Source organism: Candidatus Binatia bacterium, from assembly GCA_029248525.1.
Taxonomy (GTDB): domain Bacteria; phylum Desulfobacterota; class Binatia; order UBA12015; family UBA12015; genus UBA12015.
The window spans coordinates 1-57671 of the sequence record JAQWJE010000033.1; the positions used below are offsets into that span (position 1 = coordinate 1).

Genomic DNA, 57671 nt, shown 5'->3' on the forward strand with positions numbered 1-57671 from the left:
GGTTAGTCGATGCGCGAAGCCTAGGTCAGAGCCGCCTTGGCGGTCAAGGCGAGGAAGTGGGCTGGTGCAAAAACGGCGGGTTTCTAGGGGTTTTATGCGCCTGCAGAAATTAGTCGCGAATGTCGTCTGCTGATATTTCCAGCCTGCCCCGATTTGCGGGCGACTACTGCAACGACCGCCCCGCGAACACCGACTCCGCGATCGCGGCTTGATCCTCTGCCGACTCCGCGACGACCACCATGTCGGCGAAGGCCACGCCGCTCGAGCAAGCGAGTCCTCAGGAGCGATCGAGGGCTGAGAAAACTCGTTCCGCGGGCACCAGTCCCCCGATCCAGCCAGCATCGGCAAAACTCGTGTAAGTCTCGGCGCCCACGACGATATGATCCAGCACCGGGATGCCCAGAAGGTCGCCCGCGCGCACCAGGCGATCCGTGAGTTGCCGGTCCTCCGGCGACGCCGTCGGGTCGCCACTCGGGTGATTATGCACAAGTATCATCGCGGCAGCGGTTTCGCGGATCGCACGGCGGAAAACCTCGCGAGGATGCACGAGGCTCGCGGTCAGTGTTCCCTCCGAGATGCGCACATCAGCCTGCAGGCGCCCTTGTCCATCGAGAAGAAGGACATAGAAACGCTCTTGCAGGACCCCGGCGAAGCGCGGCCGAACATAACGGTAGACTTCATCACTGCAGCCGATCGGCTCGCCGACGCGCAGGCCTGCGGCATCCGCACGACGCACCAGAGCAATTGCTGCCAGCAGTGTGGTTGCGCGAGTGAGACCCAGCCCATCGAGTTGAGCAAGCTCGCAAAGACTCGAGATCGACAGGCCGCGCAACCCGCCCTGCCTCGACATCCAGCAACGCAAACGTGCTTCGTCGAGCGGGCCCGATCCGGCCAGAACGAGACGGATCAATTCCAGATCACTCAGGGCCTCGGCCCCGCCACGAATAAACCGCTCGCGCGCCTCGCCTTCCCATCCGTTTGCTTGCCGCATGAATCGCTACCAAGCGATTCTCGTGCCGCGTTCAAATCCAGCAAGGAGTGTCGATCCGCAAGGCACCATAAGCAGAGTGCTTCACTCAAGCCCGGGAAAGCGAAACGAGTTGTTACAGGCGGTGGTCGGGGGTGCCGACGATTTTCCCCTCGATCAGGGCACGCACCTGGTCGGGACTCCGGCCACTCTCGCCGAGAATTTCCTCGCTATGCTCGCCGCGAAGCGCCGGGATCGAGGCTTGCGGCGCCGGCGTTGCCGAGAAATCCGTCGCCGGCAAGACTTCGCGGAAATCCCCATAGACTGGATGGCGGCGTTCCTGCACGCGTCCGTTGTGGACGATCTGGGGGTCCTGACATACCTCGTCAATCTCATTGACCGGCGCCACCGGTACTCCGTGCGCACGCAGCCTCTCGACGACCTCTGCGGTGGTGAGGTTCGCAAAGCCATCAAGCACACGCTGGCCGATCTCGGCACGACTTTCCTCCGTGCCCACCCGCCCCCGCGAGAACTGCTCCTCGTCCTGCCACTCGGGATGGCCTAGCGCGGTAAAGAGGTTGTAGACATCTTCGGTGGTGTTGGTGAAATAGACGATTTGTCCGTCCTGAGTCATCCACACGCGGTAAGTATCAGCAATCATCAAGGTACGGCGCACGCCTTCGCCCAGAAGGCTACGCGTCAGCATGCCGTCGGGCCAGAAGAACGACAGGGCCACGTCCAGCATCGAGATCTGCAGGTGCTGTCCGCGCGCACCGCGCTCGCGCGCGAGCAAGGCCGCCGTGATCGATTGCGCCGCCGTATAGGCCGTGGCCTTGTCCACCTCGACGTTGCGCACCAGATCGCGAATCGGAAACTCGGGGTTTTCTTGCAGGGCAACATAACCCGACAGTGCCTGCAGCACCGGATCGTAAACACGGTGGTCGCTGTAAGGTCCGGTGGGACCGAAGCCGGTGATCTGGCAATGAATCAAATCGGGACACTCCGAACGCAAATCCGCCTCACCCAAACCCAATCGCTCGGCCGCCCCCGGACGCCAATTCGAAATAAACACATCGGCACCTCGAATCAGATCGCGGGCGACCGCGATTCCCTCCGGTTGCTTCATGTCGAGGACAATCGAGCGCTTACCCCGATTGCAGTTCAGATAGAGCGCCGCCATGCCCTTGCGTTCGTTGATCGCTTGGCGGCTCAGGTCGCCAACCCCGGGCGGTTCGATCTTGATGACGTCCGCTCCCTGATCAGCAAGGGTCATCGCCGCGAGCGGCCCTGCCACGACACTTGAGACGTCGACTACTCGGTAGCCCGAAAGGGGCCCCTTGGAAAAATCCGGTTTCGCCATGCGCCTACGCTGCTTCCTTTTCCCCGTGCCTACTTCGCGGACTCGCCATCGCGCACCCAATCACCACTGCGCCCCCCGGATTTTCGCAACAGGCAGATATCCTCGATCACCATGCCCCGATCCACGGCCTTGCACATATCGTAGATCGTCAATGCCGCCGCACTCACCGCCGTGAGCGCTTCCATTTCAATTCCTGTTTTGGCCGTGATCCGCGCTTCGGCCTCAATCGCCACGCAACCGACGTCGGCATCCACTTCGAGACGAACGTCGACGTATTCCAGAGGCAGCGGATGACATAGGGGGATCCACTCGCCGGTGCGCTTGGCCGCCATCACCCCGGCAATCCGGGCTGTCGCAATCACATCGCCCTTGGCGATCGATCCCTCGGCAATCCGGGCCGCCGTCGCAGGCAGCATGCGAACACGGCCTCGCGCCGCGGCCACGCGGTGGGTTATCGCCTTGTCACCGACATCCACCATATGCGCCTTGCCGCTGGCATCGACGTGCGAGAGGTCGCTTCCTTCGGGATCACTCATAGAGGCAAGGTAGGCATCCAGCCGTTAATTCGCCAGCGGCACCCAGGTCCCGTGAAACCCATGCGGCACCCGTTGCGGCAAGCGGACCTCGGCAATCGGTCCGCGCGCGACATCCTGTGCGTCGAGCACGACAAAGTCGCTCGCGGCAGCCGCGCGGTCATAGACGATGGCCAGCAACCAACCCTCGCCCTCGCCTGATCCACCGGGAACAAAGATCGCTTCGCCGGACTGCCGTGCCATCCCGGGGTCCCAATGATTTACTCGTCCGGCAGGGCCGTCCAGATGGTAGATTCCGCCGGGATCGAGGGTCGCGCTATTTTCGCGCAATCCGACACACCACCCGTGCCGATTCTCGCGCCCCGTGAAACGACGGTCGATCTGCGGAAACTCCATCGAGCGGTCGTCCACAGCCCCTTCGTCTTCAAAACTCATGGTCGAACCAGTCCCAATGCGCCACCTATGCAATCGGGGCAGGCTTGAGAGCTGAATCTCGGCCCCCGGAAGGCTTTCATGGCGGGAAACATCCAGAACGATCTCTTCTCGGTCGCGATACGCGTTCAGCTCATGAAAGACATAGCAATTGGGCATCTCGACCCATCGGATCTCCGAGCCAACCCCACCCAGCGGCATCACGCCGACTCGAGAGCCGTAAGAGGGCTCCCAGGTATAGGGCAGTCCCCCTGTGACAGCCGGTGCGCCGAACACCGCCGGGCATTCCCAGAAAACGACATCGGTTTCAGTAATCGCAAACGAGTGGATCATCGTGTCACGCGCGACGGGAATTTCGGTGCGATGAATCACCCGACCAGCCGTATCGGCAACATAATATTGCAAAAACGGTGGCGCGAAAAAGTAACCGAAAAAGTGCAGGTAGCCCGTCTGCGGATCGATCTTGGAATGCGCGGTAAAGGAGTTCCCCAAGTCCCCCTCGAAATCCGTCCAACCCAACGTCTCAAGGTTCCGCGGATCGATACGATAGGGTGCTCCGACCTCACCGGACGCGAGTAGCTGCCCGCCATGCCAGGTCAGGCTGACGTTCGACTGGTGGTTGCCCTGCATCGGTGGACCAAAACCATTGCGATAGTCGACGCCCTCGCGGTAGTAGGGCGTGTCGATATAGCGATTTCGGTACCAGGACACCCGACCGCGATCGATCTCGATACCGTGGAGCATTCCGTCCCCGAGAAACCAATGCGTAGAATCGCCACTCTGTGGGTTGGAGCCATTGCGCACATAGAGGCCCGAGAGTTCGGACGGAATTGCGCCTCGGACCCGGAGATCTGTCGCCAGAATCTCGTCGGCAACTGGAGCAAAATTATTCTGCAACCACCAGGCACGCTCCGGGTCGACCTGCAGCGGGGGTACCGTCGAAGTCGAATCCCCGCAGGCCGAAGCCCACGGAAAGGAAAGTGCACCCGCTGCCGCAAGCGAACCGCGCAGGAAACGTCGGCGAGAGAACTGGTTGGTCGACATGCCGTGAGATTACTCGGAGGTTCTTTCGCCCGTCAAGCGGAAGGATATACCGAGCGACACTCGAACGAAATTCTCTCGTTATGTTATGCTCCGGAATGCAAATGTCCAAAACACACAAGATCGCCTGCGGCGTGGCGGGCCAAGGGCTGCAGGAGATCACCACGCTGGTCACGGACCTGGTGACGCAGGCCGCTCCCGAAGACGGGCTTTGCACGATTTATGTGCCCCATACCTCCGCGAGCCTCACGATTCAGGAGAATGCCGACCCGGCGGTTCTGCGCGATCTCGAGCGCTGGATGAACCGACTGGTGCCCGAGGAAGACGGACTCTATACGCATACCGCCGAGGGCCCCGATGATATGCCCGCCCATATCAAGGCCGCACTCACATCGACGTCGCTCTCGATCCCGATCATCGGAGGGCATCTCGCTCTGGGAACCTGGCAGGGAATCTTCCTTTGGGAGCATCGCCACGCCCGCAGCGACCGCCATATTCTTGTGCATCTGGCCTGAAACGCACTCCGACAGGGGGTGACCTCTCGCGGGAAGGAGGTTATCATTCGGGCATGGCTTCTTCTCCGACAGATTATTACGATATCGACGATCTCCTCTCCACAGAGGAGCGTCAGGTTCAGGCAACGATCCGCCGGTTTGTGGATGAGGAGTATCTCCCGGTCGTCCGCAAGCATTTCGACGCCGGCACCTTCCCGACCGAACTCACGCCGCGACTTGCCGAACTCGGCTGTTTTGGGCCGACGGTTCCGGTCGAATATGGCGGCGCCGGCCTGAACAGCGTCTGCTACGGCCTCATGGCGCAGGAACTCGAACGCGGCGACTCCGGACTCCGCTCCTATGCGAGTGTCCAGAGTTCCTTGTGCATGTATCCGATTCTGACTTTCGGCACCGAGGAACAGAAGCAGCGTTGGTTACCCGCCATGGCTCGCGGCGAGGCCATCGGATGCTTCGGCCTGACCGAACCCGACTACGGCTCCAATCCCGGGGGAATGATCACCCGGGCGACGCGACAGGACGGCGGCTTTGTCCTAAACGGGACCAAACGCTGGATCACCAATGGATCCATCGCTGATATCGCAATCGTCTGGGCAAAACTCGAGGAAGATGGCCGGGACACCATCCGCGGGTTCCTCGTCGAGAAAGAGCGCTCGGGATTCGAACGGCCGCTGATGCATGGCAAATGGAGCCTGCGGGCCTCGATCACATCCGAGTTGATCTTTGAAGATTGCTTTATCCCGGAAGAAAACCTCCTGCCGGCTTCCGGCGGGTTGAAATCCCCCCTGCTTTGCCTCACACAGGCTCGATACGGAATTTCCTGGGGAGCCATCGGTGCCGCTCTGGCCTGCTACGAATCGGCGCTCGACTATGCCAAAAGTCGCACCGTCTTTGCGAAGCCCATTGGCGGCTACCAGTTGGTGCAGGCCAAGCTGGTCGAGATGCTCGCCGAAATCACCAAGGCGCAACTTCTTTCCTGGCGACTCGGGCGCCTCAAGGATAGTGGCAAAATGCGGCACGAGCAGGTTTCGTTGGCCAAGATGAATAACGTATCGTGGGCACTCAAGATCGCCCGCAATGCCCGCGATATCCATGGAGCCAACGGCATCACGGATGACTATCCGATCATGCGCCATATGATGAATCTGGAGACCGTGAACACCTACGAAGGAACCGAAGACATCCACCGCCTGACTCTTGGACGTGACATCACCGGCTTGGGCGCTTTTGAATAGCGAACCGCAACCAAGGCGAACACGGGCCTCGCGAGAAGCCGAGCCCCCGGCCTTCGCGAAACGCTCCCGAACAGGCTTGCTGATCGTTATGGCCATCGCGGTCGGTTGCCTGTGGCCATGGCCGGCTTTCAGCCAAAGTTCAGCCAAGCAAGCCGAGACCTGGTCCTACCTGACCCGACAATTGATAAACGACGGCATCCCTGCGGCAAAGGTCCGCGCGGCCTATCAGGATCGACGGGTCGGCCGCTTCGACGGGGTCGAATACGCTTTGGTCGTGGGAGAGAGCAAGCGCAGCTACCGGGACTTTCTCGGCCGCAAAAGCCTCGCCGCGGCGCACCGGTGCCGCCAGCGCTACGCCCGCGACTTCGAAACCTTCGGTCGCGAGCATGGCGTCGACCCCGACGTCGTTGCCGCAATCCTTTATATCGAAACCCGCTGCGGCGCGTATACCGGAAACCGCGTTGCTCTGCGCCAATTGTCGCGGTTGGCCATGGTCAACGAACCCGGCAATCTGGCGGAGAACATCAAACGCCTGAAAATCAAGGAAGCAGCCGATTATTCGCCCGCAGAAATCGAGCGCATCGCGCGCGAGCGCGCCGCCTACCTGCAGGCAACTTTTTACCCCGAGGTGCTGGCCATCTTCCGCCTCGGAGCCAAGGTTGGCATCAACCCGGCAGGCATCCGCGGCTCGAGCGCAGGGGCATTTGGCCTGCCCCAATTCCTGCCCTCAAGCTATCTGCGCTTCGCTCAGGACGGGAACGAGAATGGTCGAGTCAGCCTCTATGAAGCTCCCGATGCAATCCACTCGACCATGCATTTTCTTCGTGAAAACGGCTGGAAACCGGGCATTTCCGTAAAGGAAAAACGCGCTGTCCTCTGGCAATATAATCGCTCCGATCCTTATATTGACACGATTTTGCTGGTCGCAGATAAATTGAGCAAGAACTGAATGGCCGACAAATCCGCGACTCGATTTCACGAGAGCCTCCGCAAGATCTATCAGCGTGCCCCGCTCCCCGAGGCATGGAAGTATCAGGGCAACCTGCCCTGGGCCGACCCGGCCTTCGGGGCTCGGATGCTGCAGGAACACCTCGATGATTCGCATGGGGCCGCCTCCCGGATCAGCGCAGAGCGAGCAAGACAGGTCGACTGGATCTGCGATCGCCTGGATCTCAAGGCCGGTGATCGCCTTTGCGACCTGACCTGCGGCCCGGGGCTCTATGCCGTCGAGTTCGCGCAGCGCGGCGTGCATGTCACTGGCGTTGATTTCGCGCCGACCTCGATTGCATACGCCCGCTCGCTCGCCGCCAGCGAGGGTGTGGAGACGCGTTGCAACTTCAAGCAACAGGATATCCGAAGTCTGGACCTTGCCGAGGCAAAATTCGATGCCGCGATTCTGCTCTACGGACAGCTGGGCGTATTTCCCCGGTCCGAAGCCGCGGCGATTCTGGGCGCGGTCCACAAACTTCTCGTGCCGGGCGGACAGTTGTTGCTCGAAATGCTCGACCCCGCGAAAGTCGACAAGACCGATACCAATTGGTGGTTTACCGACGACAGCGGGATCTGGGGCGAATCGGCGTTCCTGCACCTTGGCGAGCGTTTTTGGGATGACGCCCAGCAACTCTCCACCGAGCGCTTCCACACCATCGACCTCGCGACGGGCCAACTCAGTGAAATGCAGCTTAATGACCAAACCTACCAGCCAGCCGACCTCGCCGGGACTCTGCGTGAGAGCGGGTTTGACGAGCCCGCTCTGCTCCCCGCCTGGAACGGCCTCGAACTCTATGACGCCGCAGAATGGCTGGTCTACATCGCCCCGCGGACCTGATGCCGTCGCCTTGATCGCCGACAGCGAGCTTATCCGTAGAGGAGCGTCTCCCAGCCCGAGCGGCGAAAGGGTTCCCAGGTTCCCTCCGGCTGGGCCAATCGATCGGCAATTGCCAAAAAGACCAGCGCATTGAACCCGAGGCCGCAGTGACTACCGGGGACTTCGATATTCTCCGTATGATCGGTGTCCGGTTCGCAGCAAGCTCTCCAATGCGCGACGCCGTCGGTCCGGGAATAGATAGCGGTCGATGGACGCGGAGGCGGCTTGCGCAGGGCCGCCACCATGCCGGGGTCCCAATGCAAAGGGGCGTTCGGGCGCAGCCAATCCAGCATTCGGGTGACGTTGGTCCCCCGCGATATATCGCCGAAGGGGCTGCCCAGAGTCACGACCGATCGGATGGGATCGGGGATCCATTTGGCGATCTCCCGAGCGTAGACGCCGCCCAGCGACCACCCGATCAGAGAGACCCGTCGGCCGGATCCACGATGCAACTCGGAGATTCGGGCCTCGAGCCGCTCGGACAGTTGGTCGCGAGGACCGAGGTTTCGACCAAACCCCCATCCGTGGACATCGTAGCCGATGCGCGCGAGGAATTCGCGCAGGGCGATCGTCGATCCGTCGTCCGCCATGAAGCCCGGAAGAACCACGACGGGGTGTCCATCTCCGCGAGGCGCGCCAGCCAGCATGGGCAACGCGGGGACGAGTGAGAGCATTTCGCAAAAGGCACGTTGCGGCTCGAGTAGCAGCCATGGAAGCGCCGGGGCGCCGGAAAATCCTTCATTCTGCGACGTGAATTGCATGAGGAAGCCTCTTGGATCCAATAAAACCCTTGCCGATACGGGTTGTTCCCACCCTACTCTCTCTGACGAGCTCTCACCATCCAGTTTCCTGCGCGACCGTTGCGGAAAATGGGTTTTTTGACAGTCGGACACCTGATTACTAGGTTTTTCGCATGGCTAATGAACCCAAAGCTAAAAATATTGTATGGCATCCCGGCGACGTGTCCCGGGAAGCTCGTCAGAAAAAGCTCGGACACCGTGGCTGCACGATGTGGTTTACGGGTCTCTCCGGCTCCGGAAAGTCCACCGTCGCGGTCGCCCTCGAAAAGGCACTCTGGGATCGCGGGATCGTCTCCTACATCCTCGACGGAGATAACGTTCGTCATGGACTGAACAAGGATCTCGGCTTCTCCCCGGAAGATCGGACGGAGAATATTCGTCGCATCGGCGAAGTCGCCAACTTGTTCACGGACTCCGGCGTCGTCAATCTGACCGCTTTCATCTCCCCGTACCGGGCTGACCGCGACGTCGTTCGCGAGCTCATGGAAGACGGCGACTTCATCGAAGTCCACGTCGACTGCCCGCTCGAGGAGTGTGAGAAGCGTGACGTGAAGGGCCTTTACAAAAAGGCGCGTGCGGGAGAGATCCCCGAATTCACCGGAATCTCGGCTCCTTACGAAGCACCGGAGAACGCAGAGCTCACGTTGAAGACCGGCGAACTTGCTCTCGAAGAGAGCGTCGCAGCCTGCATCGCCTACCTCGAGGCCAAGGGGTACATCGCGAAGGCCTAGCTTTCGCGATGGCGATGACCGACCCGATCGACATCGCCCGGATTGGCGAAGAGGTCCCCCTTCTGGAGGGGATTCGAACCGCCTGCGCCATCCGACGTCTCCGAACAGAGCCCGTCCCCCACTCATTGATCCGCAAGGTTTGTGAGGCGGGGACGTTTGCTCCGTCCGGAGGAAACCGCCAGCCCTGGACATTTATCGCTGTCACCGAACCGGAACGTCGGGCCTGGGTGGCCGAGCGGTACCGGAAAACCTTCGACAACTATATCGCCCCCGGATTGGAAGCCGCGAAGAAGCCGGGCTACGCGGAGTCTCGCCGCAAAATTCTCGAAGGCGCTCTTTATCTGGCCGAGCACCTGCATGAGGCGCCGGTTCTTCTTTTCGTTGCCGGATGGACGCGACGCGGACAGGAGCAAAAAGAAGGTCTGTTCCCCGCGATCCAGAACATCCTTCTCGCCTGTCGAGCCGTCGGACTTGGAGCGTCGCTGACCACGCTCACCCAAGCTTTCCGGGACGACCTCGACCCCTTTCTGGGCCTTCCGCCCGAACAACCGAGTTGCGCCATGCTTCCTATCGGGTGGCCAAAGGTACAGTATCGAAAGCCCGTCCGTCGCAGTATCGACGATTGTCTTCATTTTGAGAAATTCCCTGCGGAACCCGCCGACAAAAAGCCGGCACCCGCGACCCCCTAGGAGAAGTAAAAGATGTCCGAATCACATAAGGTCGTCGTTCTGGGCTCCGGCCCGGCCGGTCTGACAGCAGCGCTCTACGCCGCTCGTGCCAATCTCGATCCGATTGTCGTCGACGGGTCTCAACCCGGCGGCCAGTTGACCATCACAACCGACGTCGAAAATTACCCCGGGTTCCCCGACGGAGTCATGGGACCGGAGATGGTGGATTTGTTTCGCAAGCAGGCCGAGCGCTTCGGCACCCGCTACGTCACGGCCAGCGTGGTCTCGGTGGACACAAGCGCACGCCCCTTCAAACTCGAAGTCGAAGGTGGCGATCCCATCCTGGCCGAGACATTGATCATCTCGACCGGCGCGAGCGCGAAATTGCTGGGTCTCCCGTCGGAAGAGGAGCTGATGGGCTTCGGCGTCTCGGCATGTGCGACCTGCGACGGGTTTTTCTTCAAGGACAAGGATGTCCTGATCGTCGGCGGCGGCGACACAGCGATGGAAGAAGCTCTTTTCCTGACACGCTTTGCCAGCAAGGTTCGCGTGGTCCATCGACGGGACGAATTGCGCGCCTCCAAAATCATGCAGGAGCGAGCGCAGGCGAATGAAAAGATCGAATTCGTCTGGAACTCGGCCATTACCGAAATCCTTGGCACCAAGGAAAGCGGCGTCACCGGAGTCATGCTGCAGGACACCAACACCGGCGAAACAAGCGAAACCGCAACCGATGGTGTTTTCATGGCGATCGGCCATCAGCCCAATACCGCCATTTTCGGAGGCAAGCTCGACATGGACGACGTCGGCTACCTGATCACCGAGGCCAAGAGTACCAAAACCAATATCCCCGGTATCTTCGCCGCCGGAGACGTGCAGGACTCCACCTACCGCCAGGCAGTCACCGCGGCAGGTACCGGCTGTATGGCGGCAATTGATGCGGAAAGATTCCTTGAATCCGAAGGCGAGAGCTGAGCCTCGGCTCAGCCGCGAAAGGCAAACCCATGGCAAACTCCCAGATTGGCAAAACTCTCACCCACAAGATTCAGCTCGAAGAACGCGAGCATAAGAAGCGGACGGGTGAGGAAACTACCGGTGATTTCTCCGAGTTGTTGAACCAACTGGCTGTCGCCGGAAAAATCATCTCGGCCGAAGTGAATATGGCCGGTCTTGCCGACATCCTCGGGGTCGCCGGGCGCACCAATATTCAAGGTGAGGAGGTCATGAAACTCGACCTCTTTTCCAATCGAACCATCATCGAAATCCTGCGCCGCTCGGGAAATGTCGCGATTATGGCATCCGAGGAAGACGACACCTCCGTAGGCGTCGAGGCCCCTCATGTGCCGGGAGAATATGCGGTCGCCTTCGATCCGCTCGACGGCTCCAGCAATATCGACGTCAACGTGAGCATCGGCACCATCTTTTCGATCCATCGCCGCCGCTCGGATGCCGGAAGCACTGGCAACGACAGTGATCTTTTGCGGCGCGGCTCGGAGCTCGCGGGAGCCGGATATATCATTTACGGCTCGTCCACGATGCTCGTCTATACCACAGGCCACGGGGTACATGGATTTACCCTCGATCCATCGATCGGCGAGTTCCTGCTCTCGCACGACAATATTCGCATCCCCGAGAAATGCGGGACCTATAGCGCGAACGAGGGAAACTCCGGCAGCTGGAGCGACGGGACGCGCGCGTTTGTCGACCAGGTCAAAGGAAAGGGCGGCGAGGAATTGTCCGGAATGAAGTCACGCTATATCGGCTCTCTGGTCGCAGATTTCCACCGCAACCTTCTCAAGGGAGGCGTTTTTCTCTACCCAGCCGATCGCGAGACCGGCAATGGCAAGCTGCGTCTCCTTTATGAAGCCGCTCCTCTTGCCTTCATCGCCAAAGCCGCAGGGGGATACGCATCGACCGGCAAAGAAGCCATCCTCGACATCGATCCCGATGACCTCCACCAGCGGGTTCCTCTGATCATCGGCAACACGGATGCGGTGAAAGCTTACGAAAAATCCGTCAGCGGAGAGTGAGCTGGTCCCTCGCCTCCAGGAGAAGAGCATGATCCAACCGAAAATTTTCTGGCTTGTTCTTCTCGGCCTATGGCTCGGCTTTTTCACCTGGTACACCTCCTTCGGCGGTCCGATGACTGCCACCGAAATCACGACAATTCTGGAAGCCTCGGAAAGACGTGGACGCAACCCGGAGCAACTCGCGCGCCTCCGCAACTTTCTGGAATCTGACACCGGCGACGATTTCGTGATGGTCAACGTGATCGAGTTCAATGATCCAGTACCCGATCTGCCCGGGATGCCCGCCGATGCGAGCGCTGATGACCTGCTGAACGAGTATATGGCCTATATGTTCCCGGCCCTTTTGAGTCGGGCCTCACACCCCATCATGATGGGCGAGGCCGCAGCACCTGCATTGGATATCTGGGGACTCGAGGGCGCTGACAACTGGACCCGAGCCGCGCTGATGCGCTACCGAAGCCGCCGCGACATGATCGAGATCGCCGGTAATCCGGAATTTCTCGGTCCGCATGAGTACAAGGTCGGCGCGATGCAAAAGACGCTGGCCTTCCCCGTCGACCCGTGGACTAACGCGGGCGACCCCAGATTCATCCTCGCCCTGATCTTGATCATTATCGGCCAGGCAAACAGCCTGCGCTGGACCAAACGGAGTTAAAATATGTTCGACGCACAACGTCTCGCGCGGTTTCAATTTGCTGGCCAGGATATTCCCTGGCTTCTTCGCCACTGGGCCGAGCAGAAACCGGACCACCCGGTCCTGATCTGGGAGCCGAAGGACGGTCTCGACCGTCAATGGTCCTACAAACGTTTCGATGACGAAACGTCGCAGATCGCGGCCGGACTAAAAGCAAAAGGCGTTGGCGTCGGAGACAAGGTCCTGATTCATGCGGACAACTGCCCCGAAATGGTGCTCGCCTGGTATGCGTGCGCCAAGGTCGGTGCCGTCGGCGTAACGACCAACACCCGCTCGGTCGGGGCCGAGATCGAGTATTTCGCCAGCCACACACAATGCGTCGGAGCGATCACCCAGCCGCAATATGCCGCCCTCGTGCAAAAACATGCGCCGGAACTTGGCTGGATTGTCGTCACTGAAGACAACAGCGGCATTGCCCCCACCGAAGCTGAGGCGACGCATGGCCTCCCGCTTTTCGATTCGCTCTTCGGAAACGCAGCCGATGCCCCAACCCGCGAACCCGAGCCCATGCTGCCCGTTGGCATCATGTTCACCTCGGGCACGACGTCTCGTCCCAAGGCGGTTGTTCATACGCATGCCAATGCACTCTGGGCCGGTCGACAGGGTTCGCTGAATATAGAGATGACCACCGACGACACCTATCTGATCTACCTGCCGTTCTTTCACGTAAATGCGCAGAGCTGGTCGATGTGGAGCACGCTGGGCGTCGGTGGCACGATCGTGCTTCAGCCGAAATTCTCTGCGAGTCGATTCTGGGAAGTCATCGCCAAACATTCCGTGACCCATATCTCGCTGATCCCGTTTGTGTTCAAAGCGGTCGCGGGTGAGCCGGTACCCGACCACACAGTCAAGGTCGGTGCATTTGGTCTCGTGATGCCGGAGCTCGAAGCGTGGCTCAAGATGCGTGTGGCTCCCTTTTGGGGAATGACCGAGACGGTGATTCACGCGACACGAAGCGACTCGCAACAAACCTACCCGAACGGCACGATGGGAAAACCGACTCCAGGCTACGAGTACGCCATCGTCAATACGGAGACAGGTGAGCTCTGCGACGATGGTTCGATTGGCGAACTGTGGGTCCGCGGCACCCGCGGCATCCAGCTATTCCTCGAGTACTACGACAACCCCGAAGCCATGGCGAGTGCCTTCACCGAAGACGGCTGGTTCAAAACCGGCGACATGGTGCGACTCGGAGACGAGGGTTGCTTCTATTATTGTGACCGCGACAAGGATGCCCTCAAAGTTGGCGGAGAGAATGTATCTGCCAAGGAAGTCGAGGACGTCTGCCGCGCCGTACCTGGTGTTGCGGATATCGCTATCGTGGGGCGCTCCCATGAGATGCTCGACATGGTTCCAGTGGCTTTTGTGATCAAGACACCCGACGCGCCGGCCGACGATGAATTATCCGCGAATCTGATCGCGGCATGCAAGGAAAACCTGGCAGACTTCAAGGTGCCGAGGGCGGCCTGGGTTGTCGAGGAATTCCCGCGTGCCCTGCTCGACAAGGTCGCCAAGAACAAACTGCGCGACATGGCAGAAGAGCGCGACCTGGCGTAGACTCCAGAGGGGCGCGATCGGCAAATTTTCCGTCAGTCGCACTCCAAACCATTATTTCCAACCCGTAGATTCGTTTCGGAGAGATGCGTGGCTCTTCTGCGCAGACTTTCAAGGAGAAACCAGCATGTTTGGCACCTACAGCGTCGCAGCAAGGGTCCTGATGATCGTCATTGCCTTGAGCGGATGCACCCGGCACACCGAGGCGCCCTACCCGACGGATCCTGCGACGAAACGAATCACAAAACAGGGCGAGGTTATAGGCTACCGCGCCAGCAACGGTGCGCTTGGCTGGTTGGGGATTCCCTACGCGGCCGCGCCCATCGGCGAGCAGCGTTGGAGAGCCCCCGAACCCATGCCCGCATGGGCTGGGGAGCGCACCGCAACCCGGACGGGAAGCGCTTGCTTGCAGAAGGGTTCGTGGATGGGCGGCGCCCCCGAGAAATCCATCGGCAAGGTCTTCGGCTCGGAGGATTGTCTCTTTTTGAATATCTGGACGCCGCAGATCGTTCCTGCCGAAGGCCTGCCCGTGATGGTGTGGATCCATGGCGGGGGCAACACTTCGGGGCATGGCGGATCTTACGACTTCAGCGAGATGGCGGAACGCTTTGACTTGGTGATGCTGAGCTTCAACTATCGGCTGGGCAGCCTCGGCTGGTTCCATCAGGAAGCTCTCTGGGATCAAGGCGATGACGCTACCGACCGCTCCGGCAACTTCGGACTTCTGGACCAGGTGGCCCTGCTGGAATGGGTGCAGGATAATATCCGTAATTTTGGTGGCAACCCGGATCGGGTGACCATCTTTGGCGAGTCTGCCGGCGGTTTGAATACTTTTGCGCTGCTGGTTTCGCCTATGTCCAGAGGGCTATTCCACGGAGCAATTGCGCAAAGTGGTTACACCACCAGCTTCAGCCCACGCGAAGCCAGTATCGTTTATCCGACAAGGACCGGCGATAACGCGGGGACCAGCAACGATATGCTTGTCTACTGGCTTCAGGGCGAAGGACTCGCCGATAGTCGCAGCGCCGCCATCGACAAGGCTAAGACTATGAATCACAAGGAGATCGCCGCCTTCCTGCGCTCGCGAAGCCCCGACGAATTGATTCTCGACTACGATCAGAACCGGACCCGCCTGCCAATCATGATCGAGGATGGAACCGTTCTGCCTCGAGCAGGCATCGCAGGCGCGTTGGCCGGAGGGGATTTCCATCAAGTCCCGATGATCGCCGGGACCAATCGCGACGAGAACAATCTCTGGCTCGCCCTGAGCCCGGAGCTGGTCGACGATCATTTCGGAGTCTTCTATCGCGCCAAGGACGAAGACCGGTACCGCTTTTTCTCAAAATATCGGGCGCTCGGCTGGAAGAGCCGCGGTGCCGATGATCCCAACCGCTGGGTCACCGCAGGCGGAGGAACCTCCTTTGCCTACCGTTGGGATTGGGATGAGGAGCCGGATAATATTCTCGGCAACTTCGCCCTGCTCGTCGGGGCAGCTCACGGTCTCGAGACAACCTTTCTCACCGGAGTCTTCCCGGAAGATGACCTCGCGGGATTGCTCTTTAACGAAGAGAACCGACCGGGCCGTCTGATCCTCTCCCGCGATATGCAATCCTATTGGGCCGAGTTTGCCTACACCGGCCGACCAGGCCGGGGGCGCGATCAGAAACTGCCGCAATGGCCTGCCTGGAACTCCGCGAAGGGTGCCGCAAAGTTCATGATTCTCGATACACCCGCCGGCGGTGGTCTGCGCATGTCCACAGAGGAGGTGTCTCGGGATCAGGTTCTCGCGGAGGCCGCCACACACATCGACGCCCGTGGTCTTGAGGATGTATGCTGGTTGGTCTACCTCAATCTGAAGGACGAACCGCATTACCATCCCGAGCAATACGCGCGTTGGCAGGACGGCCGCTGTCGGGAGTTCCCGCCAGCCCACTTCGATGCCAAAGCCAGTTGACCATTTGCTCTGCTATGCATTGATCGGCGACGCGCGATTTCGCCTTGCTGGCCACGAAAGATTCCCTTGAACAACCCCATCATCAAAGAAGAGCTGGAGCTTTTGGCAACCGTCCGCGAGGGGCTCGATGCACGCGAAGCCCGCGCCACGACCAGTCCATACGACCGCGAAAAGAAAGTTCTCGAAGAACTTGATCGTATTCGTGCCCTTCTGAGTTCCGGCGAGGAGGACAAGGATCGAGCCGCCCTGCTGGAGCAGTGGCATCACCAGTCTTCGCTCCTGGACCAGATGAAAGCAGCGCGCGAAGTCGAAGCTCTGAACCCGGACGTACCATATTTCGGTCATCTCCGTCTCCGTGAGGAGGACCAGGAGTGGGACCTCTGCATTGGTCGAACCAGCTGTGTGGAACATGGGCTGCGCATTGTTGCGTGGCGAGACGCACCGATTGCGCGTCTTTTCTACAGCTATCGGCAGGGCGAGGATTACGACGAAGAGATCGCCGGCCGGGAGCGGATCGGCGAGATCGTCACCCGCCGGATGGTCGGCATTCAGGAGGGTGCCTTGCGAAGGATTCAGGCCCCGGAAGGTGATTTCTTCAGCGACCCCGCGGCGCCCGAGCAATGGCAGGAGCGCGATCAGGCAGCACCTCGACTGGCAGGCGGGGAAGCCGCCGCGATTCGCGCCCACGGCAGCAACACTGCCGGGGCGCAACTCGGAACGGCTTCACCCGGTGCGGCCGGGCGCAGCGACCGTTTTCTCCCCGAGATCACCGGGCTGATTGATCCCGAGCAATATGAACTGATCACCCGACCATCGAGCGGCTTCCTTGTCATTCGCGGGACGGCCGGCTCGGGAAAGACGACGGTTGCGCTGCATCGTGTCGCTTTTCTCGCCTACGACGAGCCGCGAATCGACGGGCCCGAAACCCTGATCGTGATGTTCTCCGAGGCGCTACGAAGCTACGTGCGGCACGTACTCCCGTCGCTCGGGTTGCACGAGGTGCGGCCCACCACCTATCGCTTCTGGGAGCGAGGCGTGCGCAGGCGCCATTTTCCGCAATTCCCGGATAAAGAACGCGAAGATACCCCCGGCGTGGTCATCCGCGCGAAGCTGCACCCGATCATGGGGGCAGCGCTCGAGAGACATATCGAGCGAACGGAGGCGGCACCAACGGTCGAGCAGGCCATCGACGACTGGGCGACCGTTCTGACCAACCTGGAACTGCTCACCGAAATCCGTGATGAATTCGGCAACGACGCCTTTTCCGACAGCGAACTCGAACGAGTTGTCCGATGGAACCGCGACCATATCAGCGCGCTGCAGGACTACCTTTCCGGCGAATCCAAGGACGCCGAGATCGATGCCGAGGACGACACCTTGTTGCTTCGCTGCTGGCAGTTGCGCGTCGGTCCGTTGCGCGCCAAGGGCCGTCGCCCTCTCCGCCTGCGCCACATCGCGGTCGACGAGGTGCAGGACTTCTCGCCGCTCGAGGTGCAGGTTCTTTTGGGGTGTCTCGACCGACGTGGGAGCATCACGCTGGCTGGCGACACCCAGCAACATATCGTCGAGAACAGCGGATTCGTTTCCTGGACCGACTTCCTGCAGCATTTGGGTGTCAAAGGTCAGGAAGTCGAGACCCTGAAAATCAATTACCGCTCCTCCGCTCAGGTCACAAAATTCGCCTTCGACGTACTCGGCGACCTTCGGGAAGACGATGAGGTCCCGCCCAGCAGTCGTCAGGGACCACCGGTCGAGCTTTTCCGATTCGACGATACCGGCGCCTGTGTCTTTTTTCTTGCAGAGGCGCTCGATGCCCTGCGCAGCAGCGAGCCGATGGCGACTGTCGCGCTCATCACCCCATCCCCGGAAATCAGCGCGGCCTATCATGCCGGCCTCGAGCGAGCGGAAGTATCGAAAATTCGTCTGATTCGCGACTTCAACTTCACCTTCTCACCCGGAATCGAGATCACCGAGCTGGAACCCTGCAAAGGTCTCGAATTTGATTACGTCATTTTACTCGACGTCAATGCGACCCATTATCCGGACACACCACGCGCCCGGCGTGCCCTGCATGTAGCCTCGACCCGTGCGATTCATCAGCTTTGGGTGGTCAGCACCGCAACTCCCTCGCCACTGATTGCCGCATTTGAAACCTCCTGAGGCAGGTGGCCACCCCCTTCGATCGGAGCAAAGCCCGGGCTCTGCCCCTCACCCCTGAGGGCATCACCTCGACTTTCGGAGATCGAGCACCACGGGCAAGATGAAAACGACTCTTCTGGTCCGGTTGGCGCCGTGATATCGGCAACGCAGATTCCCGCATTTCATGAGATACCCAATCCACTCAGGCCGGGCCCAATCAGCAAGCCGCTCGCCCGCCGCAATCAACGGTCTTGAGAGGCCATCCCAAAGGCTACTCTGGACCCATTGGCGGATAGCCGGAATGCTGCTGCTCGGGCTGATTTTGGTTTTTCTGCCGCGTCCTGCCAGAGCGTCGCCCGAGCCGAATCCCGAGACCATACAGGCGCCAGTTCGTGTCATGGAAGTGTCGGCAGCATATGCCTATCTGGGTCTGACAAATAATGCGGGTGCGGAATACGTAGTCTTCGATATTTCGCGTCCCGAATTGCCCCGCATTGTGGATCAGGCAGAAGTTGGTCAAACCGTCAGTGCCCTCCACCCTGCGGCCACCGGAACTTTCATCGCCACCGAAAGCGCCCAGCGAGAAATCTTCCTGCGCACACGAGAGCCGGACACCCTGCGCAAAATCATCACGCTGCCCGGTGAGGGAAAAATCGTGAAACTGGACCAGATCGGAGAACTCCTTGTCGTTCTGAGCAAGGCTGACACTGGGGGCGACCACACCTTTCTTCTCGACATCCAGGACCCCGCCAAGCCCAAAATTCAGTCGGGCTCCCCGCGCAGCGAGGCACGGATTGCCCACAAGCTCCGGACCCCTCCACAAATAGCGCAAATCCCCCCTCGGAAAGTGGCTCGGCTGTGGGAGCAACACCCGGGAGACGCCAACTATGCGTTGGTCGGTCTGGACACTGAGAAAGATTCCTTTCGCGTGCACCGCGTCGAGCCCGAAACACTTCGCTTCGAGGACAACAATGGCGATGGCATGCTTGAATTGGCCTGTATCGGTGATTCCAACACTGTCGGCAGCACCAACGTCTGGCCCTCCAATTGGTGCCATTGGGTTGCCGAGGAGATCCTGAACTCGGCGTTTGCGACCACCAACTACTCAGCCAACGGGGCCCGGATCGATAGCCTGTGGCCAGACCAGTCGGGCGCGACTCTTCTTGCGAACGCTCTCGAGGAAAAACCGGATGCCATTGTCTTCGCTCTGGGAAGCAACGACCTGCCATACCTGCGGCCCGGACATCTGGACGAGGATATTCGCGTACGCATCCACCAGCTCGAGGCACTCGTCGCAACGGCCCGGAAAAACGGCGCACAGTCCTTCGTCGCCCTCCTCCCGCCACGCTTCGACCAAAAGGAACCATCGGGAGCAAGGAGTCGATTCAACGAGGCGATTCGTGCCCATTGGGAGCCGCACGAGATTCTCGACTTTGATTCCGGATTTTCCTCATCCGATTTCGGATCCGACGGGCTTCATTTCAAGGGAGTCGGCCACGCCAAACGTGCGGTTCGCGCCGCCGAGTTCCTCCAAAAGGATTCGCCCGAGAAACAAACTCCATGAAAATCGGCAAAGCATGCGGGCCGGCAGACAACCTTATCGAAGGGAGACGGCCTCCGATCCACGCGCCAACCCTGAAAAGGAAAGACTACCAGTGTGCGGCTTCGGCCGAATCCCAGAAGCGTTGCAAAACTGGCCCGGCATTGCCCTCCAGGAGCTGGCCGGCTTCGTAGAAATCATACATCCGACTCATCGGACGAACATCATTCATCGCCATCCGCCACCAGAGATGGTCCGGGGTAAAGCCCGACGGGTGCTCCAGCCCCGCGGCCCCGGTAACCGCAGCCAGGGCCTCTACTGTATTCCGATGAAAGTGGAAGACACGGTCGGCCTTGTCCTCGACGTTCAACGCACGTTGCAGCAACTTGTCCTGCGTGGCGACGCCAACCGGACAGGCATTGGTGTGGCACTGCTGCGCCTGAATGCATCCAACCGACAGCATGAAGCCGCGCGCCGAATTACACCAATCAGCACCCATCGACATCGCCCCTGCAATCTCGAACCCGCTGATACGCTTGCCACTCGCAGCCACCTTCAGCTGGTCGCGCACTCCGACGCCGACCAACATATTTTGCACAAGAACAAGCCCCTCACGCAGGGGGACTCCGAGGTGATCCGAGAATTCGATGGGTGCAGCACCGGTGCCGCCCTCGCCGCCATCCACGGTAATGAAGTCCGGCAGCAACCCCGTCTCGTGTATGGCCTTGCCCAAGGCGAAAACCTGCCGCGGATCGCCAACGCACAACTTGAAACCGACCGGCTTACCCCCCGAGAGCTCACGTAATTGCGCCACGAATTCCAGCAAACCTATGGGCGAAGAAAAAGCGCTATGGCCGGGTGGTGATATGCACTCAACACCTTGTGGGACCCGACGGGCCTCGGAGATTTCCTTGGTCACCTTGGCCCCGGGGAGAACGCCCCCGTGCCCCGGCTTGGCACCCTGAGAGAGCTTGATCTCGATCATCTTCACCTGATCCACAGATGCCTGCTCGGCAAACATCTCCTTGTCGAAGGTTCCCTGATCGCTGCGACAGCCGAAATAACCGGTACCGATTTGCCAGATGATGTCGCCACCTTCCTGACGATGATACGAAGACAGGCCACCCTCGCCCGTATTATGCGCGAAGCCTCCCTTGCGCGCTCCTGCGTTCATGGCTCGCACGGCTCGTGCCCCGAGCGCACCAAAACTCATTGCAGAGACGTTGAACACAGAGGCGTCGTAGGGTTGGGCGCAACGTTCCGCTCCGACCAGAGTTCTCAGGTTCCTTGCGGGATCAGCCACCGGCGGTATCGGCGCCAACGATTGCGTAATCCACGAATAGCCTTCCTTGTAGACGTCCAGCTCGGTGCCGAAAGGTTTCTCGGCCGGAAGATTCTTGGCTCGCTCATACATCAGGGAACGCTCGTCCCGATTGAAGGGCTTGCCATCCGTATTGCTCTCGACCAGATACTGATGCAGTTCGGGTCCGACGTCTTCAAGAATAAAGCGAAGGTGCCCGAGCAAGGGATAGTTCCGCAAAATGTTATGACGTTTTTGAGTCAGATCGTATGCGCAGACCAACAGCAAAGCGCCGAAGGTAATCAACGGCCAGAGGAATCCGAAGGAGACATAATACGTCAACAAGGCGCTGCCGATGACCAACAGCAGGATAAAAGGAAAAACATAGCTGCGTAATTTGTGAATCAACTCGCGACTCCCTCCGGACAGGATCGGCAAGAAAGCTCCGATCTCAAATATTCGCCGCCCCTCGAGACAACGACCCTTCCGTAAAGATTCTGCCTATCAGAAAAGCCGCGAATGTGGACCCGGAAGAGTGATATTCCTCAAGCGCAGAATCCCGATGCGCGTCGCGCGGCGGTTCCATTGCCGGAATGACGGAGAATTATGCTCACAGAAAAGACGCAAGCTCTCTTTTCGGGCTGTTTCCACTCGATATGGTTCCGGGGCATCCTATGCGCAACTGGAGGCGGACGATCAACCTGTTCGGGCGGGCCGGCTTCCCACGTCCCGATCAATATGCTTTTCCGTTGGATACGCCCGGACCCTTGAGTGCAATCTCCGAAAATTTCCGTGGACGTCGTGGATTTGAAAGATTCGGCATGAATGAAGAGAACCCCATTGCGCAAGGAATGCCCTCGCCACAGAAGTGGACGGGCCTTCTGGAGAATGACTGGATTCTTCTACCCGTGCTCGCCGTCACTTTCTTCCTAGGCCTCGGCAATGCCCCCCTCTTCGATCTCGACGAGGGTGCTTTCAGCGCCGCGACCTGGGAGATGTTGCAGCGTGGGGATTTCATCACCACTTACCTGAACGGCGCCGTTCGTTTCGATAAACCCATCCTGATTTATTGGTTACAGGCAGCTTCGGTTGCGAGTTGGGGTTCCGTCGAATGGGCCTATCGTCTGCCCTCGGCGGTCGCAGCCACCCTTTGGGTTCTGGTCGTCTACCGTTTCGCCAAGCCAAGGCTACCTGCAGGTGGCGGGCTCGCCAGTGCTCTGATCATGAGCCTTTCCCTGATTGTGTGGATCATCGGACGAACCGCGTCCGCTGACGCCCTGCTCAACCTCTGGCTGACCCTCACGCTGCTGGATATCTATCGTTACTGGGAGAGGCCCGAGAAAAGAATTCTCGACCGAATCTTCCTCTGGATGGGTCTCGGGTTCCTGACCAAAGGGCCGGTGGCCATCGCCTTGCCGCTTGGCATCAGCGCCGTATTCTACGCTTCTTTTCGGCAATGGAGAGAATGGTTGAGCGGCGCCGTCCATTGGCGGGGGTGGCTGATTCTGATCGGCATCGCAGGCCCTTGGTACCTGCTCGAATATCAAGCACAGGGCCAAGCATTCATCGACGGATTTTTCCTCAAGCATAACGTGGGTCGCTTTACGCAAACCATGGAAAACCACGGGGGCACGATCTTCTATTATCTGCCGATGCTCCTGTGGATGTACCTGCCTTTCACCGGATTGCTGCTTGTCGCCTTCAGCCGCATACGCGCCATGCGTTCACAGCCCCTCGACCGCTTCCTCTGGATCTGGTTCGGTGTCGTCTTTGCGATCTTTTCCTTTTCCTCAACCCAGCTGCCCCACTACCTTCTCTATGGAAGCGTGCCCTTGTTTCTCCTCATGGCTAAAGCTCGATCGCCTCTCGCGCGGCACTGGCTGCTTCTCGGGCCGGCGGCAGCACTTTTGCTGGTCCTGCCCGTCCTCCCCGAGATCGTGGCAGTCGTGGCATACTTCACAAAACACCCCTATACCGCCGCCATGCTGGCCCCCATTCGCGACCTCGCATCAACGGGTTACCGAGTCTGGACCTTGGCTGGCGCGCTGTTGGCAATTTTTGTCCTGACCCGAAGGAACATCGCGCCCTGGCATACATTACTCATGCTCGGTCTGATCCAAACGCTGGTCATGACTCAGGCAGCCTTGCCGCTCGCGGGAAGGCTGCAGCAAGGGCCGGTTGTCGAGGCAGCGAGCTTCGCCCGCAAATACCCAGGGGTGATCGTGATGTGGGGCATCAATATGCCGAGCTTCACGATTTACCGGGAGAAGATCACTCCGAGACGCCCGCCGCGAGAAGGAGATTGGGTTTTCACGAAGAAAAACAAGGTGGATGCATTCGGACCCTATCGGATTCAGTTTCAAAGCGGTGGTGTCGCACTCATCTCGCTTGAATCGCCCGCGACCGGAACCGCGCCGTCGGAACCTAACCAATAACGCGCGACCAACAGCGAAACACCGGCACCAAGAACCGTGCCTGCGAGAACATCCGAAGGCCAATGCACGTTCATGCTCATCCGGCTGAGGCTGACCAGAACAGCCACAAGACCCGAACCGATCCAGAACCAGCGACGAGGGATCAGGATCCCGGCGAAAAAAGCGCAGATCCAGATATCCACTGTATGCCCCGAAGGAAAGGCGTGGAATTGCGGACTCCACTCAAATCCGAAAAACGAATCTCCAAGACCGGCATCCGGCCGCGCGCGACCGAGTACCATCTTCAGCGATCGGGCGATGATTCCGGCACCCAGGATTTCGGCAACCAGGTAGGCCTGAACGACGCGACGACTCTGGAGGTCCGACCTCCGATAGCTCCGATAGCTCCGAAGAAACGCTGCCACGAACAGCGCGTAGAATCCATAGAGAGAAAAGTTGGAAAAGGCGCGTACCAGCGGCCGCCAATCGCCAAGATTCAGAAACCGTTGCGTCGCACCGAGGAAATCCGGATCGCCCCAGTAGAGCCATCCGATGACCGATATCAGGACAAAGCATCCATTGATCAGGAAGTAATCCTGCAAATGCTGACGCTGCAACACCTCAACCCAGCTCTACTCAAGGATTTCCCGGACGACATAAACTGTCTTGTCCTGAGATTCGTGCCAAGTTCGCGCCATCATTTCGGCAAGCAAGCCAAACGTCAAAAACTGAAGACCGGTGATCGAAAGAAAGATTGCGAGCAAAACGAGGGGACGGTTCCCCAACTCGACCCCGAGAAAGAGGCGCTCGAAACCGAGCCATAGCAGCATCAGAAGACCGCCGAGAAACGAGGGGAGTCCCAGAAATCCGAAAAAGTGGATCGGCCGGGTCGCGTAACCGGAGAGAAAGCGCACCGTCAGAAGATCCAGAACCACGCGCAGAGTGCGCGACAGACCATATTTCGATTCCCCAATCGTGCGTGCACGATGATTGACAGGTAGTTCTGCCACTTCGGCACCGAGGTCGGCGGCGAGTGCCGGCAGAAAACGGTGCATCTCGCCGTAAAGACGAATGCCGCGAGTGATCTCGGCGCGGTAAACTTTGATCCCACAGCCGAAATCGTGAAGGTTCACACCAGTCACCCGGCGTATAATCCCGTTGGCGATTCGCGAAGGCAGAATCCTGGTAGCGAACAAATCCTCCCGCTCGCGTCGCCAACCTGAAACGACATCCGCTCCCCCTTCCAGAACCTCCAGCATCCGCGGGATCTCTGCCGGGTCATTTTGCATATCGCCGTCCAAAGTGATGACAATTTCGCCGCGGGCGTGCTCAAAACCGGCCGCTATTCCCGCGGCTTGCCCAAAGTTGCGCCGAAAGCGAACCACCCGCACCCGGGCATCTCCCTCGCGGACCGCCGCCAAACGAGCGAAGGTGGCATCTTTGGATCCGTCGTCGACCGCGACTACTTCGCACGGACACTCCAGTCCATCCAGAACCGAGAGAAGTTCCTCAAAAAAAGGTGCGATCACATCCTCTTCCTGAAAAAACGGAACAACAACGGAAATTTTGGGTTCTACGCTCTCGGTCATGTCTCGCGGCCTCGGGTCGAGTCTAGCAAATGAGCATTCGGGATCGAGTCCCTTTGGACCCGCGGTCAACCACGACTTTGCGCCCGGCCTTCATTCGAGGCCTCGCGACAACAACGCTCCCAATCCACCCGATAGTAGCGGTCGATGGCCCCCAGTGTTTCTTCGGGGACCAGCGGAGCCTCGCCCATTGGCAAGATCCGAGACCCGTAGAGCACCAGATAGCGCACGAAGTCGCGGAAGAGGCGCTGCACCTGAAAAGCCACGACCGGTTTGAAAGCCGCCCGACGCCGCAACGTAATAAACTTGGTGACGGCACGAAATGCTCGCAGTTCGCGATCGCTATAAGAAACATGCTTGGGCGCCAACCCCACGGTCTCTTCGGGAAATGCAGCTCCGGTGATCCGGGCCAACTCTTGTACGAAGGCGAGACCGTCCTGTCGGAGATCCTCGTAGAATAGGATGATCGGCTTGCTGGTGAAGGATTTCTCGAGACAAGCAATTCGATCGGCCAGGCAGAGATCGGACGGCTGATAGACGGCGTCCGCGTTCGAGGGGTCCCAGACCTCCGAGAATTGTCGGACAACACCGTTTTTCAGAAGTCGCTTGTATTCGGAGCGCAACCAATCGCCCTGCTTTCGAAGCACCAGAATCGGACGGGCCTCGGGCCAGGCCCGCGCGAAATTTCGAATTTCTTCCGCACCACGATCACCTTGATAGACTTCGTAGGAAACCAGAAATCGCTTTTCACGCTTTGCCGCTACAATCTGCAATCTGTTCGCGTACTGATCCTTGCCGATATATTCGAGCCCCTCGAAAAAAGGGAATACAGAAGATTGCAGATAAGTCGTTCCCGTCCGCATCATCCCGCAGTGCCAGAAAATCAACGGTTGCCGAGATGGGGTGTCGGTACTCATTCTGACGCCACTCTAACGGATGCAGCCAACAAACTACGAGCGTTGTCGCGAGACATTCGTCCAAAAAAACGAAAACTTGCCGGCTCCTCGAGAAATCCCGCGAAACTACCGGCGAGGGAGCGCTCAACGAGAACCGCGACTGACCGCCGCGCTGGCACCAACTCCAATTTGCCGACCATTTGCGCTATCCAACAAGGGGTGGCCAACCCCGACGTCATCATATTAGGCGCCGGCGCCGCCGGATTGCTCTGCGCGATCGAGGCCGGGCGCCGTGGCCGAAACGTCCGGGTCCTGGAAAGCGGCCCCGCGCCGGGGGCCAAAATTCGTATTTCCGGTGGTGGTCGCTGCAATTTTACCAATCTCTATTGCGGGCCGGATGACTTTCTTTCCGACAACCGACACTTTTGCCGCTCCGCCCTCGCACGTTTCACGCCTCAGGACTTCATTGACCGGGTCGATGCCGCCGGTATCGCGTGGCATGAGAAAAAGTTGGGGCAATTATTCTGCACAGAGCGTGGGGGGGCAGCCCTGATTGTCGATCTCCTCCTCGAGGCCTGCAAGGAAACGGGCCATGTGGAGATTCAGTGCAATACCGATGTCCAGAATATCCGCCGCACCGATACGGACTTCGAAATCCTGCTTGCTGACCAAACGCTGCGTTGCGAATCCGCCGTGATCGCCACCGGAGGTCCGTCCATACCGAAGATGGGGGCCAGCGGGTTCGGCTATGAAATCGCCCGCAGGTTCGGCCTTCCCCTGATCAAGCCGGAGGCCGCTCTCGTCCCGCTGACGCTTGCTCCCGAACTGCTGCAGGAAACCTCGACGTTGTCCGGAATCTCGCTACCGGTCCAAGCCACAGCCGGGCGAGCTCAATTTCAGGAAGGGATGCTGTTTACCCATCGCGGATTATCCGGGCCCGCCATTCTTCAGATTTCCTCCTACTGGTCCGCGGGGGATAGCGTCGAGATTGATTTGCTTCCTGAGCAGGATCTCGCCGCCGAACTGGAACAGGGTCGGCGAGAAACACCTCGCAAACACCTGTTGAACTTTCTGGAAAACAAACTGCCCGCGCGACTGGCGGGATGGATTGTCGGCGAGTCCGGTTATGACGGCACCCTCGCCCACCTGTCGGCCCACCATACCGAGCGACTGATCGATCGAATCCACCGTTGGCGTTGCCGACCAGCCGGCAGCGAGGGCTTCCGCACGGCGGAAGTGACCCGCGGCGGCGTCTCGACCCAGGCCCTCTCGTCGAAAACCATGGAATGCCGAGAGCACCCCGGGCTCTACTTTATCGGCGAAGTTGTCGACGTGACCGGCCACCTTGGGGGATTCAATTTCCAGTGGGCCTGGTCAAGTGGCTACGCGGCTGGACAAGTTGCCTAACGCGCCATAAGGTCGGGCCAAACAGAAGGTCGCTGCCAACCGCATCAGCGATGCATTGATCCGAATATAGGGAAGCTCATGGCAAACAAAAGACCTTTATTTTTGACAATCATGTCGATTCTTTTCGTCGCGCTCGCCATCTCGAACGCCACGAAGGTCCTCCAAATTGCCCAGGGAAATCCGATCAGCGGCTTTGTCTTTTTCGGCAATCGTTTCCACGATTCCGCCACAAATCTTTTGCTCGGCCTGCCTTTTGCCGCGCTATTGCTGACCTACGCTTTTGGTCTCTGGAAAATGAAAAAGTGGGTGGCCTGGATTGCCGTACCCTATGCCTTCTACGTGCCGACGAACCTGACCCTTTTCTGGTTTTTCCAACCGGCCGACAACCTTCCCTCCATTGCCTTCATCGTGGGCTATCTGACCCTCGCCCTCGGAGGCTCCGTGGGCACCGGCCTTTTTGTCATGCGCTATTTTGACCGACTCGAGGACTGAGCACGCGCTCGTCTCAGCTATCGGTCAGGATATCCGCGCTGACCACCGAGCGCCCTTGCAACCAATGCACCACCTCCGCAGCTCCGGGGTGATCGATCGCGGTATATTCATCGACGAGGCGCATTGTGTCCGCTGGCGAGATCCCGTCCAACCCCTCTGTACCGAATTGGCACCAATCGCGAACCAGTAACTCTGCCAGGGTCGCGGGGAAAACCCGGTGGAGAGCGTCTGCCGTTGCCTCGCTGCGGTCGGCGACCTCGGCACGGCTCTGCAAGGAGTCGCTGACCGCATCCAGCGCGACTCGACTCAGATAGGGCTGGTTCATCGGGTTGATGAAGATCCCCGCGGCCGATTCCCGGAGAGCGATGGGCCGATCGGGCGCACCCAGATGCAGGCGCCTGCACATTCGCGGGCCATCATTGACCGGATAATTATCCCAGAGCAACGGACGACGTCCGAGCCTCTCACGGACCGCGGCCAGATGCTCTTGCGGGTAAGCGGCGGAACAGATCTCCGGTCCAGTCCAGAATATATCGACACCCGGGTCCAGCGCCGCTCCCAAATCCTCAAGGTACGTGGGCGGCCGTTCCCCGAAAACCTTGTCGAGAACCGCGGCATCGGAATAGTAGGTGGGACATATCTGCAACTGGTCACAGACCCCGCAATCCGCCACAAAGGAGAGGATCTCTCCCTGTGTCCTTGCAAGGTTCGGAAAGCTTCCGGGCATATCGTCGAAGAGAATCGCGAGTTGGTCGAGTTTCAATGTGGCCAGCGATCGCAGCCTCATGCGCAAATCCGCGCGCCCCTGCCGGTCCCATGTCTCGTGCAGCCCCAGAGGGCTGATACCGACCCCGAACTGGATCCCCTCGGCCTGACAGGCTGCGGTAAAATCGGCGAGCCGTTGTTCCGACGACGACGAGGGCTCGCTCCGCCAGTCACGCCGGAGCGAGCGATCGGCTTTCGGCGCATAAAGGTAGTGGGAGAAGCCGCGCTCGACCAGAAAATCGAGCGAAGCACGACGCTCTTGCCAGCCCCATGGCTCTCCGTAAAAACCTTCGACGACTCCCAGCACGAACCCGCCTTGTCCCATGTGTCTGTCTCCGGCTCAAATGCCCGCACCCCGAGGCGGAGGAAGACCGGGGGGGCGATGGCGGCAAACGATGATCCATCGAGTTGCCCCCTGTTCGCGAGCCGGACCGAACCGGGCCGCCCCTCGGTCAGGCGTGCAAAGCCGCGTATGAGATCGCCGAAGTTGTCCACCAGATCAACGCCACAGACTCCCGTGGCGGTCAGGCCGTTTCTCGGGCGCCTCGCTCGTAATAGGACAGAAACAGCCCGGACACGGCACAGCCAAGAGCGACCAGCGAGAGCGCGGCGAACGCGTGGCCCCATCCGCCCCCGGTCGCCAAATCCGCAATTCCTCGACCCGCCAGAATTCCCCCCAGATAGCCGAACCCATCAATCAGGCCGCTAGCGGTGCCACTGCCCACTTTTCCGCCCAGATCGATCGCGGTTGCCCCCGCAAGATAAGCGTATGCGGCCAATGTGGTCATCGCGACCAAAGCGACGAGCAATATTGCCGTTCCCGGATCGGGACGATCGCTCACGGAGGAAAGCCCGTAGAGGGCGCCGGCTGACCCGATGCAAGCCAGAATAATGACTACCGATCGCCCCCATCGCCCAACACGGTCGCCCAACACGCCGGCGGCCAGAACACTCAGCCCACCAAAAAAGGGAAAAATCGCGCTCCAGCGGGCTGCTGCTCCCACTTCCATCCCCGCCGCCTGCACGAAATAGAGCGGGGTCCAGATATTAAAGGTCTCACGGAGCAATGTCAGGCCAAAAGAAAGGATGCATACGATCCGAAAAGAGGGGGATGCCATCAAACCGCGGAGGATCTCGCCTGGACCGATCGCTGCAGGTGCCGCTGCGAATATATTTTCCGGGTGCGGTGGCGGTTCCGGAAGATTGCGTTCCTCTGGCGCTCCATGCAGCTCCCGAGCGATCCAGAGGCAGAGAAAAAGAAGCAGCGCTGCCGAGATCACAAACACCAGTCGCCAACCGGCGCCGAACGCCAGCAAATATCCGAGGCCAACGCGAATCAGGGCATCACCAAAGAGAAAACTCTGGCTGACGATCGCCATCGCGCTCGCATAGCTTGCCGCGGGCAACCAACGTGAGCAAATCTGGACCATGCCGACCCATCCCCCCGACTGCACGAGTCGATTGCCGATCCACGCAATCGAAAAAAGGGGCAACCCGCCGGCCAGAGCGAAAAGCACGGTGAAAAGAACCGATCCCGCCATCCCGCCCAAAAACCCGACTCGCCCTCCGAAACGATCGTTGAAGGGTCCGCTCAAAAATTTACCGCCGGCGTACGCAAGGACGCCGGCCGAGGCGACTCCACCGAGAGCAATGCTCGCTTCGTCCGCCGACAGTCCGGTCCCCTCCAGGTAGTCGATCAGGAGCGGCAATGTGACGGAAAAGTTCGACCGGCAGAGGTAGTAACCGGCATACCCCAGAGTCAAAAGAGCGATGAGGCGTCGGCGCGCCTTTTTTTCCGGAATTTCCATGAAAAGTCCTGCCACCTTCGATTCCCGACTTTCCGATCAGATTCAAACCCCTCGGAGGTCGTCCCTGCGGGCACCCGCGAGGCCACGACCAAAAAGCCGAGCACACAGATAGCGTTCCGACGTCCAATCCCCTAAACCTTCCCCGGAAAGCATTCCGTGACGGCCCGGGCGGGGCCACTGCCAAAAGCGAAGAAAGGTCAGACCATGGGAAAACTCGACGGAAAGATAGCCATCATCACCGGTGGCGGTACTGGAATCGGCAAGGCGATCGCGAAAGAGTTTGCCGATGCGGGAGCCCGCGTTGTTCTGGCGGCACGCGACCTCGACCGTCTCGAAGCTGCCGCGCACGAGATCGGCAGTGCGGCTTCAGCCGTTCGCTGTGATGTCTCCGATGAGACACAAGTCGAGGCCCTATTCGCTCGGGTCGATGAAGAGCAAGGCCCTGTCGATATCATGGTCAACAACGCAGGACTTGCCTCGCCGGCACTGACCCACGAACTGGAACTCGAGCGCTGGCAGCAAGTGATTTCGGTCAATCTCACGGGAGCTTTTTTAGGGTCCAAACACGCGCTGAAGCGGATGATACCTCGCAAAAGCGGCCGAATCCTGAACATTGGCAGCATCAGCGGACAGATGTCCCGGCCCCACTCCGCCGCCTACACCTCGAGTAAATTCGGGCTGGACGGACTGACGCGTTCGATGGCCCTCGATGGCCGCGAGCACGGCATCGCCGTCAGCGTCCTCCATCCGGGAAATGTCGACACGGACATCTGGAAAGGCATGCGGGAGATGGCCGAGCTGGAAGGCATGGTTCCCCTCGCCGATGTGGCCCATGCCGCCCTGGCAATCGTCAGCATGGAAGACGGCGTCAATATGCTCAGCTCGGTCATTTTACCGGTGACCCAGCCCTATATCGGGCGCGGCTGACACACTCGGTTTCGGTTGGCAGCTTGCCCTTCCGGTGCCGCTGATGCCTACTGCGGGCATGGGTGCGAGAGCGTCAATCAAAGGGCCTTATCAGGGTAAATTTACTCCGAGCCTGCCACTCAATCTGGGCAGCGACTCGTTCATCAACAACAAATACGAACATTACGCCTGGATGCGGGAAGAGGCGCCGGTCTGCCCGGGAAAAATCAGCCTCTTTCGACTCAAACTCCTCAGCCGTTACGAGGATTGTGCCCAACTGGCCAAGGACGAACGCTTTCGAAGGAATCGAACTCGGGCCGTGGGCGGATCGCGCTTTCCCATTCCCTTGCCCAAATCCGTTCAAGCGGTCGCCGACAGCATGATCGTCGAGGACGACCCCGAACATCGACGACTGCGCGGCCTGGTCAATCAGGCCTTCAAGCCCGCGGCGGTCAAGCGACTGGGCGATCAAATCGAAGAACTGGCCGACCAGCTTCTCGACCGACTCCATGGGCAGCAGACGATCGAACTGCTTCGCGACTACGCTCTTCCGATCCCCGTCACCATGATTCAGCGATTGATGGGCGTGCCCGAGCAGGAGATGCCCCAGTTCCGAAAGGTTCTGGGCCACCTCTCGGACGGACTCACCGGATTTCAGGTCATTCGCACCTTCTTGTGGGACTTGCCGCGCAGCTTGAAATTCATGCGCGCGATGGTCGACAGGAAGCGCCATCATCCTGAGGACGATATCCTCACAGCACTCATCCATGCTGAAGAAGAAGGCGATACTCTTTCCGAAGATGAGCTTTTGAGTATGTGCTTCCTTCTCATTATCGCCGGCTACGAAACAACCTCCCACCTGATCACCAACGCCGTCCTGACCATGCTGCAACACCCCGACCAACTCGAACGTCTCCGCGAGGAACCAGGCCTGATCGGATCAGCCGTCGAGGAGGTGCAGCGATTCAATGGACCTCTCCATGGGGCCAAACTTTCCTACGCCATCGAGGATATTGACTGGAACGGGGAGCTGATTCGTCGGGGAGAGCCCGTCATGCCGCTCTATGGTGCCGCAAACCATGACCCGACAGCTTTCGACAATCCCGAAACCTTCGATATCGCACGCGAGCCCAACCACCATTTCGGATTCGGCCATGGCGTGCACTTTTGCCTCGGTGCGCAACTCGCACGAATGGAAACAAAAGTGGCCCTGACGCGCCTCTTTGAGCGTTTTCCCGATCTACGGCTGGCGGTATCTCCGGAATCGCTGCAATTCGACAAACTGCCCGGCTGGCATCGTTATAAAGCGCTGCCGATTCGGCTGTTCTGAGGGAGCTTGCCGCGTCAAGTTGCCGCACACTTACAAAGTTGACTCCCTCCCGGCACCGAGGCATCGTCTCTGAATGAGGTTTCAGGACACTCCCACCGCAAGCCTGATCGCAGAAACATGGATCCGTGCTGCACGACTCGTTTTCCTGCTACTCGTTGTCGCACTGCTCCTTCCAGTGGCGCGGGGCTTGGCGGATGCGGGAAACGAGTGTACCGGCGGGCGCTACATGGTTGGAGAAGCTTCCGGCGCAGCTTCACCGCTCGCCGACACGGTGATTGTGGTCGCAGGCGGGACCGTCTCGATGGAACCCTGCGGAGAACCGGATCGGACCCGCATCAAGCGCACTCGGCGCGGCATGGTGCTCAAAGCATCCTGGCGACAATGCAATCAGGACATCGGAAAGACCAAGTTACGCATGCGCACGGACGCCGACTGCCAAAAGGCTCGCGGCACGCTGGTCACACAAACCCCGAGGAGCCGTGTTCGCTTCGAGACCTCTCACCGGTGCGAGGTCGCAATTCTCTGCACCCCGCAAACAATCCCCGTCGATACCAATGGGGATGGTTGCGAAAATTCTTGCCTTCCCTGCCCGGCGCTCCAATGCCAACCCGGGTATGGTCCTGTCGATACCGACGGGGATGGCTGCCATGACGAGTGCGAAGTCACCGTGGATGTGGCTTGCGATGCCGATCGGGACTGCTCATCGGACAACCGCATGTACTGCGCGAAGCCGTCGGCCAGTTGCGGTTCCGCAGCGGAAGATGCGCCAGGTGTGTGCCGGATACCGCCGCAAAATTGCACTCTGGAATACGAACCCGTCTGCGGTTGCGATGGCACCACATACAGCAATGCCTGCGTTGCCGCCGCAGCTGGCGTCAACGTCGCTTCGGAAGGAGCTTGCGAGAGGACTTGCGGAAGCCTTCCGCTCCCCGGTGTCCCGTCGGGTTGCGAAAACAACCAGATCTGCGATCTGCCGCCGAACACTTGCGACATCGCCGACCTCCCGGGGGTCTGCGTACAACAGCCCGACGCATGCGCCGAAATCTACCAACCGGTCTGTGGTTGCGATAACCAGACCTACGCCAATGACTGTGTTCGCCTGCAAGCAGGGGTCCCTCTGCAATTTGCCCGCGCCTGCGACGAGCCATGCGCCACGGTGGATTGTCCGCCGGATAGTCGACCCCTCGACACCAACGGTGACGGGTGCGAGGACGCCTGCGAGGTGGCCTACGATATCCCGTGCACAACGAACTCGGATTGCTGGTGGCGAAGCACCTTATATTGCGCCACCGCCCCTGGCACCTGCGGCGAATCAGGTCCGGGGGTCTGCACCGCGGCCGCCGGGGCCTGCACCATGGAATACGATCCCGTCTGTGGTTGCGATGGCATGACTTACGGCAATGGCTGCAGCGCGGCCGCGGCCGGGATCAACATCGATACGATCGGCGCTTGTGATAGCACCCGTTAGGTCCGAGCGTTCAATTCGAGCACGACAACATCGGCAATGAGACAGGGAGAGTTGAAAATGCGCTTCGATCGCTTTCGGATGATTGGTTGTTTTATGGCATTCCTGCTCGTTTCCGCCTGCGGAGGTTCCAGCATGCCCAAGGACTCGTGCGACCCTGAGACAGGCAGCTGCGAGCAAGTTTGCGGAGGGTTGCCGCTACCCGAAATGAGCACCGCTTGCGATGCCGACCAGGTCTGTGAGCGGCCGGCAGACAGCTGCAGAATCGCTGACCTGCAGGGAGTCTGCGTCGCCAAACCCGAATTATGTCCCGAGATCTACCAGCCGGTTTGTGCCTGTAACGGCCAGACCTATGGCAACAACTGCCTGCGTCTGCAGGCAGGTGCCGCATTGGATTTCCCGGGCGCCTGCGACCAGCCCTGCCCGGTTCTCGATTGCCCGCCCGGTAGCCGCCCCGTCGACGCCAATGGCAATGGCTGTGCCACAACCTGCGAGGAGGCCTACGATGTCCCCTGCAGCGTCGAGGAAGACTGCTGGTGGCAAGACAATCTCTACTGCAAGCGACCTGAGGGAACCTGTGGGAGTGTCGACGGAATCTGCACGACAAAGGCCGAAGGTTGCACGAGCGACTACACCCCGGTTTGCGGCTGTGATGAGGCCACATACAGCAACAGCTGCGACGCGGCCATCGCGGGCGTCAGTGTGGCAGCTTCAGGCCCCTGTTAGAAAACATAGGGTGGATACCCGGAACCGGGCTTGGAGGAACCTGCCGGCTGCGCGGCTGAACAGGTCTGCGATATCCGGGGCGAGTCATCTCGCCCCCAGCCGTCAAGAGGTTCCGGCAGAGGCCCCGAGCCACCGGAGGCGTGCCCGGAAACCCACCAACAGCAACAGGGCGGCCGGCATCATGACTCCAGAATAGACAAACAACGGGACGTTGGGATCGATTTGGGGGAAGGCAGACGCCAGAACAACCATCCCGAGAAGCACGTTCTTGACGCAGAGCTCGATGGCGATCGTCACTGCATCCTCAAGCGTCTGGCCGAAGATCAGAGGCACGACAACGCCAACCAGGACGCCCAGCAGGACCAGGCACAAGACCGGCAGGAATGCCTGCTCGAGCAGAGCCAATGGCGCTTCTGGCTGATCCGCGGTGTCCCAGATCATCACGGCCAACAAGGCCAGTCCACTGAGGCCTGTAACCCTCCGTTCGTAGCGAGCCGCCTGAGGATACCCCTCGCGCACAAGCATCCCCAAGGCCACGGGCAATACCGTCAAAATGCCCAACTGCAGAGCGGTATCGAGAACCGGAACAATCACGGTTTCCGCCTCGGCACCCAGCAAGCCTTGCGTTCCCCGAATCCACAAGGGGAGTGTAAATAGTGCGGCAAACGTCGCTGTCGCTGTAAGCGTGATCGACAAGGCGGTATGCGCGCGGCCGAAATGCACCAGAAGATTGGAACCAGCGCCACCGGGAAGGGCCGCGCAAACAACCATTCCAAGACCGAGGAGAGGCGGAAGATCGAAGAACACGGCCAGGGCGCCGCCCACAAAGGGCATCAAGAATAATTGCAGGCAGAGTCCGGTCACGACTGGCGCTTTGACCGACAAAACCCGGCGAAAATCCTGAACGGTCAGAGCCAGCCCCATGCCGAACATCAGGCTGAACATCAGCGCCTGAGCGATCGAAGAATTCATCGGATCCTGCACCAGCCCTCCTTTTCCGCAGAGCGGCTTCTAGTGAACCTTGGCGACCGGAATGGAAAATCTCTCTCGATAGGGGGCGTAATGCTTCTCGAGTTCGGCCGCATCGAAACCAAATTGCTCGAGACTGTGCCGATGCTTGCCATGCTTGTTCTGCTGATTCCCGGCCATCCACGAAGACATTTCTTCGAGTGCCTGGTCGGAAAGGTCCAGATCGAAGTGTCGATACACGCGACCGACTTCCCGCTCCCAATCGTCGTTGATATCCTGATAAAGGAGGTCGATGATCTGGCCATCGCTCACGAGATCACTATCGCGAACCTCGAGATAATTGCGGATCGAGGTGTCTTGAAAGCGCTTCCATTGGGCGCCGATCATCTGCGGGTCGAGTTCATCATAGTCCCGAACCAACGACATCCAGGCCATCGACATCAACGAACTCAGCACGGACAATGGATCGCGGTGCGTGGAAACGATCCTGGCGTCCGGAAAGCACCGCAGAAGCGGCGCAAAGTTCACCATATGCTCCGGCGTCTTCAGGATCCACGGCTTCTCGGGATCATCCTTGCGAAACCAGCTGATCAACTTCATCATCTTGACCATATATTGATAGGACGCATCACACGGTCGATCGATATACCAGTCGAAATAGCTCGGGAGCGTGTTCATCGCCGAGAAGAGCGATGTTTCGAAGCCATGCTGGATCAAACCAGCTTCTTCCTCCACCTCTTCGGTTCCCATCGGATGCACGGATGCCATATGCGGCATCAAGTAGAGAACCATTCGCAGACCGTAATCTGTATTTCGATAACGCGGGTCGATCGACGCCGTAAAACTTTCGGGGACGGGCGCCGGCATCACTGACTCCCACGTCTTGAGATGCACAAATTGGGGATCGCTGGCGAGCAGACGATGGGTGCGGGTCGTCCCGGACCGGGCAAGGCCCACCACCGCAATCGGAGGCCGCAGATCGCGGGCGAGAATCTCGGGGTGTCGCGTGAATAAATCTTGCGCGAGCAAGCGGTTCTTCAACAAACGCACCAGATTCGTCCGCGTGAAAAAGTCGCCTAGTGGATTGGTCCTCGATTCGTGCTCCAGCCCGTACAAAACCTGGCGCATCGGCTCCACAAAACAATCGTCGCCAAAATCATGCAACCCGGTCTCACGCCGCGCTTTTGCCAGCAGGCTATTCTCGTCCAGTTTGATCTTGCCGATCCCCAGGCGGTGTAAAATTTCCCATGCACGATTGATTGCCCTTGCGGGAACACGCTGTAATGATCTGGGCGTCGGAAGTGCCCCTTCATCGGTAGACATACATGACCTCTCGTGGTCCTGTTTCAAAATCGCAAGGTGGGGTCAAACAGTCTCGACATCCAGACGAATCCACAGACCTGCGCATGACCACCAGATCCGTTCGAAAAGCCGGCGAGGAGACCGCAATGAGCCAAGATCCAATCACTGAAATCACTGATATGACAGCAGCCTATCAGGCGGCTGCGACGCAGGGCGATGCTGCCGCAAAGGCCTATGCCGAACTCTCCAAAACGCTTCTTCTGATCGAACAGGAGTATGTCTGCGCCGATCCGACTCTTACGTCGCAGCAGCGCGCAGCACGCCGGTATCTGGTTGCCAATACCCTCCAGCACGGTTTCCACTGCTGGTTCGACTGCGATCCGCGGCGCCCCTGGTTTCACCGCTGGCTCAGCCCGACCAAGAAATTGCTCGGGGACAACCCCGATGCCGTCTATTACGGCTGCGTCGTGGACCCGGCCTATTCCTACCGAATTCGCGGCAACACCATGGATGCGGCGTATACCTCGTTTACGGTGGAGCGCGGTGTGGAGAACGGAAATATTTCGGCCGGCTTGACCGCTACGCTGAACGATGGGGAATTTGAAGTGAACCCCGACGGCAGCTTCGAAATCATCGCAAGCCCCGAGCCACAAGAGAAAAATTGGCTCAAGCTCGAGCCGGGTGCCGGGGGAATTACCACCCGCCATTATTGGGAGATGGAGCGCCAGATCGCTGCGGACCCGACCTTCCACGTCCCTCTCTGGATCGAACCGATCGATGATCCCGGTCCAGGCGCATTGATGGACGATGCCGCTGTCGCCGCAGGAATTCAGCGGGTCATCAACTTCGTCCGTGGAACCACCCTCGACTTCCCGGAAATTCCCGAGGAACTGATGCCCGCATGGATCTCAAAGGAAGTGAACAAATTCGCGGGCGGGGATAATGACAACGAATTGATTGGCTACTCGGCCAAGGACATCGACTATCGACAAACGATCTACGACCTCGGCCCCGATGATGCATTGGTGATGCGGGGGCGCTTCCCGCGCTGCCGGATGGGTAACGTCGTGATCTGGAACGAACAGCTTCAGACACCTCCTTATATCAACCGAAACGTGTCGCTGAACCGGCGTCAGGTCCAATACCTGCCGGACGGAAGCTTCGAAATCGTCATCGCACACAAGGACCCGGGCGTGCCCAACTGGATCGATGCTGCCGGCCAAAAAACCGGGATGATTTTTTGGCGGTTCCTCTTGCCCGAAGAGGAAGTTCCCCCAATCGAAACTCGACTGGTGAACGTCGCGTCCTTGCGTAACTGAGGAGGCTCCGCGCTCCCTCAGCTTCGACTCGGGGGTGTGCTCGAACTCTTTTTTCCGGAGTAGAGCTCACCCCGGAGCCAATGCTCGTGGTGATGAGCATCGCGCACATCCCAGCGAGAACCCGCAAACTCGCCATCGGGAACCTCGAGAAGAAGCCAGCGGAAAAAGGCTCCTATTTTTTCGGGCGCGATGGTCTCCCCGCGCTCGACCATGCCGACATAAACACCACGGGCTGGAAAATCTTCCTCGGAGGCACCGATCGAGTCCGTCAGCATTTGCGTTTCGACCAGACCCGGTTTGGCGATCGCAAATCCGATTCTATCCCCGAGTTCCAGGCAGAGGCACCGCCAAAGCATCTCCGAAGCTACCTTCGAGACAGAATAAGCCGCTCCCCCTGCGCGAGGGTTCACGGATGCATCCGAGCCAGGAAAGAGCACTCGACCACCTGCGAGGGACTCGCGCAGGTCCATGACCAAATGCAAGCGGGCATCCACATTGGTAGCCATCGCCTTCCGCCACCCTTCGAGATCCATCGTCTCGAGCCTGCCCCGCGGGAAGATCCCCGCGCCATGGAACAGGCCCGAAAGGGAGCGCCCTGCTACCGCCCGGCGAATTTCAGCACGGGCAAGGCCCACTGTAACATCCGCCTCGACCGTGACGATGCGCCCCTGCCCCTGCGCCGCGGTTTCCGCGAGGGCTGATGCTCGCCGGCCGACCGCCAGAACTTCAGCCCCGGCCGAAGCGAGCGCGATAGCCGTCATCCGTCCAATGCCGCTGCTGGCACCGGTGACGAGGAAAAGAGATGGTTCCACAATGGCTGGGAAGAGTACCAGACGCGAAAACCGTGTCGAGGGACCAAACCAGCCAAATTTCCATGGACGTGCTGTCGCCACTTCCCGGACTTGCGAGCGGCTTGCCCGCAGACGAATCTCGGGGGCCAAAACTAGATGACACGCCATATGAATCTGATAGGTAGTGGCAGCGTGTTGCAGATCGTACAAAAACTGGTCGCCAACGACCGGATGCTGCGAGCGGTTCGACCCTTGATCGGACCGGTCAACCTCTGGACACCGGAATATCGACGGAACCCTCACGCCACCTGGAAAAACCTGCGCTGCGACAGCCCGATTGTCTACAGCCGGACTTTCCAGAACTGGGTCCTCACGCGTTACGAGGATGTGCACGAGGCTCTCCAGAGCCCTTGCCTGTCTTCGGACCGCTCGGTCGTACCCAGAGTTCGCCTCGCCCAGTGGTTGAATCGAAACGAGCCTGAGTTTCTGGACTTCCTGCAGCGTAACCTGCTGATGCGCGAAGGCGAGGACCATCGACGGCTCCGCCGTATCGTCAGCAAGGCGTTTACCCCGCGTCGCGTAAATCAACTGCGCCCCCGCCTCGAGGAACTTGCCGACGAACTCCTCGACGAAGCGACATCGCAGGGCGACATGGAATTGATTGGAGACTTTGCCTACCCCTTTCCGATTTCGGCGATCGCGGAGCTCCTCGGGATTCCCCGAGCCGATCGAGAAAAGTTTTTTGTCTGGACAGCAGACCTCGTTCAGATCCTCGACCCTTTGCAGGGAACCGATGGTGCGGAATCCATGCGACGCGCCGCCAGATCTCTTTACGCCTATTTTCGACCTCTTCTCGCCAAAAGACGGCTTGAACCCAAGGATGATCTGATGTCTGCGATGATCGCGGCAGAGGATGCCGGGGAAACGCTCGAAGAGGGCGATATGGTTGCGCTCTGCGGCCTCTTGCTGGCCGCGGGCCATGAAACTACCGCCAATCTCATCGGCTTGGCCGTGCTGAACCTGCTACGCCACCCCGAACAGCGCCAACGCCTGCAGGATGATCTCGGACTGCTTCCCACGGCTGTCAATGAATTCCTGCGTTACGAAAGTCCGATTCAATTAACCGATCGCGCCGTTGTGCAACGCTTCGAGATTGGCGGACGGGAATTCCGTCCCGGCCAGATTTTGGGAGTCAGCCTCGTTTCGGCCAACCGCGACGCAGCCCAATTCGAGAACCCCGACGAACTCGATCTCAGCCGCGAACACAACCCGCACCTCGCATTGGGCCAGGGCGCGCATTTCTGCCTCGGCGCCCAACTCGCAAAAATCGAAGGCGAGATTGCCCTCGGCGCAATCCTCCGGCGTTTCCCCGATTTTCAGGGACCGACCGAACCACCCGGCTGGCGACGCTCGGTGATCATCAGAGGACCAACCACCCTTCCGCTCCGTCTCCGAACCTAGGGTCTGAGAGCGCGATCTTCTGGCTACGAAAGCGACCCCATCCGCACAGGAATCCCTCGCGAGTGCAGGTATTCCTTGCAGGCACCGATCTCGATTTCGCGGTAGTGAAAAATTGAAGCAGCCAGTGCCGCGCTGGCATGCCCTTCACTCAAGGCTTCTTCCAGGTGCTCCACTGTCCCCGCACCACCTGAGGCAATCACCGGGACAGGAACCGCGTCGGCGACCGCGCGGGTCAGCCCGATATCATAGCCATCCTTCTGGCCATCGCGATCCATACTCGTGAGCAGAATCTCTCCGGCGCCATTCTCGACCAGGCGTTGCGCCCACTCGACGGCGTCCAGACCCGTTTCTCGGCGGCCACCGTGGGTGAAAACTTCCCAGCGGCCAGCCTCCACAAATTTCGCATCGATCGCGACCACCACGCACTGTGTGCCGAACTTTTCTGCAGCACGCGCCACCAGGTCGGGGTCCGCGACTGCCGCAGTATTCATCGAGACCTTATCCGCTCCTGCCGCGAGCAAGGTACGAATATCGGAAAGCTCGCGCACTCCGCCGCCGACCGTCAGCGGCATGAAGCACCTCTCGGCTGTTTCACGCACCACATCCAATATGATTTCACGTTCCTCATGTGATGCTGTGATGTCGAGAAAGGTTAGTTCATCCGCACCTTCGGCATCATAGCGCTCAGCGACTTCCACTGGATCGCCTGCGTCGCGCAAGCCGACAAAAGAGACGCCCTTGACGACCCGGCCCCCTTTGACATCGAGACACGGGATGATGCGCTTGGCCAGCATCAACCCTCACCACGAGCGAGTCGAACCGCCTCCGCCAGGTCGATATCCCCCTCATAGAGGGCCCGACCGATAATGACGCCGCAGAGGTTGGCGCCCCGATCAAAGGCCGCGCGCGCCTCGCGAATATCGGCAACCGTAGCCACCCCTCCGGAAACGATGACCGGCACTTTATGCCCCGCAGCAAATTGAACGGTGGCTTCGATACTCGCGCCCTCCCCCGTTCCGTCGCGACTGATATCCGTATAGACGATCGCCGTAGCCCCCCCGGCCTCCGCCGACTGGGCAATCTGCATGGCCGTCACAGTCGCTTCCTCGAGCCAGCCCTCAGTGGCGACCTTCCCGGCTCGTTCATCGATGCCCACCGCGATATGACCAGGCCATCTCTCGCAAGCGGCCTGAATCAGTTCCGGCTGCTGGGCGGCGGCAGTCCCGAGGATTGCACGGTCAGCGCCCGCGTCCAGAACCGAGGCGATAGAATCGAGATCGCGTAGCCCGCCGCCAACCTGAACCGGAATCTGCAACGCCTTGCAGATATCTCCAATGACGGAACCGTGCTGCCTCGAGCCTCGAGCCGCTCCGTCGAGGTCCACTACGTGCAAGCGACTGCCGCCCTCGGCTTCCCAGCGCTGCGCCATGGCCACAGGGTCGTCACCATATTTCTTTTCTCGGGCAAAATCGCCCTTGGTGAGTCGGACGCATTTTCCACCACGGAGATCGATCGCCGGAAGCACTTCAAAATTTCTCATAATTCACCTTGCAGCAACGACTGCGCCTAGAGGCGCGCAACAAAATCTCCGAGCAGCCGAATCCCGGCGCCCTGGCTCTTTTCGGGATGGAATTGGGTGCCGAAAATATTATCGCGGGCGACAGCGGCAACAACGGTCGCCCCGCCGTACTCGACCGAAGCGACAATCTGATCTGCCTTGGCCGGATGTGCCGCATAGGAATGTACAAAATAGAAATATGTCCCATCTTCGGTGCGCCGCATGATCGGAGCCTCCCCATGCAGACGAATCGCATTCCAGCCCATATGAGGAATGGGGACATCGACGGATTGCAGGCGCTCCACCCGACCGGGAAGAATTCCCAGACCAGCCACCGGACCGAACTCATCGGATTCCTCAAAAAGGATCTGCATGCCGACACAGATTCCCAAAAAGGGCTTGCCCGAACTCGCGGCTTCGCGAACGGCCGGCAACAGGCCCGACTCGAGAAGGCTCTGCATACACGCCCCAAAAGCGCCGACCCCCGGCAAGACGACTGCGTCCGCGTCCCGCAATACCGACGCAGTGGAGGTCACCTTCACCGTCGCTTCGATGCCCTCTTCGGATGCCGCTCTTTCCAATCCTTTGGCAGCACTCCGCAGATTTCCGACGCCGTAGTCGACGACCGCGATCACAGAGTGCCCTTGGTCGAGGGGACTCCTTCAACTCGCGGATCCACCTGAATCGCGGCATCGAGAGCGCGAGACAGGGCCTTGAAAGCGGCCTCAATCATATGGTGAGGATTGCGGCCGCGAATACAATCCACATGCAGGTTCATTCGCGTTTCGTTGACAAAGGAAAGCAGAAAATCGTGGACCAGACCGGTATCAAAATCGCCGACACGCTCCTGACCTGGCTCCAATTCGTAGACCAGATACGGGCGTCCGCTGAGATCCACCACGATTTGCACCAGCGCCTCATCGAGCGGACAGGCATAGGATCCATAGCGCCGGATTCCATGCTTGTCTCCGAGCGCCTGTGCAAAAGCCTGACCAAGCGCCAATCCGACATCCTCTACCGTGTGGTGTTGGTCAACCTCAAGATCGCCCGTAGCCTCGACCTCGAGATCAAATAGACCATGCTTCGAGAATAATTCCAGCATATGGTCGAGAAAGGGCACACCCGTGGAGATTTTGGACTGACCCGTTCCGTCGAGATCAATCGTCAGCGAAATTTGCGTTTCCCTGGTCTCTCGGCGCACTTGAGCCGATCGCCGCCGGGGAGTCTCTTTCGAAGAACCATTGCCAGAATCGTTGGAAGTCGCTGGAGCCATGCGTTTATTGTCGCATAGCTTTCCGACGAGTTCGACCCACAGCGATTCGACGGGGGTAGAGAGCCCCGGATTTCGTGATAAGGAAGGGGAGTTCGCGCGAGGAGTCCGTATGCAACCAATCAATCCATCTGGCCAGCCTATTTCGGCAACCGAAGCCTACCGGGCAGCGCTCGGCCGGTTCCGCGAGCAATGGCTCGCGCTGTTGATGATCATGACCGGTTATACCGCCGTCTCGGTCCTCTCCGGGACAGCGACGGGCCCGCTAGGCTTCCTTCTGCAGGTGCTCGTCGTCGGCCCCCTGGGCTTTGGCACCGCTTACGCGCTGCTCACCGCCATCCGCGGCGAAAACGTGGAACTCAACCAGATATTCATCCCTTTCCAGCGCTGCTACAGCCAGTCCGTCTGGGGGTCCCTGCTCCTCAGCGCGGCCCTGCTGACAGGAGTGCTCTTTCTCGTGCTTCCCGGGATCTATCTTGCCGTCCGGCTGGTCTTTGTCCCCTATCTGGTGGTCGATGAGGAGCTGGACGCGATTTCCGCTTTCCGCGAAAGTTGGCAGCGCACGGGCCCCTACTCGTTGGAAATATTTCTGACCATGCTGCTGGCTGTGCCGCTTATGGCGATCGGCTTGGCTTTTTTGATCATCGGCTTTCTGCCGGCCGCCGTATGGTCGGGACTGGCGGTGGCCAGCCTTTATGAAGAGATCTCCGCGAATCACGGCCAGTCTACACCAGCCCAGCCCGTTACCGGCGCAGGCGGGTTTCGGGCCACTCCTCCTTCATGAAGCAAAGCGATCCAGAAACCACCCACGAGGAGGCTCCGGTCGAAAAACCGATTCCCCTCAGCCGGATGCTGGCCTTTGGGGCTCCCGGGTTTGCAGGTGCGGGGATGGCGATTCCGATCGCCGTCCTGATGCCCGTTTTTTACAGCGACGTTGTAATGGCACCTCTGGGGACGATCGCTTTGGCCATCGCCATCGCGCGCAGCTTCGATGCCCTCACCGACCCACTGATGGGGTGGCTCAGCGACCGTACACGCTCTCGCTTTGGCCGGAGGAAACCATGGATCGCGCTCGGAGTGCCCCTATGCGCGGTGTTCTTCTATCTGCTCTTCGCACCGCCGGATCAGATCACCGGCCAGGCTGCGGGACTGTGGTTTGGCGTGACCTATACGGCGTACTTCCTGTTTCATACCATCTATCAGGTGCCGCACGGGGCGCTGGGGTCCGAGCTGACGCTCGACTACGACGAGCGCTCGAAGCTTTTCGGCATCCAATCGCTATTCATTCTGGTCGGCATCCTGACCGCATCCGTCGCGCCGAGCATCCTGAGCGGGGCATTCGATATCGAAAACCCCAGAACCACCCATGCTCTGATCGCCGGGTTTTTCGCGACGCTGCTCGTCGTTCTTTACGCAGCACTCCTGCGCTGGGTTCCCGAGCGCCCTGAATTTGCGAAATCCGATCCCAACCCTCTCGTTCCCGGTGTCCGCCGGGCACTCCGCAACCGCCCTTTCCGAATCTTCTTTTTCGCCGGAATGGTCTCGGCCATCCCGGCCGCAATCCCCGGAATTCTCATTCCCTATTATACCACCTATGTTCTGCAGGTTGCCGACCCCGAGCAATGGCTTGGCATCCTGCTGGTCACCTACTTTGGAACCGGGCTGATCGCGGTTCCGATATGGATGCGGCTCGCCGAAAGGTTCAGCAAGCTGTGGACGATTGTCGCTAGTGCGATTATCGGAACTACAGGCGGAACCTGCCTCTTCTTTCTCGGCGATGGCAATTCGATGGTGGTCCTGGGGATCTTCCTGCTGATCGGCTTCGCCTCATCGACCGGGTTGGTGATTCTCCCATCCATGGTCGCGGACGTCATTGACTACGACGAATTTCTCACCGGCAAACGTCGCGAAGCACAATTCGGCTCTTTCTGGGCGATTGTTCCCAAATTTGTGGCCATCCCGGGCGCCTCACTCCCTCTCGCCCTGCTCGCCTGGGTCGGCTACCAGCCCAACGAGGTCCAGAGCGACGAGGTGGTCCTCACTATTCGACTCCTGCTCGGTATTTTCCCGGCGGCCTTCAATATCCTCACGGTCGCCATCCTCGTGCGATACCCCCTCTCACGGGCGGTCCACGCGACAATCCGCGAAGGCATCCGGGCGCATAACCGGGGTGAGTCCTTCAAGGACCCGCTCTCCGACCGCTGGATCGAACCCTCGTCGCGCCGCCTGCTCGACAACGAGGACGGCTGGTTTCTGGATACGTTCTCCCACGCCGAATTAAGACGTATTGTGCAGTCGGGTCCGCGTCGTGCCCTGCAGGATGTTCTGCGCGCGGTGATCGCCTCCGGGCTTCTGGCGCTGGCTTGCGGCTGGCTTGCCTGGCAGACCGTCGGTGATCTCAACAGCGAGCCCGGACCAAGTACCATTTTGGCCGTCGTCGGCGCGGGGCTCTCGATCACCGCCATGTGCTTTCACCTTTTGCGCGTGCAACCTGCCAGACGACTCCGGCACGCGGGAATCACCAGCGAGCGTATCGAAGCCCACCTCGCCGATATCTGAGTGTGGTTCTGCCGCGATCAGCGAGTCCGACGGGCGACAGCCGCACCATGGGCGGTCAGGCCCTCCATCTCGGCGAGATCGACCACCGCCTCGCCCAGTGCACGCAGGGCTTCTCGGGGCGCATGAATCACACCGGTGCGTTTGGTGAAATCATAGACACCCAGCGGAGAGGAAAAACGGGCGGTTCCGCCGGTCGGCAGAACATGATTCGGGCCGGCAAGATAATCACCGAGGGCTTCGGGGGAGTAGTGCCCGACAAAGATGGCGCCGGCATGACGAATCTGACGGACCAAGCCCTCGGCGTTGCGAACGGCGAGCTCGAGGTGCTCGGGGGCGATCTGGTTGGCCAGATCGATCGACTCCTTGAGACTCCGGGTAACGACAATCACGCCGTGGCCCTCGATCGACTGACGAGCCAACTCGGCGCGCGGGAGTTGCTCGAGTTGGGCGATCACTTCCTTTTCGATTTTCTCCGCCAGTCGGCGACTCGTCGTGAGACAGACAGCCGTTGAATCAGGACCGTGTTCGGCCTGCGCCAGCATATCGGCCGCGACGTGCTCGGCCTTGGCGCTGGTATCTGCAATGACCAGAACCTCGCTGGGCCCCGCCACCATATCAATGGACACTACCCCCGAGACCAGGCGCTTCGCTGTCGCCACCCAACGATTTCCCGGCCCGACAATTTTATCGACCTTGGGGACCGTTTGCGTCCCGAACGCCAATGCCCCGATCGCCTGAGCACCACCGACGCGAATAATTTTATGCACGCCGGCGATATGGGCCGCTGCGAGAATGGCATCCGGCTCCCCACCCTCGTGAGGTGGTGTCATGGCGATGATTTCATCAACACCCGCCACAGAAGCGGGGACGGCATTCATCAGGAGCGTCGAGGGGTAGAAGGCTCCGCCTCCGGGGACATAAAGACCCGCTCGTTCGACGGCCCGAATCTCCTGTCCGAGCGATACGCCCAGCGCATCCTTGTAGCGAAACGATTTTTCCACCTGATGCTTGTGAAACTCGCGAATGCGCCTCGCTGCGAGACGCAGTACCGTGCGGGCACGCGCCGGCAATCGCGCGGCCGCGGCAGCCATCTCGTCGGGACCGATTACCAGATCCGCGGCGCGCATCTTCACCCCATCGAAGCGCAAATTATAATCCAGAAGAGCGCGATCACCGCGACCACGAACGTCCTCGAGAATTTCGCGCACAGGAGCTTCGACCGAGCTGTCCTGCGTCGTACCGCGCGCGAGAAGCTTCTTCAGAACGCGCGCGAAACGAGGCTCCGAGCTCCCGACTACCAACTTCATTCGCGGCCACCTACCGATGCGGCGCGCCTGCGGCCTTGACCTGCAGACGAGCCGGCAGAGCGAAGCTGCCCACCTCCGGCCGCGACGGCTTTGGCCATCTGGCGTCCCTCCGGGGTGCGGCCATCCACCCGAGCAATACCCGCCCCGAGATCGGAGAGTTTTCCCTCGAGATTCTCGTAGCCGCGATCGAGGTGATAGACGCGCTGCAGGCGTGTCGTTCCCGATGCGCCAAGCGCGGCGATCACGAGCGATACACTCGCGCGTAAATCCGTCGCCATCACGTCAGCACCAGACAGCGCGCGGCCGCCATGCACCAGTGCCGCGCCTCCGTCGATCACGATATCGGCTCCGAGTCGGGCCAATTCCTGAGCATGCATGAAACGATTCTCGAAAATTGTCTCGCGAATCCGGCTCTCCCCATCCGCGAAACACAACAATGCCATCAGCTGCGCCTGCAGGTCCGTAGGAAATCCCGGATAAGGAGCCGTCACGACGTCCACGGGCCGCAAACCATCCGGCGCGGAGGCGCGAATCGAGTCGCCAAAGATTTCCAGATGGCCACCCATCTCGCGCAATTTATCGAGGAAGGCTCCGAGGTGCTGCTCGCGCGCGCCATGCACCAGCACCTCGCCGCCCGTCGCCAGTGCAGCCGCCAACCAGGTTCCGGCCTCGATACGATCAGGAATCACGCGGTGCCGCATCCCGGCGAGCGACTCCGAGCCTTCAATCACAATCGTGGCGCCACCATCGCCCGAAATAACCGCGCCCATGGAACGCAGGGCGCAGGCAAGATCAACAATTTCCGGCTCGCGGGCCACATTATCGAGGATCGTCGTCCCGGCGGCCAGACAGGCCGCCATCATCAAATTCTCGGTCGCCCCCACCGAGGGAACGTCCATCCGGATTTCCGTGCCCTGCAAGCGGTCGCATCGGACCTCGACATAGCCTTGCGCCATCTCGACTGTGGCGCCCATCGCCTCAAAACCGCGAAGGTGCTGATCCACCGGTCGACTCCCGATGGCACATCCGCCAGGCGTCGCCACGCGGGCCCGACCAAAGCGGGCGAGAAGAGGCCCCATCGCGAGAAAGGACGCGCGCATGGTTTTCACGAGATCGTAGTTGGCCTCGTAGTCGGTAATCTGCGCGGCGGCCACGGATACCATATTGGCGTCCATGGCGACTTCGGCCCCAAGTTCCTCGAGGAGGCGACAGCTGGTGCGTGTGTCGGCAACATTCGGGACGTTCTCGACTCGAGAAGCTTCGGGAGAAAGGAGAGTCGCGAACAGGATCGGAAGTGCCGCATTCTTGGCGCCACTCACTTGCACTTCCCCGGTCAGAGTTTCTCCACCCCGGATAATGATCTCGTCCATTTCGTGCCTTCCCGTGTCAGCAAACTTCGCCGGCTAAACCTGGTCGATTTTCTCCGCTCGGATCACGCGATCAAGTCCGGCGAGATCTCGCAACAACACCACCTGCTGAAACCCGACTTCGCTTGCAACCTCTGCGGCTTGCACTCCCTGATCGGCACCGATCTCGAAGAGAAGGGTGCCACCGGGAGCAAGCTGCCGCCAGGCAGCCCTCACCAGTCTTCGAATTACCCCGAGCCCGTCGCAATCGCCACCCACCAGGGCCATTTTTGGCTCAAAAGCGAGTTCCGGCATCCCCTCGGCCATCAAGCTCTCTCGGATATAAGGGGGGTTCGAGACCACCAGATCCAGCACCCCGGCTCGCACGGCGCCCAGCAAATCCCCCTGCAGAAGCGCTATCCGGCCCCCCGTCGGCAGCAAAACCTCAGAATTGGCCGCAGCGACCCCCAGCGCAGCGCGGGAAAGATCGACCGCAGCAACCGAAAGGCCAGACAGCCCGAGCCGCTCTGCGGCCAATGTCAGGGCGACGGCGCCGCTGCCCGTCCCCACATCGACCACCCGTCGCGCACCAGCATCAATGACTTCGAGGGCCAGCTCAACGAGCAGCTCGGTTTCCGGACGAGGCGTAAGCACGGCGGAATTCACCAAAAAAGGTCGTCCGAAAAACTCGCGGGCTCCGACCAGATGCGACACTGGCTCTCGGGACGCACGCCGGCGGCATAGAGCTGAAAAGGCATCGACGTCGGCAGCGGCAATCAGATCGCCTCGGCGGGCCACCAGACCCGCGCGCGTGTGCCCCAGAACGAAGCCGAGAAGCACTTCGGCATCGAGCATGGGAGTATCGCAGCCAGCCTCCCTGAAGTCCTCGGCTGCAGCACGAAGCGCCTCGCGCAGAATCAATCGATCGCCTTCAGGGCCTCAGCCTGCGTGTAAGTGATCAGCGGCTCGATCACCAGATCAGCCTCACCCGCGATGACACGATCGAGCGCATGGGTGGTCAGCCCGATGCGATGGTCGGTGACCCGGTTCTGAGGAAAATTGTAGGTACGAATTCGCTCGGAGCGGTCGCCCGTGCCGACCATCGCCTTCCGGTCCGCAGCAATCGCGGCATCGTGCTCGGCCTGAGCCTTTTCAAAAAGTCGCGCACGGAGAACTTTCAGAGCCTTGGCCTTGTTCTTGTGCTGCGATTTTTCATCCTGACAAATCACGATCATTCCGGTCGGCAAATGAGTGACCCGAATTGCTGAGTCGGTGGTATTCACGCTCTGCCCACCAGGGCCCGAGGCGCGAAACACGTCCACGCGCAGATCCTTGTCCTCGATATTCAGCTCGACCTCATCGGCCTCGGGGAGAACCGCCACTGTGACTGCCGAAGTATGAATCCGCCCCTGAGTCTCGGTAGCCGGGACTCGCTGAACGCGGTGGACGCCACCCTCGAACTTGAGACGGCTGAAAGCGCCAGCACCCTCGATCGAGGAAACAATCTCCTTGAATCCGCCAAGACCAGTTGGACTCGAGTCCATGATATCGACCCGCCAGCCCCTCTCTTCCGCGTACCGCGTGTACATCCGAAAGAGATCCGCCACAAAAAGGGCCGCTTCGTCGCCCCCGGTTCCGGCTCGAATCTCGAGAATGACGTTTCGTTCGTCATTCGGGTCGGTGGGCAGCAAGAGAACCTTCAGCCGCTGTTCCAATTCGTCTTTACGCTGGCGCAATTCGGGGAGTTCGGCCTCGGCCATCTCGCGCATCTCGGGGTCTTCGTCTTTTTGCAGGAGAACCAGTCCGGACTCTTCCGCAACCAACTCGTTGAACTGACGAAAAACTGCGATCAAGTCCGTGAGGCTGGCGTGCTCGCGCGAGACGGACACGAACCGACCACGATCGCCGATCACCTCGGGGTCGCCAAGCATCTCCTCGAGCTCGCCGTAGCGACGCTCTACTTCAGCGAGCTTATCGAGCATCGGTCCCGCTCTGCTGGCCCGGACTCCTCAGAGTCCGGCCGCGATCAGGATTCTGCCTGTTCGTCAGCGACCGGCGCAGGCTTCTTGCCATAGCGGCGCTGGAATCTTTCGACACGTCCCGCCACGTCGATGATCTTCTGCTTGCCGGTATAGAAGGGGTGGCAGTCGGAACACAGCTCCACCTGAATCTCGGGCTGCGTGGACTGTGTCTCGAGGATATGACCACAGCTGCATTTGATAATGGACGGCCCGTACTCCGGATGAATTCCCTGTTTCATGACCCTTGTCTCCTAGCAATCGATCCGCCCCGGGGAAAGCCCCTCGTCACGACAATCAGAGGACCCGATCGACGGCCGCGCGCCAGCCGGAAAAGAGAGATTCCCGCTGCTTTTTCTTCATTTCAGGCGCAAAAACCCGGTCCTGGACCCTCATTTTCTCCAACTGGGTGGATTTCCAGAGCCCGACACCCAATCCCGCAAGAAATGCAGCCCCCATCGCCGTCGTTTCGACCACCCGGGGCCGATTCACGGCAACGCCGAGTTGATCGGCCTGAAATTGCATCAAGAAATCATTGGCCGCAGCCCCGCCATCGACACGAACCTCGCGCAGTCGGGTGCCGGTATCCTTCGCAATGGCATCGATCACCTCGCGTGATTGGTAGGCGATCGCCTCAAGGGCCGCGCGCGCGAGGTGGGCTCGTGTATTGCCCCGGGTCAGCCCCACCAACGCTCCGCGCGCCTCCGCATTCCAATAGGGTGCGCCCAGCCCGGTAAATGCCGGCACCATATAGACACCATCATTGCCCTCGATCGAGGCGGCCAAAGCCTCGCTTTCGGCCGCGGATTTCAGAATCCCCAAACCATCGCGCAACCATTGGATCGCGGCGCCGCCAACGAAGACCGACCCCTCGAGAGCGTACAAGGGCTCCCCCTTCGGACCGCATGCCAATGTGGTCAACAAACCACTGCGGGAAGGCCTCGGGCGCTCCGCCACCGGCATCAGCGCAAAACAGCCAGTCCCGTAGGTGTTTTTCACCATGCCCGGTCGCACGCAGAGCTGGCCAAACAAGGCCGCCTGCTGGTCCCCTGCGATCCCGGCGACGGGAATTTCCGAAGAGCCGAAGAGCCCTTTGGCCGTGCGGCAAAATTCGCCCGATGATGGACGCACTTCGGGGAGCATTTCCTGGGGGACGTTGAGCATCGCGCAGAGCTTGGGGTCCCACCGCCGCCGGTGGATATCATAAAGCATGGTGCGTGAGGCATTGGTGTAATCCGTCGCATGCACCTGCCCACCCGAAAGTTTCCACACCAGCCAGGAGTCGATCGTCCCGAAAGCCAGATCCCCCCGGGCCGCGCGCTTGGCCAGTCCTTTTCCATTGCGCAGAATCCACTCGATCTTCGTCCCTGAAAAGTAGGGGTCCAGAACCAGACCGGTGCGGCTGCGCACATGAGGCAAAGCACCCGCAGCGCGCAATTCCTCGCATCGATCGGCGGTCCGCCGGTCTTGCCAGACAATCGCTCGGTGCGCGGGTTCCCCCGTTTTCCGATCCCAAACCACCGTCGTCTCACGTTGATTGGTGATGCCGATCGCCGCCACCTCCGGTGGCTTGATGCCCGCCCGGCGCAGGGCAAGACGCATCACCCGCAGCGAAACCTCCCAAATCTCTTCGGGATCATGTTCGACCCAACCAGGTTTCGGAAAATGCTGAGTGAATTCTCGATAGGCTCGCGCAATGACCTGCCCCCGGCTGTTCATCACCAGAGCTGTGGAACCGGTAGTCCCCTGATCGATCGTCAGTACATATGGCATCCTGAATCTCTCCCATAACCGCACGGGTTACTGCAATGAGTTTGCCCTCGCGTGCCGCCGAATGCCGCTCGATCCGAAAGCCCTCAGCTTCCAGCGGCCAGCCGCGCGATGCTGCCAATCAGGATCACGACACCTGCCTCTGCGAGAAAGGCTCCAGCGCCCAGCGATACGCCGGACACACCACCCTGCCGGCGATGCGTGAAGATCCGCAGCAAAATCGAAAGCGACGCCACCAAAAAGAGCACCAGAGTTCCCAGCGCATTGATCAGCATCAGCGACAAAGCCATGGCACAGACGCTGGCCGTGGCGAACTGCGTGAACTGCATATGACGAACCATCATCGAGGCAAACCCGTCGCTGCGCGCCGGGAGAGACCCATACGCCTGAACGACATAGGCCCATCGGCCGAGCATCGGAGCGAGGACCAGAGCAATCACCCGCAAGTTTCCATCGAGATTCAAAAACGCCCAGGCCTCGGCACCGAGCAAACCAGCCAGAAACAGCGTCCCGAGAATCCCGCCGCCAAGAAATCGGAAAAGGTCGAGGGCCGGACGTCCACCCGAGAGCAAAGCCAGCAATGCCACCGGCAAGAGGGCACGCATCGCGGGGGCTTCCGGCCCAACCAATATCAGCATTTCGGCCACGATCGAGCCACCGGCAGCACCAAACAGGGGGAAGAAGAGCGCCCCCCGGGCCACGGAGGCGCGAATCTCGGCCTGTGGCGGCCTCCATCCGAGAAGAAACCGCAGACCGCACCAGCCGTCGCGCAGAAGGGTCGCCAGCGCCCCGCCGATCGAAGCCGGAGACGAAGCATGTTTTTCGGACTCGGACACTCCTCACTCCTGTGGCCATTGCCGGGCGATCACGCAAGCCCGACATGGCCCGCAAGCTGAAAAAGGGCCGCTCGTGGAAGTTTGGCTCCGGACGCGCTCTGCGCGATAGTGCCCCCCTATGGAATATTTGGCCCCCACCAAGCGCGGAAAGTTCCGCAGCAATCTCGGCTTTATTCTCGCGGCTTCGGGGAGCGCTGTCGGCCTCGGCAATATCTGGAAGTTCCCCTATATCGCTGGCGAATATGGCGGTGGCGCCTTCGTGCTGGTGTATCTCGCGTGCATCGCAGTCGTCGGCCTGCCTCTGCTCTATGCCGAGATGATCATTGGCCGACGCGGTGGCAGCGATGTTCTGGGCAGTCTGCAGAAATTGACAGAGGCTTCGGGCTGGTCGGGAAGGCTGGTCAGTGCAACCGCAGGCGCGATTGCCGTCGCCTCAGGCTTCTTCATTCTCTCCTTCTATTCCGTGGTGGCCGGCTGGGCACTGCATTATCTGGCGATTTCCCTTCAACTCGCAGCTACCCATCCCGATGGGGCCGCGGCGACCTTCGAAGCACTCGCCAGCGACCGCGAGACGTCGGCACTCTGGCACTCCATCTTCATGGTCATGGTCGTCGGCGTGATCGCGGGCGGAGTGCAGCAGGGAATCGAGCGAACCTGCAAGGTCCTGATGCCCGCGCTGATGGTGATTCTACTGGGCCTTCTTGGCTATGTCGCCGCCGCCGGCGGCCTTGACGCCTCCGCTGGCTTTCTCTTCCAACCCGATTTTTCCAAGATCACCGCCGACGCCGTCCTCGAGGCTCTCGGCCATGCCTTCTTCACCCTGTCCCTCGGCATGGGCGCCATGATGACCTACGGGTCTTATCTGGATAGCGATGCCCACCTGATCCGCGACCAGTTTGCGATCGCCTTTCTTGATACAACCATCGCTATCGTCTCAGGCCTGGTCATTTTCGCCGTCGTCTTTGCCATGGGAGCGACACCCGGCGCGGGGCCGGGACTGGTTTTCATCACCCTGCCCGGACTATTTGCCGAGATTCCCGGCGGCGCTTTCGTCGCGATCGCATTTTTCGCGCTCCTCGTTCTGGCCGCCTGGTCGTCGGGAATCTCGCTTCTCGAAGTTGTCGTCGCGGTGGCCGTCGACCGGTTTTCCGTGCCGCGGCCGCTCGCCGCGGTGGGCGTGGGTATCGCCGTCTGGATTCTCGGGATGTTTTCGGCGTTCGATGGTGCCTTTCTTGATTTCATGGACAACCTCACGACCCGCTATATGCTGCCGGTGGTCGGACTTCTGATCGCCATCGCCGCGGGATGGCTGGTCAGCAAGGAGGACCGCGAAGCCGGTTTTCGCGCCCTACCTGGGGGAGGCGTCAGGCTCGCCGCCGTCTGGACGTTTACCATTCGGTGGATCACCCCCACTCTTGTCGTCCTGGTGATTCTCCACGGACTGAAAATCCTGTAGAATGTGAGGATGCCCAGTGATTCGACGATACATGCCGCCATCGACAATTTAGGCCAGACGCTGTCTCAGGCCCTGGGGAGCAACCTCGCCTGCCTTGCGGTCTATGGCAGTGCGGCTGATGATACCTTCCGCCCGGAACATTCCGATATCAACCTGCTTGTCGTTCTTCACGACGTCGCATTCGCCGATCTCGAGCTGATCGGCGAGTTGCTCCGCCCGCAGGCCAGCCCGACATTTCGCCTCGCAACGCCGCTTGTCATCGCGCCCTCGTTTCTGAGGGACGCCCGAGACTCTTTCCCGATCGAACTTGCCGATATCGCGCGGCGACATCGCATGCTCGCGGGCGACGATCTCGTATCCGAAATTCAGGTTTCAACGGCCAGACTGCGAGACGAAGCCGAGCGCGAGGCCCGCGGCAAACTACTTCGCTTGCGTGCGCTGATCATGCACCGGCCCGGAGCCAAAGAAGTCCGCGAAGGGTTGATGGGCCTGCTCTCGAGCTTCACCATCATCGAGCGAGCGCTGATGCAGGAGGACGCCAAGGGACTCGATCTTCTTGAACGTATCGAAGCCCGCCAATCACTTCGCCTGATCAGCCTGCGCAGGCTCCAGAAAATTCGCGATGGCGCAGAATCCTGGCCGGAAGAGGTCTCGCTTCACGATCTCCTCCGAGACACCGCCTCCGAGGTGGAATCTCTGGTCCAGTGGGTCGACCAGCATGAGGGCTGATCGTCGCACGCCGCTTGGCGCAGCCGGCATCGCAGTCCTGCTCGGCAGCCTGCTTTATGCCGCCACGGCCTCAGCCGCTATCGAAGTTCCGCCACCGCAGGGTCCGGTCACGGACACCATGGGAATCCTCCCGGCAAAAACGCGGCAGCAACTAATCCAGCTCGACCGAGAACTTTCGCAAAAAACCGGCGCGCAGATCGCAATCGTGATTGTTGGCAGCACCGGCGAAGAACCTATCTTCGACTACGCGATGGCGATTGCCGAAGCCTACAAGCCCGGAGCTACAGGCAAGGATAACGGGGTCGTTTTTCTCATCGCGACACAGGATCGCAAATTTCAGATCTTGACCGGCTACGGTGTCGAAGGCGCGCTTCCCGACGGCTTCATCGGTGAATTGCGAGACAAGGTCATCCGCCCCTCATTTCGTGCCGGCGATTATGCGGCAGGTGTCGTGAACGCCTCGGCGATTATGGCCCAACGAATTGCCGAAGATAACGGCGTCAAGCTGACCGGGGTTCCCAAGATGGCCGCTCGCCGCCAGAAACCCCAAGAGAAAAACTCCATCGTGCGAGTGCTCATCATTCTGGTCTGGGTCGCCTTCATGCGCTTTGGCACCTCTTACCGCAGCATGCTTGGCGGAGCGCTTCTCGGCTCACATCTCGGCCGACGCTCTCACCACGGCGGTTTCGGGAGCGGTTCCGGGGGAGGCTTTGGCGGAGGCTTCGGAGGCGGTGGTGGGGGCTTTGGCGGATTTGGAGGCGGTGGTTTCGGTGGTGGCGGTGGCGGTGGTAGTTGGTAATTCTCCCCGAACACCAGGGAAAGCCTGCGGGAAGCAAAACCTGCGACAGAACAAGAGAGAGTGCGATGACAACAAGAATCCGAAATTCACCTTTTCTCCCGGCATTTGCCATCTTGCTGGCGACGATGTTCTCCGGCTGCGGCTACAACACGATGGTGCAGGAGCGCGAGGCGATCGATGCAGCATGGGCGCAGGTCGAGAACCAGCTCCAGCGACGCAACGACTTGATCCCCAATCTGGTCGAAACCACCAAAGGTTACGCTGCGCAGGAAAAGGAAATCTTTACGGCAGTCGCCGATGCACGCTCCAAGCTGATCGGCGCCGGAAGTCGCCCGCAACAAATCGATGCTTCCAACCAACTGACAGGGGCTTTATCGCGGCTTCTGGCTATCTCCGAGGCATACCCTCAGCTGAAATCGGACGCGCAATTCATTCGGCTTTCGGACGAACTCGCCGGGACCGAGAACCGCATCGCAACCGAGCGACGGCGGTACAACGAAACCGTCCGCACCTATAATGTGACGATCAAAAGCTTCCCGACAAATTTCTTTGCCGGCTGTTTCGGCTTCGAAAAGCAGACTTATTTTGAAGTCCCGAAAGCCGCCCAAGCTGTGCCGGAGGTGAAGTTCTGAATCATCCAATCGACGAAGGCGTCGCTCAACTCAACGGCCTGAAGTTAGCTTTTCGCACGGAGGGAGAGCGCGCGGGCAAACCCCTCGTATTGGTCCGCGGATTGAGCACACAGATGATTGAATGGAGCCAGCCCCTGCTCGACCAGCTGGTTCTGGATGGGCATTATCTGATCCTCTTTGACAACCGTGATGTCGGTCTCTCCGGCGACTTTGCGAACGTCGCCACCGAGGGGCCCGCCTATTCGATTCGAGATATGGCCGGAGATCTTGTTGGCCTTCTCGACCATCTTGGAGTTGCATCGGCCCATATCGCAGGAATGTCCATGGGAGGCATGATTGTACAGCATGCCGCCCTGGCGTTCCCCGACCGAGTGCGTTCGATGACATCCATCATGTC

53 protein-coding genes and 1 pseudogene (1 of these 54 running past the window's edge) are annotated in these 57671 nt (G+C 60.0%); 29 read left to right on the forward strand and 25 right to left on the reverse strand.

The genetic code is table 11. The annotated features are described in order from the left end of the window. Window positions 1-277 precede the first annotated feature (277 nt). From radC to P8K07_06505, 4 genes are all read right to left on the reverse strand, one after another. The gene (gene radC, locus P8K07_06490) at window positions 278-991 is read right to left on the reverse strand and encodes a DNA repair protein RadC (GenBank protein MDG1958167.1); all 714 of its coding nucleotides are present in this window, start codon (window positions 989-991) and stop codon (window positions 278-280) included. Between the two features lie 112 nt (window positions 992-1103). Next, window positions 1104-2327: a CoA transferase gene (locus tag P8K07_06495; protein ID MDG1958168.1), complete on the reverse strand. Its 1224-nt coding sequence runs from the start codon at window positions 2325-2327 to the stop codon at window positions 1104-1106. A 29-nt stretch (window positions 2328-2356) separates the two neighbouring features. Then, window positions 2357-2863 (reverse strand): cyclic pyranopterin monophosphate synthase MoaC, encoded by a 507-nt coding sequence (gene moaC / locus P8K07_06500; protein ID MDG1958169.1) that lies wholly within the window; start codon window positions 2861-2863, stop codon window positions 2357-2359. Window positions 2864-2887: 24 nt separating this feature from the next. Beyond that, complete coding sequence (locus P8K07_06505; GenBank protein MDG1958170.1) at window positions 2888-4336, reverse strand: carotenoid oxygenase family protein; 1449 nt, start codon at window positions 4334-4336, stop codon at window positions 2888-2890. A 101-nt stretch (window positions 4337-4437) separates the two neighbouring features. Here P8K07_06505 and P8K07_06510 point away from each other — a divergent pair, with 101 nt between their 5' ends. The 4 genes from P8K07_06510 (at window position 4438) to P8K07_06525 (ending at window position 7908) form a co-directional block, all read left to right on the forward strand. Beyond that, entirely contained in the window at window positions 4438-4848 is a 411-nt protein-coding gene (locus P8K07_06510; GenBank protein MDG1958171.1) for a secondary thiamine-phosphate synthase enzyme YjbQ, read from the forward strand. A gap of 53 nt (window positions 4849-4901) precedes the next feature. Continuing rightward, window positions 4902-6080 carry an acyl-CoA dehydrogenase family protein gene (locus tag P8K07_06515; protein ID MDG1958172.1) on the forward strand — a complete coding sequence of 393 codons (1179 nt, stop codon included), beginning with the start codon at window positions 4902-4904 and terminating at the stop codon, window positions 6078-6080. An 88-nt stretch (window positions 6081-6168) separates the two neighbouring features. Then, entirely contained in the window at window positions 6169-7029 is an 861-nt protein-coding gene (locus P8K07_06520; GenBank protein MDG1958173.1) for a lytic murein transglycosylase, read from the forward strand. Next, a complete protein-coding gene (locus tag P8K07_06525; GenBank protein ID MDG1958174.1) occupies window positions 7030-7908 on the forward strand; it encodes a class I SAM-dependent methyltransferase in 879 nt (292 codons plus the stop codon). A gap of 29 nt (window positions 7909-7937) precedes the next feature. On the opposite strand, the gene P8K07_06530 is transcribed toward P8K07_06525, so the two are convergent. After that, a complete protein-coding gene (locus P8K07_06530; GenBank protein ID MDG1958175.1) occupies window positions 7938-8708 on the reverse strand; it encodes an alpha/beta hydrolase in 771 nt (256 codons plus the stop codon). 152 nt (window positions 8709-8860) lie between these two features. On the opposite strand from P8K07_06530, the gene cysC reads away from it, so the two are divergent. The 9 genes from cysC to P8K07_06575 all read left to right on the forward strand — a co-directional run bounded on the left by cysC (window position 8861) and on the right by P8K07_06575 (window position 20081). Then, the gene (cysC, locus tag P8K07_06535; protein ID MDG1958176.1) at window positions 8861-9478 is read left to right on the forward strand and encodes an adenylyl-sulfate kinase; all 618 of its coding nucleotides are present in this window, start codon (window positions 8861-8863) and stop codon (window positions 9476-9478) included. A gap of 8 nt (window positions 9479-9486) precedes the next feature. Then, the gene (locus P8K07_06540; protein ID MDG1958177.1) at window positions 9487-10167 is read left to right on the forward strand and encodes a nitroreductase family protein; all 681 of its coding nucleotides are present in this window, start codon (window positions 9487-9489) and stop codon (window positions 10165-10167) included. Between the two features lie 12 nt (window positions 10168-10179). Further along, the gene (gene trxB / locus P8K07_06545) at window positions 10180-11121 is read left to right on the forward strand and encodes a thioredoxin-disulfide reductase (protein MDG1958178.1); all 942 of its coding nucleotides are present in this window, start codon (window positions 10180-10182) and stop codon (window positions 11119-11121) included. A 29-nt stretch (window positions 11122-11150) separates the two neighbouring features. Further along, window positions 11151-12176 (forward strand): class 1 fructose-bisphosphatase, encoded by a 1026-nt coding sequence (gene fbp, locus P8K07_06550; protein MDG1958179.1) that lies wholly within the window; start codon window positions 11151-11153, stop codon window positions 12174-12176. A 28-nt stretch (window positions 12177-12204) separates the two neighbouring features. Continuing rightward, a complete protein-coding gene (locus tag P8K07_06555) occupies window positions 12205-12831 on the forward strand; it encodes a hypothetical protein (GenBank protein MDG1958180.1) in 627 nt (208 codons plus the stop codon). Between the two features lie 3 nt (window positions 12832-12834). After that, window positions 12835-14427, forward strand: a complete 1593-nt coding sequence (locus tag P8K07_06560) for an AMP-binding protein (protein MDG1958181.1) — start codon at window positions 12835-12837, stop codon at window positions 14425-14427. Between the two features lie 124 nt (window positions 14428-14551). After that, a complete protein-coding gene (locus P8K07_06565; protein ID MDG1958182.1) occupies window positions 14552-16378 on the forward strand; it encodes a carboxylesterase family protein in 1827 nt (608 codons plus the stop codon). A 66-nt stretch (window positions 16379-16444) separates the two neighbouring features. Next, window positions 16445-18538 carry an ATP-binding domain-containing protein gene (locus tag P8K07_06570; GenBank protein MDG1958183.1) on the forward strand — a complete coding sequence of 698 codons (2094 nt, stop codon included), beginning with the start codon at window positions 16445-16447 and terminating at the stop codon, window positions 18536-18538. A 280-nt stretch (window positions 18539-18818) separates the two neighbouring features. Then, complete coding sequence (locus P8K07_06575) at window positions 18819-20081, forward strand: SGNH/GDSL hydrolase family protein (GenBank protein ID MDG1958184.1); 1263 nt, start codon at window positions 18819-18821, stop codon at window positions 20079-20081. Between the two features lie 85 nt (window positions 20082-20166). On the opposite strand, the gene P8K07_06580 is transcribed toward P8K07_06575, so the two are convergent. Then, complete coding sequence (locus P8K07_06580; GenBank protein MDG1958185.1) at window positions 20167-21726, reverse strand: FMN-binding glutamate synthase family protein; 1560 nt, start codon at window positions 21724-21726, stop codon at window positions 20167-20169. 452 nt (window positions 21727-22178) lie between these two features. Between P8K07_06580 and P8K07_06585 the strand changes: the two genes are divergently transcribed. Next, window positions 22179-23792 (forward strand): glycosyltransferase family 39 protein, encoded by a 1614-nt coding sequence (locus tag P8K07_06585; protein MDG1958186.1) that lies wholly within the window; start codon window positions 22179-22181, stop codon window positions 23790-23792. Here the strand turns inward: P8K07_06585 and P8K07_06590 are convergent. From P8K07_06590 to P8K07_06600, 3 genes are all read right to left on the reverse strand, one after another. Continuing rightward, window positions 23717-24391, reverse strand: a complete 675-nt coding sequence (locus tag P8K07_06590) for a phosphatase PAP2 family protein (GenBank protein MDG1958187.1) — start codon at window positions 24389-24391, stop codon at window positions 23717-23719. The genes P8K07_06585 and P8K07_06590 overlap by 76 nt on opposite strands. Window positions 24392-24403: 12 nt before the next feature. Then, window positions 24404-25360 carry a glycosyltransferase family 2 protein gene (locus tag P8K07_06595; protein MDG1958188.1) on the reverse strand — a complete coding sequence of 319 codons (957 nt, stop codon included), beginning with the start codon at window positions 25358-25360 and terminating at the stop codon, window positions 24404-24406. 65 nt (window positions 25361-25425) lie between these two features. Next, entirely contained in the window at window positions 25426-26274 is an 849-nt protein-coding gene (locus P8K07_06600; GenBank protein MDG1958189.1) for a hypothetical protein, read from the reverse strand. A 198-nt stretch (window positions 26275-26472) separates the two neighbouring features. Here P8K07_06600 and P8K07_06605 point away from each other — a divergent pair, with 198 nt between their 5' ends. Then, a complete protein-coding gene (locus P8K07_06605; GenBank protein MDG1958190.1) occupies window positions 26473-27660 on the forward strand; it encodes an NAD(P)/FAD-dependent oxidoreductase in 1188 nt (395 codons plus the stop codon). Window positions 27661-27738: 78 nt separating this feature from the next. Further along, window positions 27739-28152: a hypothetical protein gene (locus tag P8K07_06610; GenBank protein MDG1958191.1), complete on the forward strand. Its 414-nt coding sequence runs from the start codon at window positions 27739-27741 to the stop codon at window positions 28150-28152. A 13-nt stretch (window positions 28153-28165) separates the two neighbouring features. Here P8K07_06610 and P8K07_06615 read toward each other — a convergent pair whose 3' ends face one another. Next, entirely contained in the window at window positions 28166-29242 is a 1077-nt protein-coding gene (locus P8K07_06615; GenBank protein ID MDG1958192.1) for a beta-N-acetylglucosaminidase domain-containing protein, read from the reverse strand. Between the two features lie 199 nt (window positions 29243-29441). Then, window positions 29442-30725 carry an MFS transporter gene (locus tag P8K07_06620; protein ID MDG1958193.1) on the reverse strand — a complete coding sequence of 428 codons (1284 nt, stop codon included), beginning with the start codon at window positions 30723-30725 and terminating at the stop codon, window positions 29442-29444. A gap of 204 nt (window positions 30726-30929) precedes the next feature. On the opposite strand from P8K07_06620, the gene P8K07_06625 reads away from it, so the two are divergent. The 4 genes from P8K07_06625 (at window position 30930) to P8K07_06640 (ending at window position 35152) form a co-directional block, all read left to right on the forward strand. After that, the gene (locus tag P8K07_06625; GenBank protein ID MDG1958194.1) at window positions 30930-31652 is read left to right on the forward strand and encodes an SDR family NAD(P)-dependent oxidoreductase; all 723 of its coding nucleotides are present in this window, start codon (window positions 30930-30932) and stop codon (window positions 31650-31652) included. 43 nt (window positions 31653-31695) lie between these two features. Further along, entirely contained in the window at window positions 31696-32961 is a 1266-nt protein-coding gene (locus P8K07_06630) for a cytochrome P450 (GenBank protein ID MDG1958195.1), read from the forward strand. A gap of 73 nt (window positions 32962-33034) precedes the next feature. Next, window positions 33035-34429 (forward strand): Kazal-type serine protease inhibitor domain-containing protein, encoded by a 1395-nt coding sequence (locus P8K07_06635; protein ID MDG1958196.1) that lies wholly within the window; start codon window positions 33035-33037, stop codon window positions 34427-34429. A gap of 57 nt (window positions 34430-34486) precedes the next feature. Beyond that, window positions 34487-35152, forward strand: coding sequence for a Kazal-type serine protease inhibitor domain-containing protein (locus P8K07_06640; GenBank protein ID MDG1958197.1), 666 nt, complete (start codon window positions 34487-34489; stop codon window positions 35150-35152). A 102-nt stretch (window positions 35153-35254) separates the two neighbouring features. Here the strand turns inward: P8K07_06640 and P8K07_06645 are convergent, their stop codons facing one another. Continuing rightward, on the reverse strand, window positions 35255-36124 hold the full coding sequence (locus P8K07_06645) for a bile acid:sodium symporter (GenBank protein ID MDG1958198.1): 870 nt from the start codon (window positions 36122-36124) through the stop codon (window positions 35255-35257). A gap of 39 nt (window positions 36125-36163) precedes the next feature. After that, a complete protein-coding gene (locus P8K07_06650; protein ID MDG1958199.1) occupies window positions 36164-37444 on the reverse strand; it encodes a sulfotransferase in 1281 nt (426 codons plus the stop codon). Between the two features lie 125 nt (window positions 37445-37569). On the opposite strand from P8K07_06650, the gene P8K07_06655 reads away from it, so the two are divergent. Beyond that, the gene (locus P8K07_06655) at window positions 37570-38742 is read left to right on the forward strand and encodes a DUF1214 domain-containing protein (GenBank protein ID MDG1958200.1); all 1173 of its coding nucleotides are present in this window, start codon (window positions 37570-37572) and stop codon (window positions 38740-38742) included. A 17-nt stretch (window positions 38743-38759) separates the two neighbouring features. On the opposite strand, the gene P8K07_06660 is transcribed toward P8K07_06655, so the two are convergent. Continuing rightward, window positions 38760-39701, reverse strand: coding sequence for an SDR family NAD(P)-dependent oxidoreductase (locus tag P8K07_06660; GenBank protein MDG1958201.1), 942 nt, complete (start codon window positions 39699-39701; stop codon window positions 38760-38762). Between P8K07_06660 and P8K07_06665 the strand changes: the two genes are divergently transcribed. Beyond that, window positions 39702-40994, forward strand: a complete 1293-nt coding sequence (locus P8K07_06665; GenBank protein MDG1958202.1) for a cytochrome P450 — start codon at window positions 39702-39704, stop codon at window positions 40992-40994. It abuts the gene before it with no gap. Window positions 40995-41017: 23 nt separating this feature from the next. On the opposite strand, the gene hisF is transcribed toward P8K07_06665, so the two are convergent. From hisF to hisB, 4 genes are read right to left on the reverse strand one after another with little or no spacing between them, the layout of a single operon-like run. Beyond that, window positions 41018-41788 (reverse strand): imidazole glycerol phosphate synthase subunit HisF, encoded by a 771-nt coding sequence (hisF, locus tag P8K07_06670; GenBank protein ID MDG1958203.1) that lies wholly within the window; start codon window positions 41786-41788, stop codon window positions 41018-41020. Beyond that, on the reverse strand, window positions 41788-42534 hold the full coding sequence (gene hisA / locus P8K07_06675; protein ID MDG1958204.1) for a 1-(5-phosphoribosyl)-5-[(5-phosphoribosylamino)methylideneamino]imidazole-4-carboxamide isomerase: 747 nt from the start codon (window positions 42532-42534) through the stop codon (window positions 41788-41790). The genes hisF and hisA overlap by 1 nt, the downstream gene beginning before the upstream one ends. A gap of 26 nt (window positions 42535-42560) precedes the next feature. Then, window positions 42561-43187, reverse strand: a complete 627-nt coding sequence (gene hisH, locus P8K07_06680; GenBank protein ID MDG1958205.1) for an imidazole glycerol phosphate synthase subunit HisH — start codon at window positions 43185-43187, stop codon at window positions 42561-42563. Further along, window positions 43184-43825: an imidazoleglycerol-phosphate dehydratase HisB gene (hisB, locus tag P8K07_06685; GenBank protein MDG1958206.1), complete on the reverse strand. Its 642-nt coding sequence runs from the start codon at window positions 43823-43825 to the stop codon at window positions 43184-43186. The genes hisH and hisB overlap by 4 nt, the downstream gene beginning before the upstream one ends. 109 nt (window positions 43826-43934) lie before the next feature. Between hisB and P8K07_06690 the strand changes: the two genes are divergently transcribed. After that, window positions 43935-44606, forward strand: a complete 672-nt coding sequence (locus tag P8K07_06690; protein MDG1958207.1) for a hypothetical protein — start codon at window positions 43935-43937, stop codon at window positions 44604-44606. Next, complete coding sequence (locus P8K07_06695) at window positions 44603-46381, forward strand: MFS transporter (protein MDG1958208.1); 1779 nt, start codon at window positions 44603-44605, stop codon at window positions 46379-46381. The genes P8K07_06690 and P8K07_06695 overlap by 4 nt, the downstream gene beginning before the upstream one ends. A gap of 17 nt (window positions 46382-46398) precedes the next feature. Here the strand turns inward: P8K07_06695 and hisD are convergent, their stop codons facing one another. The 7 genes and pseudogenes from hisD to P8K07_06730 form a co-directional block, all read right to left on the reverse strand. Further along, complete coding sequence (hisD, locus tag P8K07_06700) at window positions 46399-47688, reverse strand: histidinol dehydrogenase (protein MDG1958209.1); 1290 nt, start codon at window positions 47686-47688, stop codon at window positions 46399-46401. Between the two features lie 125 nt (window positions 47689-47813). Continuing rightward, window positions 47814-49058 (reverse strand): annotated as a pseudogene (murA, locus tag P8K07_06705) (UDP-N-acetylglucosamine 1-carboxyvinyltransferase). 33 nt (window positions 49059-49091) lie between these two features. After that, complete coding sequence (prmC, locus tag P8K07_06710) at window positions 49092-49955, reverse strand: peptide chain release factor N(5)-glutamine methyltransferase (GenBank protein MDG1958210.1); 864 nt, start codon at window positions 49953-49955, stop codon at window positions 49092-49094. After that, the gene (prfA, locus tag P8K07_06715) at window positions 49952-51016 is read right to left on the reverse strand and encodes a peptide chain release factor 1 (protein MDG1958211.1); all 1065 of its coding nucleotides are present in this window, start codon (window positions 51014-51016) and stop codon (window positions 49952-49954) included. Before prfA ends, prmC begins: the two co-directional genes overlap by 4 nt. A gap of 44 nt (window positions 51017-51060) precedes the next feature. Further along, window positions 51061-51294 (reverse strand): 50S ribosomal protein L31, encoded by a 234-nt coding sequence (rpmE, locus tag P8K07_06720; protein MDG1958212.1) that lies wholly within the window; start codon window positions 51292-51294, stop codon window positions 51061-51063. A gap of 55 nt (window positions 51295-51349) precedes the next feature. After that, window positions 51350-52825 (reverse strand): glycerol kinase GlpK, encoded by a 1476-nt coding sequence (gene glpK / locus P8K07_06725; protein ID MDG1958213.1) that lies wholly within the window; start codon window positions 52823-52825, stop codon window positions 51350-51352. A gap of 83 nt (window positions 52826-52908) precedes the next feature. Further along, complete coding sequence (locus tag P8K07_06730) at window positions 52909-53658, reverse strand: adenosylcobinamide-GDP ribazoletransferase (protein MDG1958214.1); 750 nt, start codon at window positions 53656-53658, stop codon at window positions 52909-52911. A 118-nt stretch (window positions 53659-53776) separates the two neighbouring features. On the opposite strand from P8K07_06730, the gene P8K07_06735 reads away from it, so the two are divergent. The 5 genes from P8K07_06735 to P8K07_06755 all read left to right on the forward strand — a co-directional run. Beyond that, window positions 53777-55114, forward strand: coding sequence for a sodium-dependent transporter (locus P8K07_06735; GenBank protein MDG1958215.1), 1338 nt, complete (start codon window positions 53777-53779; stop codon window positions 55112-55114). A gap of 9 nt (window positions 55115-55123) precedes the next feature. Then, window positions 55124-55843 (forward strand): hypothetical protein, encoded by a 720-nt coding sequence (locus P8K07_06740; protein MDG1958216.1) that lies wholly within the window; start codon window positions 55124-55126, stop codon window positions 55841-55843. Then, the gene (locus P8K07_06745; protein MDG1958217.1) at window positions 55833-56642 is read left to right on the forward strand and encodes a TPM domain-containing protein; all 810 of its coding nucleotides are present in this window, start codon (window positions 55833-55835) and stop codon (window positions 56640-56642) included. Before P8K07_06740 ends, P8K07_06745 begins: the two co-directional genes overlap by 11 nt. Window positions 56643-56707: 65 nt before the next feature. Further along, entirely contained in the window at window positions 56708-57274 is a 567-nt protein-coding gene (locus tag P8K07_06750; protein ID MDG1958218.1) for a LemA family protein, read from the forward strand. Between the two features lie 89 nt (window positions 57275-57363). Beyond that, a protein-coding gene (locus tag P8K07_06755) for an alpha/beta fold hydrolase (GenBank protein ID MDG1958219.1) crosses the window boundary here: on the forward strand, window positions 57364-57671 show its 5' portion. It continues 478 nt past the right edge of the window; 308 of the gene's 786 nt are visible here — the first part of the coding sequence; its start codon is at window positions 57364-57366; the stop codon falls past the right edge of the window.

Coding starts and splice junctions, on each gene's coding strand:
- P8K07_06515 (MDG1958172.1), top strand. CDS start 4,902: ATGGCTTCTTCTCCGACAGATTATTACGATATCGACGATCTCCTCTCC.
- P8K07_06745 (MDG1958217.1), top strand. CDS start 55,833: ATGAGGGCTGATCGTCGCACGCCGCTTGGCGCAGCCGGCATCGCAGTC.
- P8K07_06555 (MDG1958180.1), top strand. CDS start 12,205: ATGATCCAACCGAAAATTTTCTGGCTTGTTCTTCTCGGCCTATGGCTC.
- hisB (MDG1958206.1), bottom strand. CDS start 43,825: ATGGCTCCAGCGACTTCCAACGATTCTGGCAATGGTTCTTCGAAAGAG.
- P8K07_06660 (MDG1958201.1), bottom strand. CDS start 39,701: ATGGCGTGTCATCTAGTTTTGGCCCCCGAGATTCGTCTGCGGGCAAGC.
- P8K07_06635 (MDG1958196.1), top strand. CDS start 33,035: ATGAGGTTTCAGGACACTCCCACCGCAAGCCTGATCGCAGAAACATGG.
- prfA (MDG1958211.1), bottom strand. CDS start 51,016: ATGCTCGATAAGCTCGCTGAAGTAGAGCGTCGCTACGGCGAGCTCGAG.
- P8K07_06640 (MDG1958197.1), top strand. CDS start 34,487: ATGCGCTTCGATCGCTTTCGGATGATTGGTTGTTTTATGGCATTCCTG.
- P8K07_06495 (MDG1958168.1), bottom strand. CDS start 2,327: ATGGCGAAACCGGATTTTTCCAAGGGGCCCCTTTCGGGCTACCGAGTA.
- hisA (MDG1958204.1), bottom strand. CDS start 42,534: ATGAGAAATTTTGAAGTGCTTCCGGCGATCGATCTCCGTGGTGGAAAA.
- P8K07_06510 (MDG1958171.1), top strand. CDS start 4,438: ATGTCCAAAACACACAAGATCGCCTGCGGCGTGGCGGGCCAAGGGCTG.
- rpmE (MDG1958212.1), bottom strand. CDS start 51,294: ATGAAACAGGGAATTCATCCGGAGTACGGGCCGTCCATTATCAAATGC.
- hisD (MDG1958209.1), bottom strand. CDS start 47,688: ATGAAGTTGGTAGTCGGGAGCTCGGAGCCTCGTTTCGCGCGCGTTCTG.
- P8K07_06690 (MDG1958207.1), top strand. CDS start 43,935: ATGCAACCAATCAATCCATCTGGCCAGCCTATTTCGGCAACCGAAGCC.
- P8K07_06740 (MDG1958216.1), top strand. CDS start 55,124: ATGCCCAGTGATTCGACGATACATGCCGCCATCGACAATTTAGGCCAG.
- P8K07_06735 (MDG1958215.1), top strand. CDS start 53,777: ATGGAATATTTGGCCCCCACCAAGCGCGGAAAGTTCCGCAGCAATCTC.
- hisF (MDG1958203.1), bottom strand. CDS start 41,788: ATGCTGGCCAAGCGCATCATCCCGTGTCTCGATGTCAAAGGGGGCCGG.
- P8K07_06595 (MDG1958188.1), bottom strand. CDS start 25,360: ATGACCGAGAGCGTAGAACCCAAAATTTCCGTTGTTGTTCCGTTTTTT.
- trxB (MDG1958178.1), top strand. CDS start 10,180: ATGTCCGAATCACATAAGGTCGTCGTTCTGGGCTCCGGCCCGGCCGGT.
- P8K07_06750 (MDG1958218.1), top strand. CDS start 56,708: ATGACAACAAGAATCCGAAATTCACCTTTTCTCCCGGCATTTGCCATC.
- P8K07_06525 (MDG1958174.1), top strand. CDS start 7,030: ATGGCCGACAAATCCGCGACTCGATTTCACGAGAGCCTCCGCAAGATC.
- P8K07_06600 (MDG1958189.1), bottom strand. CDS start 26,274: ATGAGTACCGACACCCCATCTCGGCAACCGTTGATTTTCTGGCACTGC.
- P8K07_06540 (MDG1958177.1), top strand. CDS start 9,487: ATGGCGATGACCGACCCGATCGACATCGCCCGGATTGGCGAAGAGGTC.
- P8K07_06620 (MDG1958193.1), bottom strand. CDS start 30,725: ATGGAAATTCCGGAAAAAAAGGCGCGCCGACGCCTCATCGCTCTTTTG.
- P8K07_06585 (MDG1958186.1), top strand. CDS start 22,179: ATGAATGAAGAGAACCCCATTGCGCAAGGAATGCCCTCGCCACAGAAG.
- glpK (MDG1958213.1), bottom strand. CDS start 52,825: ATGCCATATGTACTGACGATCGATCAGGGGACTACCGGTTCCACAGCT.
- P8K07_06630 (MDG1958195.1), top strand. CDS start 31,696: ATGCCTACTGCGGGCATGGGTGCGAGAGCGTCAATCAAAGGGCCTTAT.
- P8K07_06625 (MDG1958194.1), top strand. CDS start 30,930: ATGGGAAAACTCGACGGAAAGATAGCCATCATCACCGGTGGCGGTACT.
- P8K07_06505 (MDG1958170.1), bottom strand. CDS start 4,336: ATGTCGACCAACCAGTTCTCTCGCCGACGTTTCCTGCGCGGTTCGCTT.
- P8K07_06655 (MDG1958200.1), top strand. CDS start 37,570: ATGAGCCAAGATCCAATCACTGAAATCACTGATATGACAGCAGCCTAT.
- P8K07_06665 (MDG1958202.1), top strand. CDS start 39,702: ATGAATCTGATAGGTAGTGGCAGCGTGTTGCAGATCGTACAAAAACTG.
- P8K07_06695 (MDG1958208.1), top strand. CDS start 44,603: ATGAAGCAAAGCGATCCAGAAACCACCCACGAGGAGGCTCCGGTCGAA.
- moaC (MDG1958169.1), bottom strand. CDS start 2,863: ATGAGTGATCCCGAAGGAAGCGACCTCTCGCACGTCGATGCCAGCGGC.
- P8K07_06530 (MDG1958175.1), bottom strand. CDS start 8,708: ATGCAATTCACGTCGCAGAATGAAGGATTTTCCGGCGCCCCGGCGCTT.
- cysC (MDG1958176.1), top strand. CDS start 8,861: ATGGCTAATGAACCCAAAGCTAAAAATATTGTATGGCATCCCGGCGAC.
- radC (MDG1958167.1), bottom strand. CDS start 991: ATGCGGCAAGCAAACGGATGGGAAGGCGAGGCGCGCGAGCGGTTTATT.
- P8K07_06520 (MDG1958173.1), top strand. CDS start 6,169: ATGGCCATCGCGGTCGGTTGCCTGTGGCCATGGCCGGCTTTCAGCCAA.
- P8K07_06650 (MDG1958199.1), bottom strand. CDS start 37,444: ATGTCTACCGATGAAGGGGCACTTCCGACGCCCAGATCATTACAGCGT.
- P8K07_06610 (MDG1958191.1), top strand. CDS start 27,739: ATGGCAAACAAAAGACCTTTATTTTTGACAATCATGTCGATTCTTTTC.
- P8K07_06615 (MDG1958192.1), bottom strand. CDS start 29,242: ATGGGACAAGGCGGGTTCGTGCTGGGAGTCGTCGAAGGTTTTTACGGA.
- fbp (MDG1958179.1), top strand. CDS start 11,151: ATGGCAAACTCCCAGATTGGCAAAACTCTCACCCACAAGATTCAGCTC.
- P8K07_06560 (MDG1958181.1), top strand. CDS start 12,835: ATGTTCGACGCACAACGTCTCGCGCGGTTTCAATTTGCTGGCCAGGAT.
- P8K07_06575 (MDG1958184.1), top strand. CDS start 18,819: ATGCTGCTGCTCGGGCTGATTTTGGTTTTTCTGCCGCGTCCTGCCAGA.
- P8K07_06565 (MDG1958182.1), top strand. CDS start 14,552: ATGTTTGGCACCTACAGCGTCGCAGCAAGGGTCCTGATGATCGTCATT.
- P8K07_06645 (MDG1958198.1), bottom strand. CDS start 36,124: ATGAATTCTTCGATCGCTCAGGCGCTGATGTTCAGCCTGATGTTCGGC.